The 54630-nt window shown below is 60.2% G+C and carries 58 protein-coding genes, 1 tRNA gene, 3 pseudogenes and 1 riboswitch (2 of these 63 cut by a window edge); of the genes and pseudogenes, 30 read left to right on the top strand and 32 right to left on the bottom strand.

The features are described 5' to 3' along the window. The 7 genes and pseudogenes from P3T16_RS12285 to P3T16_RS12255 form a co-directional block, all read right to left on the bottom strand. On the bottom strand, window positions 1-465 hold the start of the coding sequence (locus P3T16_RS12285) for a hydantoinase/oxoprolinase family protein (protein WP_429342502.1). Its footprint begins 1608 nt before the window's first position; 465 of the gene's 2073 nt are visible here — the first part of the coding sequence; it begins with the start codon at window positions 463-465; its stop codon lies beyond the left edge, outside the window. After that, window positions 462-2318 (bottom strand): hydantoinase B/oxoprolinase family protein, encoded by a 1857-nt coding sequence (locus P3T16_RS12280; RefSeq protein WP_429342501.1) that lies wholly within the window; start codon window positions 2316-2318, stop codon window positions 462-464. The genes P3T16_RS12285 and P3T16_RS12280 overlap by 4 nt, the downstream gene beginning before the upstream one ends. Window positions 2319-2349: 31 nt before the next feature. Further along, window positions 2350-3156 (bottom strand): alpha/beta fold hydrolase, encoded by an 807-nt coding sequence (locus tag P3T16_RS12275; RefSeq protein ID WP_429342500.1) that lies wholly within the window; start codon window positions 3154-3156, stop codon window positions 2350-2352. A 291-nt stretch (window positions 3157-3447) separates the two neighbouring features. Beyond that, window positions 3448-4440 carry an inositol 2-dehydrogenase gene (gene iolG, locus P3T16_RS12270; RefSeq protein ID WP_429342499.1) on the bottom strand — a complete coding sequence of 331 codons (993 nt, stop codon included), beginning with the start codon at window positions 4438-4440 and terminating at the stop codon, window positions 3448-3450. A gap of 265 nt (window positions 4441-4705) precedes the next feature. Continuing rightward, window positions 4706-4859, bottom strand: a pseudogene (locus tag P3T16_RS12265) (IS5/IS1182 family transposase); the annotation flags it as partial. Beyond that, the gene (locus P3T16_RS12260; RefSeq protein WP_429342498.1) at window positions 4859-5518 is read right to left on the bottom strand and encodes a GntR family transcriptional regulator; all 660 of its coding nucleotides are present in this window, start codon (window positions 5516-5518) and stop codon (window positions 4859-4861) included. The gene P3T16_RS12260 and the pseudogene P3T16_RS12265, both read right to left, overlap by 1 nt. A 110-nt stretch (window positions 5519-5628) precedes the next feature. Then, the gene (locus P3T16_RS12255; protein ID WP_429342497.1) at window positions 5629-5808 is read right to left on the bottom strand and encodes a hypothetical protein; all 180 of its coding nucleotides are present in this window, start codon (window positions 5806-5808) and stop codon (window positions 5629-5631) included. Window positions 5809-5944: 136 nt separating this feature from the next. On the opposite strand from P3T16_RS12255, the gene P3T16_RS12250 reads away from it, so the two are divergent. From P3T16_RS12250 to P3T16_RS12240, 3 genes are all read left to right on the top strand, one after another. Then, window positions 5945-6403, top strand: coding sequence for a hypothetical protein (locus tag P3T16_RS12250; RefSeq protein ID WP_429342496.1), 459 nt, complete (start codon window positions 5945-5947; stop codon window positions 6401-6403). 140 nt (window positions 6404-6543) lie between these two features. Continuing rightward, a complete protein-coding gene (locus P3T16_RS12245; protein WP_429342495.1) occupies window positions 6544-7599 on the top strand; it encodes an ABC transporter substrate-binding protein in 1056 nt (351 codons plus the stop codon). A 279-nt stretch (window positions 7600-7878) separates the two neighbouring features. After that, window positions 7879-8865 (top strand): Gfo/Idh/MocA family protein, encoded by a 987-nt coding sequence (locus tag P3T16_RS12240; RefSeq protein WP_429342494.1) that lies wholly within the window; start codon window positions 7879-7881, stop codon window positions 8863-8865. Window positions 8866-8972: 107 nt separating this feature from the next. On the opposite strand, the pseudogene P3T16_RS12235 reads toward P3T16_RS12240, so the two are convergent. Further along, a pseudogene (locus tag P3T16_RS12235) lies at window positions 8973-9170 on the bottom strand (DDE-type integrase/transposase/recombinase); the annotation flags it as partial. Between the two features lie 230 nt (window positions 9171-9400). On the opposite strand from P3T16_RS12235, the gene P3T16_RS12230 reads away from it, so the two are divergent. After that, the gene (locus tag P3T16_RS12230; protein WP_429342493.1) at window positions 9401-10468 is read left to right on the top strand and encodes a porin; all 1068 of its coding nucleotides are present in this window, start codon (window positions 9401-9403) and stop codon (window positions 10466-10468) included. Between the two features lie 279 nt (window positions 10469-10747). Here the strand turns inward: P3T16_RS12230 and P3T16_RS12225 are convergent, their stop codons facing one another. After that, window positions 10748-11428: a GntR family transcriptional regulator gene (locus P3T16_RS12225; RefSeq protein ID WP_429342492.1), complete on the bottom strand. Its 681-nt coding sequence runs from the start codon at window positions 11426-11428 to the stop codon at window positions 10748-10750. 201 nt (window positions 11429-11629) lie between these two features. Here P3T16_RS12225 and P3T16_RS12220 point away from each other — a divergent pair, with 201 nt between their 5' ends. The 9 genes from P3T16_RS12220 (at window position 11630) to P3T16_RS12180 (ending at window position 20657) form a co-directional block, all read left to right on the top strand. Beyond that, complete coding sequence (locus P3T16_RS12220) at window positions 11630-12517, top strand: sugar phosphate isomerase/epimerase family protein (RefSeq protein WP_429342491.1); 888 nt, start codon at window positions 11630-11632, stop codon at window positions 12515-12517. A gap of 132 nt (window positions 12518-12649) precedes the next feature. Further along, window positions 12650-13447 carry an SDR family NAD(P)-dependent oxidoreductase gene (locus P3T16_RS12215; RefSeq protein WP_429342490.1) on the top strand — a complete coding sequence of 266 codons (798 nt, stop codon included), beginning with the start codon at window positions 12650-12652 and terminating at the stop codon, window positions 13445-13447. Window positions 13448-13519: 72 nt separating this feature from the next. Further along, window positions 13520-14575 (top strand): ABC transporter substrate-binding protein, encoded by a 1056-nt coding sequence (locus P3T16_RS12210; RefSeq protein ID WP_429342489.1) that lies wholly within the window; start codon window positions 13520-13522, stop codon window positions 14573-14575. Window positions 14576-14604: 29 nt separating this feature from the next. After that, a complete protein-coding gene (locus P3T16_RS12205) occupies window positions 14605-15441 on the top strand; it encodes an ATP-binding cassette domain-containing protein (protein ID WP_429342488.1) in 837 nt (278 codons plus the stop codon). A gap of 23 nt (window positions 15442-15464) precedes the next feature. Then, window positions 15465-16694, top strand: coding sequence for a sugar ABC transporter permease (locus tag P3T16_RS12200; protein WP_429342487.1), 1230 nt, complete (start codon window positions 15465-15467; stop codon window positions 16692-16694). Window positions 16695-16981: 287 nt separating this feature from the next. Beyond that, complete coding sequence (locus tag P3T16_RS12195) at window positions 16982-17839, top strand: fumarylacetoacetate hydrolase family protein (RefSeq protein ID WP_429342486.1); 858 nt, start codon at window positions 16982-16984, stop codon at window positions 17837-17839. Between the two features lie 71 nt (window positions 17840-17910). Next, complete coding sequence (locus P3T16_RS12190) at window positions 17911-18876, top strand: VOC family protein (protein WP_429342485.1); 966 nt, start codon at window positions 17911-17913, stop codon at window positions 18874-18876. A 181-nt stretch (window positions 18877-19057) separates the two neighbouring features. Further along, a complete protein-coding gene (locus P3T16_RS12185; RefSeq protein WP_429342484.1) occupies window positions 19058-20152 on the top strand; it encodes a Gfo/Idh/MocA family protein in 1095 nt (364 codons plus the stop codon). A 70-nt stretch (window positions 20153-20222) separates the two neighbouring features. Next, window positions 20223-20657: a DMT family transporter gene (locus P3T16_RS12180; protein WP_429342483.1), complete on the top strand. Its 435-nt coding sequence runs from the start codon at window positions 20223-20225 to the stop codon at window positions 20655-20657. A gap of 231 nt (window positions 20658-20888) precedes the next feature. Here P3T16_RS12180 and P3T16_RS12175 read toward each other — a convergent pair whose 3' ends face one another. From P3T16_RS12175 to P3T16_RS12150, 6 genes and pseudogenes are all read right to left on the bottom strand, one after another. Then, window positions 20889-22178, bottom strand: a complete 1290-nt coding sequence (locus P3T16_RS12175) for an Nramp family divalent metal transporter (RefSeq protein ID WP_429342482.1) — start codon at window positions 22176-22178, stop codon at window positions 20889-20891. Window positions 22179-22270: 92 nt separating this feature from the next. Beyond that, on the bottom strand, window positions 22271-23359 hold the full coding sequence (locus P3T16_RS12170; protein ID WP_429342481.1) for a porin: 1089 nt from the start codon (window positions 23357-23359) through the stop codon (window positions 22271-22273). Window positions 23360-23430: 71 nt separating this feature from the next. Then, window positions 23431-24605 (bottom strand): annotated as a pseudogene (locus P3T16_RS12165) (MFS transporter). A 334-nt stretch (window positions 24606-24939) separates the two neighbouring features. Then, window positions 24940-25932 carry an amidohydrolase family protein gene (locus tag P3T16_RS12160; protein ID WP_429342480.1) on the bottom strand — a complete coding sequence of 331 codons (993 nt, stop codon included), beginning with the start codon at window positions 25930-25932 and terminating at the stop codon, window positions 24940-24942. A 33-nt stretch (window positions 25933-25965) separates the two neighbouring features. Next, the gene (locus P3T16_RS12155; RefSeq protein WP_429342479.1) at window positions 25966-26895 is read right to left on the bottom strand and encodes an MBL fold metallo-hydrolase; all 930 of its coding nucleotides are present in this window, start codon (window positions 26893-26895) and stop codon (window positions 25966-25968) included. A gap of 70 nt (window positions 26896-26965) precedes the next feature. After that, window positions 26966-28414 carry an aldehyde dehydrogenase gene (locus tag P3T16_RS12150; protein ID WP_429342529.1) on the bottom strand — a complete coding sequence of 483 codons (1449 nt, stop codon included), beginning with the start codon at window positions 28412-28414 and terminating at the stop codon, window positions 26966-26968. A gap of 204 nt (window positions 28415-28618) precedes the next feature. Here P3T16_RS12150 and P3T16_RS12145 point away from each other — a divergent pair, with 204 nt between their 5' ends. Continuing rightward, complete coding sequence (locus tag P3T16_RS12145; RefSeq protein WP_429342478.1) at window positions 28619-29413, top strand: coniferyl-alcohol dehydrogenase; 795 nt, start codon at window positions 28619-28621, stop codon at window positions 29411-29413. On the opposite strand, the gene P3T16_RS12140 is transcribed toward P3T16_RS12145, so the two are convergent. Beyond that, window positions 29392-30378 carry an AraC family transcriptional regulator gene (locus P3T16_RS12140; RefSeq protein ID WP_154567382.1) on the bottom strand — a complete coding sequence of 329 codons (987 nt, stop codon included), beginning with the start codon at window positions 30376-30378 and terminating at the stop codon, window positions 29392-29394. The two genes, P3T16_RS12145 and P3T16_RS12140, sit on opposite strands and share 22 nt — an antisense overlap. 208 nt (window positions 30379-30586) lie before the next feature. Between P3T16_RS12140 and P3T16_RS12135 the strand changes: the two genes are divergently transcribed. The 3 genes from P3T16_RS12135 (at window position 30587) to P3T16_RS12125 (ending at window position 32891) form a co-directional block, all read left to right on the top strand. Then, complete coding sequence (locus P3T16_RS12135) at window positions 30587-31330, top strand: SDR family oxidoreductase (protein ID WP_154567381.1); 744 nt, start codon at window positions 30587-30589, stop codon at window positions 31328-31330. Window positions 31331-31498: 168 nt separating this feature from the next. Further along, entirely contained in the window at window positions 31499-31975 is a 477-nt protein-coding gene (locus tag P3T16_RS12130) for a hypothetical protein (protein WP_429342477.1), read from the top strand. Between the two features lie 16 nt (window positions 31976-31991). Continuing rightward, window positions 31992-32891 carry an SDR family oxidoreductase gene (locus P3T16_RS12125; protein WP_429342476.1) on the top strand — a complete coding sequence of 300 codons (900 nt, stop codon included), beginning with the start codon at window positions 31992-31994 and terminating at the stop codon, window positions 32889-32891. Between the two features lie 116 nt (window positions 32892-33007). Here P3T16_RS12125 and P3T16_RS12120 read toward each other — a convergent pair whose 3' ends face one another. Further along, window positions 33008-33739 (bottom strand): IS6 family transposase, encoded by a 732-nt coding sequence (locus P3T16_RS12120; RefSeq protein WP_429342475.1) that lies wholly within the window; start codon window positions 33737-33739, stop codon window positions 33008-33010. Window positions 33740-33878: 139 nt separating this feature from the next. Between P3T16_RS12120 and P3T16_RS12115 the strand changes: the two genes are divergently transcribed. From P3T16_RS12115 to P3T16_RS12100, 4 genes are all read left to right on the top strand, one after another. Further along, entirely contained in the window at window positions 33879-34319 is a 441-nt protein-coding gene (locus tag P3T16_RS12115) for a hypothetical protein (RefSeq protein ID WP_429342474.1), read from the top strand. 392 nt (window positions 34320-34711) lie between these two features. Next, window positions 34712-35224 carry a hypothetical protein gene (locus P3T16_RS12110; RefSeq protein WP_429342473.1) on the top strand — a complete coding sequence of 171 codons (513 nt, stop codon included), beginning with the start codon at window positions 34712-34714 and terminating at the stop codon, window positions 35222-35224. Continuing rightward, window positions 35224-35895, top strand: a complete 672-nt coding sequence (locus P3T16_RS12105; RefSeq protein ID WP_429342472.1) for a hypothetical protein — start codon at window positions 35224-35226, stop codon at window positions 35893-35895. The genes P3T16_RS12110 and P3T16_RS12105 overlap by 1 nt, the downstream gene beginning before the upstream one ends. Window positions 35896-36165: 270 nt before the next feature. Continuing rightward, complete coding sequence (locus P3T16_RS12100) at window positions 36166-36408, top strand: helix-turn-helix transcriptional regulator (RefSeq protein WP_429342471.1); 243 nt, start codon at window positions 36166-36168, stop codon at window positions 36406-36408. A 17-nt stretch (window positions 36409-36425) separates the two neighbouring features. Here P3T16_RS12100 and P3T16_RS12095 read toward each other — a convergent pair whose 3' ends face one another. The 11 genes from P3T16_RS12095 to ydfG form a co-directional block, all read right to left on the bottom strand. Then, window positions 36426-36770, bottom strand: coding sequence for a hypothetical protein (locus tag P3T16_RS12095; protein ID WP_429342470.1), 345 nt, complete (start codon window positions 36768-36770; stop codon window positions 36426-36428). 59 nt (window positions 36771-36829) lie between these two features. Continuing rightward, window positions 36830-38206, bottom strand: a complete 1377-nt coding sequence (locus P3T16_RS12090) for a site-specific integrase (protein WP_429342469.1) — start codon at window positions 38204-38206, stop codon at window positions 36830-36832. A 403-nt stretch (window positions 38207-38609) separates the two neighbouring features. Continuing rightward, a tRNA-Lys gene (locus P3T16_RS12085) sits at window positions 38610-38685 on the bottom strand. 163 nt (window positions 38686-38848) lie between these two features. Next, complete coding sequence (gene ybgF, locus P3T16_RS12080) at window positions 38849-39598, bottom strand: tol-pal system protein YbgF (protein WP_429342468.1); 750 nt, start codon at window positions 39596-39598, stop codon at window positions 38849-38851. A gap of 15 nt (window positions 39599-39613) precedes the next feature. Next, a complete protein-coding gene (pal, locus tag P3T16_RS12075) occupies window positions 39614-40123 on the bottom strand; it encodes a peptidoglycan-associated lipoprotein Pal (protein WP_429255301.1) in 510 nt (169 codons plus the stop codon). 19 nt (window positions 40124-40142) lie between these two features. Continuing rightward, on the bottom strand, window positions 40143-41435 hold the full coding sequence (gene tolB / locus P3T16_RS12070; protein ID WP_429342467.1) for a Tol-Pal system beta propeller repeat protein TolB: 1293 nt from the start codon (window positions 41433-41435) through the stop codon (window positions 40143-40145). Window positions 41436-41552: 117 nt separating this feature from the next. After that, window positions 41553-42557 carry a cell envelope integrity protein TolA gene (gene tolA, locus P3T16_RS12065; RefSeq protein WP_429342466.1) on the bottom strand — a complete coding sequence of 335 codons (1005 nt, stop codon included), beginning with the start codon at window positions 42555-42557 and terminating at the stop codon, window positions 41553-41555. Then, complete coding sequence (tolR, locus tag P3T16_RS12060; protein ID WP_429255298.1) at window positions 42554-43003, bottom strand: protein TolR; 450 nt, start codon at window positions 43001-43003, stop codon at window positions 42554-42556. Before tolR ends, tolA begins: the two co-directional genes overlap by 4 nt. Before the next feature lie 10 nt (window positions 43004-43013). Beyond that, window positions 43014-43691, bottom strand: coding sequence for a protein TolQ (tolQ, locus tag P3T16_RS12055; RefSeq protein WP_090532318.1), 678 nt, complete (start codon window positions 43689-43691; stop codon window positions 43014-43016). Between the two features lie 153 nt (window positions 43692-43844). Continuing rightward, window positions 43845-44318, bottom strand: a complete 474-nt coding sequence (gene ybgC / locus P3T16_RS12050) for a tol-pal system-associated acyl-CoA thioesterase (protein WP_429342465.1) — start codon at window positions 44316-44318, stop codon at window positions 43845-43847. A 57-nt stretch (window positions 44319-44375) separates the two neighbouring features. Next, complete coding sequence (gene ydfG / locus P3T16_RS12045) at window positions 44376-45122, bottom strand: bifunctional NADP-dependent 3-hydroxy acid dehydrogenase/3-hydroxypropionate dehydrogenase YdfG (protein WP_429255296.1); 747 nt, start codon at window positions 45120-45122, stop codon at window positions 44376-44378. A 209-nt stretch (window positions 45123-45331) separates the two neighbouring features. Next, a riboswitch (ZMP/ZTP riboswitch) is annotated at window positions 45332-45434 on the top strand. Window positions 45435-45609: 175 nt separating this feature from the next. Here ydfG and glyA point away from each other — a divergent pair. From glyA to P3T16_RS12010, 7 genes are all read left to right on the top strand, one after another. Continuing rightward, window positions 45610-46857, top strand: a complete 1248-nt coding sequence (glyA, locus tag P3T16_RS12040; protein WP_429342464.1) for a serine hydroxymethyltransferase — start codon at window positions 45610-45612, stop codon at window positions 46855-46857. Between the two features lie 6 nt (window positions 46858-46863). Further along, window positions 46864-47358, top strand: coding sequence for a transcriptional regulator NrdR (gene nrdR, locus P3T16_RS12035; protein WP_429255294.1), 495 nt, complete (start codon window positions 46864-46866; stop codon window positions 47356-47358). 151 nt (window positions 47359-47509) lie between these two features. Next, window positions 47510-48076, top strand: a complete 567-nt coding sequence (locus P3T16_RS12030) for a GspH/FimT family pseudopilin (protein ID WP_429342463.1) — start codon at window positions 47510-47512, stop codon at window positions 48074-48076. Next, the gene (locus tag P3T16_RS12025) at window positions 48073-48504 is read left to right on the top strand and encodes a type IV pilus modification PilV family protein (RefSeq protein ID WP_429342462.1); all 432 of its coding nucleotides are present in this window, start codon (window positions 48073-48075) and stop codon (window positions 48502-48504) included. Before P3T16_RS12030 ends, P3T16_RS12025 begins: the two co-directional genes overlap by 4 nt. After that, the gene (locus P3T16_RS12020; protein WP_429342461.1) at window positions 48501-49331 is read left to right on the top strand and encodes a PilW family protein; all 831 of its coding nucleotides are present in this window, start codon (window positions 48501-48503) and stop codon (window positions 49329-49331) included. Before P3T16_RS12025 ends, P3T16_RS12020 begins: the two co-directional genes overlap by 4 nt. Beyond that, window positions 49328-49861: a pilus assembly PilX family protein gene (locus P3T16_RS12015; protein WP_429342460.1), complete on the top strand. Its 534-nt coding sequence runs from the start codon at window positions 49328-49330 to the stop codon at window positions 49859-49861. The genes P3T16_RS12020 and P3T16_RS12015 overlap by 4 nt, the downstream gene beginning before the upstream one ends. Before the next feature lie 18 nt (window positions 49862-49879). Then, window positions 49880-50308 (top strand): type IV pilin protein, encoded by a 429-nt coding sequence (locus P3T16_RS12010; protein ID WP_429342459.1) that lies wholly within the window; start codon window positions 49880-49882, stop codon window positions 50306-50308. A gap of 97 nt (window positions 50309-50405) precedes the next feature. Here P3T16_RS12010 and P3T16_RS12005 read toward each other — a convergent pair whose 3' ends face one another. The 3 genes from P3T16_RS12005 to P3T16_RS11995 all read right to left on the bottom strand — a co-directional run bounded on the left by P3T16_RS12005 (window position 50406) and on the right by P3T16_RS11995 (window position 51765). Then, window positions 50406-50891, bottom strand: a complete 486-nt coding sequence (locus tag P3T16_RS12005) for a DUF3318 domain-containing protein (RefSeq protein WP_429342458.1) — start codon at window positions 50889-50891, stop codon at window positions 50406-50408. Window positions 50892-50949: 58 nt separating this feature from the next. Next, entirely contained in the window at window positions 50950-51336 is a 387-nt protein-coding gene (locus P3T16_RS12000) for a phage holin family protein (RefSeq protein WP_429255288.1), read from the bottom strand. Window positions 51337-51462: 126 nt separating this feature from the next. Then, the gene (locus tag P3T16_RS11995) at window positions 51463-51765 is read right to left on the bottom strand and encodes a DUF883 family protein (RefSeq protein WP_429342457.1); all 303 of its coding nucleotides are present in this window, start codon (window positions 51763-51765) and stop codon (window positions 51463-51465) included. Between the two features lie 355 nt (window positions 51766-52120). On the opposite strand from P3T16_RS11995, the gene P3T16_RS11990 reads away from it, so the two are divergent. Continuing rightward, window positions 52121-52759 carry a peroxiredoxin gene (locus tag P3T16_RS11990; RefSeq protein ID WP_429342456.1) on the top strand — a complete coding sequence of 213 codons (639 nt, stop codon included), beginning with the start codon at window positions 52121-52123 and terminating at the stop codon, window positions 52757-52759. Window positions 52760-52885: 126 nt separating this feature from the next. On the opposite strand, the gene P3T16_RS11985 is transcribed toward P3T16_RS11990, so the two are convergent. Next, window positions 52886-54076, bottom strand: a complete 1191-nt coding sequence (locus P3T16_RS11985) for an acyl-CoA dehydrogenase (RefSeq protein WP_429255286.1) — start codon at window positions 54074-54076, stop codon at window positions 52886-52888. A 101-nt stretch (window positions 54077-54177) separates the two neighbouring features. On the opposite strand from P3T16_RS11985, the gene P3T16_RS11980 reads away from it, so the two are divergent. After that, window positions 54178-54630: the 5' portion of an IclR family transcriptional regulator gene (locus P3T16_RS11980; protein ID WP_429255285.1), read on the top strand. The gene runs 333 nt beyond the window's last position; only the first 453 of its 786 coding nucleotides appear in the window; its start codon is at window positions 54178-54180; its stop codon lies beyond the right edge, outside the window.

Raw genomic sequence — 54630 nt, 5'->3', positions numbered from 1 at the left:
CGCGACGATGTCCGCGTCGAACAGCGGTTCAACCTCGACGCCTTTCTCGTCGAGCCGGCCGCCGATCTCCAGCACACAACTCGCGGGGACCGGCAAGGGCGGTTTGACGTACGCATAAAGATTTTCGCTGCGCGGAATATCGTGGCGGCCGATCGACGTCACGTGACGAAAACCTCGCGTCGTGACCAGCACGGTAGCGGCGCCCTTGCTTTCGAGGATTCCGTTGGTCGCCACTGTCGTGCCGTGGAAAACGTGACTGACGGAGCGCGCCGCGATGGCCGAGCGCTCCAGCACCTGATCGATGCCGTCGATAAAACCAATCGACGGGTCGGTCGGCGTCGACGACGTTTTGGCGCTCCACAATATGCCGGTGGAGCGATCGAGCAGGACGATGTCAGAAAATGTACCGCCGGTGTCGACACCGATCGAGCAGGCGTCGGCGTCGTTGAGTTGAGCTTGGTTCATGCGCTGATCTCTTTTTTGTCGAATGCCGCGTACCACTCGCCGGCGTCGTAATAGCGATGACGATGAAATAGTTTCGTCGGCCATCGGTGGGCGTCGCGATAGATCCGTGTGGCGTTTGCATCGACGCGCGTATGCGCGGCGTCGAGCACGACGCCATAGTCGTCGCGAGCTGCTCGCACGCTCACAAAGCCGTTGGCGACGTCGGCCAGCACACGCTGCGGCTCCCTGTCGAACGGATGCCCCCAACCGCCGCCGCCCACCGTTTCGATGCGCACGATATCGCCGCGCTTGAGCGCAATGCCGTCGACGAGTCCGGCGAACGCCTGCTGATCCGGCTTGCCTGGATTGATGGTGACGCGGCCCGAGCGTCCGCACATGCCGCCGTTGACGCCCCACGGGGGATTCTTCACGTTGTCCATGCGCACGCCGAACTGGCAGTCATCGGCCAGAATCTCGACTTCGCGGATGATCCCGCAGCCGCCGCGCCACCGGCCGGGGCCGCCGGAGTCGCGGTTAATCTGGTAGGCGCGCACGCGGATCGGGTACGAATGCTCGACGTATTCCACCGGATAGTTTTTGACCGAATGGAAATACACGGCGTCGTGACCGTCGCCGTAATAGCGCGCGCCGTGGCCTACGCCGAGGCCGGATGCCTTGTTGAAGATCGCGCGCGTAGCGGGATGGCGGCCGCGCACGTTGTAGATGACATAGCTTGAACTCGATGCAAGGCTGCGTTCCGGATTCGCCTGCGCGAACAGGCCGGCGCAGGCGCTCAGGGTGCGAATGACCGTCAACATGCGCTGGCCTAGGGGCGCCGGCCACTCCGGCTGAATGATGCTGCCGGGTCGGGTGAGCACTTCCTGAACCGCGTTGATCGCGCCATGATTGAGCAGCAGCGACGGTTCGTCGGCGATCGCGTAGACCCCGAACATGAGCTTCAACACCGTATCGCGCATCAGAAAGTTAACGGGGCCGCGCGCCTGGTCATCGCTGTCGCGTGTGTCGATGCTCAGGCCGCGCTCGTTCGCGGTCATCGTCAGACGGATCGAAAACGGACCGAGCCCGTAGCCGTCGTCGTCGATCGTATCGACAAAACGGTAGGTTCCATGGGGAAACGTCTGGGCGAGGCGGTCGCGAACCGCGTTACCGGTCTGATCGATCAATAACGCGAACGCATCGTTCAGCGTCTCTGCGCTGAAGCGGCCGGCGATTTCAATCAGGCGCCGCTCGGCGAGCTTGACCGCCGCCACCAACGCGCGGATATCCCCTCGCACCATGTTCGGAAAACGGGTGTTCTTGAGCAGGATGCGCAGCAGTTCGTCGTTGAACTGCGCGTCGCGCACCAGTCGCACCGGCGGGATAACGACGCCTTCGGCGAGGATGTCACGCGCTTTGGGTGTCGTGGAACCGATTTCCGCGCCGCCGATATCGACGAAGTGCGCCCATGAGAATGCGAACGCCATGATCCGTGAACCGGCAAATACGGGGCTCACAAATACGATATCCGGCGAATGGCTCACACTGCCGTGGCTGCCATAGCAATCGTTGTAAATGAACAGGTCGCCGGGGTTCATGTCGGCAAGGCTGTAGTGATCCAGGACGGGGTCGAGAATGGCGCCGAACATGGGCTGCTTGGTTCCGACGACGAGCCGGCCCGTTGCGTCCAGCAAGCCCACAAAATAGTCGTTCTTTACCCGGATGACGGGTGACATCGCGGTGCGCTCAAGCAGAGCTTCGCATTCCTCCTGAGCCGCGGTCAGTGCACCCTTGATGATTTCCAGAGAGACCGCATTGAGCACGGACGGTGGCGTTGCTACGACAGTTCCGGGCACTGAGGTGACGTGACAGGTCATTCAAAAACTCCTTTGCGCGCTGCGTTGGGGCTCAAGTCCGCTCGAACCACGCGTTGACGACTTTGGCGAACTCTTCCGTTCGCTCCCCCTGATAGGCGTGCGCGGCGTTCTGAATGATGTGCAGCTTCGCGCCGGGAATCCGCGCATAGACCTCGCGTGCATACTCGGGTCCGGTTGGACGGTCTTCGAAGCCGCCGCAGACAACAAGGGTAGGGCAGGCGATACGGGGCAGGTAGTCGGTCGCATCGAAACTCGTGTAGGCGTCCAGCAGCCAGCCGTAGATTTCGGGGCGCGAGAACGGGTCGTCGTTGATGCGGCCAGCCAGGGCTTTCTCGATGATCTCCGGCCTTTCGTTCCAGGTTTCACGCGTATAGTCGGAGAGCGTGATGTCGCGCGCCCATAGCTCGGGACTCACCTTGTAGAGATCGCGCCAGTAGTAATAGAGGCTGCGCATGAAATTGTCGGCCTTGACACTGGGTGCACCCAACACTAGCGAGCGCACCCTTTCCGGGTAGGTGGCCGCGAGCGCAATGCCGACCAGTGAGCCCATGCCGCCACCGGCAAGCACCCGCAGATTGCGCAGGTCGAGATGCTCGAGCAGGCCGTTGAGATCGTCGGCCAGTTGCGTGATCGAGTAGGGGCCGTCGGGTGCATCGGTGCTGCCCATGCCGCGATGCTCATTGCGAATCAGACGGTACTGGTTGCCAAAGATCTTGCGGTAACGCTCTGTGGCGGTCGCGATCTTCGACCAGCCCGAGGTTACGAGTAGAGGTTCCCCATCCGGATCCCCCATTTCTTCGTAGTACATCTGGATATCAGAGACTTTTACTTTCGGCATCGCATGGCTCCTTTGGGTGACTGAGCTTCATTCTTTCCAGACGAAACTCGCCGCGCAATTGAATTCGAGTGCGATGCACATTAACCAAATGGTTATAAGTGGAGTGTCTCGCTCCATAGGAGGTGCGGGTTTCTGCGAGCGGCAAGGGGATGCATCCGGATGCTGCCGATGGGCACGCACGCCGGACGGTTCGCGGCAGTTTCGCCAGGCGCGAGGCTGAAGCGCAGGCTGCGATGGCCCTGCGCTTACGCGGGGGGAGGGCGGATTCAGTCGCGCGCTGTCAGTACTGCCTTACACCCTGACTGATTTGCGCTCTTGTACAGATTCGAGCGCGCATTCAGCCAGATGTAGTGCCTTCAGCCCGTCCTTCACCGACGTAGGCAAGGGCAAATGCATCCGCAACGCGTCGACGAACGCTGCAAGTTCCGCCTTGTAGGCCTCTTCGTATCGTTCCAGGAAGAAGTTCAGCAAAGGTTCGCGCGCGTCGGTGGCGCTCTGGGTCCAACGACGAATCGTCGAGGGCCGGAGGTTTTCCTGTAGCAGCATGCCCTTCGAGCCAAAGACCTCCAAACGCTGGTCGTAACCGTAAACTGCTTCACGGCAGCAATTGATGTGGCATTGCCTGCCTGTCGCCGTGCGCAACTGCACCATGACCGTGTCGTAGTCCTGCACATCGGAAAGGGTCGGGTCGACGAGTCGGCTTGCCATTGCCATCACTTCCACGGGCTCCTCGCCGAGAAGCCATCGAGCCATGTCAAGGTCGTGGATCACCATGTCACGAAAAATGCCGCCCGAATGCGATACGTATTCGCGTGGGGGCATGCCTGGGTCGCGACTCGAAATGATCACTTGGCGGACGTCTCCAACTTCGCCTGCGTCAATTGCCTTGCGGAAGGCCTGGGAGGTCGGGTCGAAGCGGCGATTGAACGCAAGCATTACCCGCCCTCCGAGTCGCTCGAGTTCGTTCGCTGCCGCCAACGACTTTTCCATATCCAGGTCGATTGGTTTCTCGCACAACACAGCTTTGCCTCGCTCCACCGCCTGCAGCATGAACTGGATATGCGTATCGGTCGGTGTTCCGATGACAACTGCATCGATATCGTCGCGGTCGATGGTAGCGACGCAGTCTGTCGACGCTTCGCAGCCCAGACGCTCAGCGAGCGAACTCGCCGCGCTCTCGATGGGGTCAGCGACTACCACGAGCCTGGCATTCAGATTCGCCACGATGTTGGCGGCGTGAATCCGCCCAATACGTCCGGCGCCTAGTACTGCGAATCGAATCATAGTCGTCTCCTGAAGAAATTTTCGTGGCCGGACTACGGTTTGCGTAGCGGTCTGACACAGATTGAGCCGTTGTCGCGCTGAGGCGCGCGATTCCGCGCGATGATTCCGGCAGATGACAGCAATTCAATCGCCGCTCCGCGGCCAGATAAGCGCTTAGCCGGCTGTTGAAAAGCGCACGTCATGACGACCGGGAGCTGCTCGGGAGATTTTCGAATGCAATGTTTTACTGAATTCCGTATCCGCCAGGCGGCGCGCCGACACGGCTCGTGTTCCTGGATGCGCTTGCGAATGATCTGGCTTACCCGATAGCCCGCGTGCCGCGAAGTGCGGCCATCAATCGCGCTACCGCCGCGGCGATCATGATTACGGGCGACCTGAGGCGTGACGTTGCGCACGCGGCAGCCGTCGGCGAAGTCATTCAGATGCTTTTGGCCTTCGTCAGCGTTAGATTCAGTGCTGCTGCCACAAGCTTCATGGTCTGTCCAAAATGCTCGGCGAGCAGCAACGAAGCAAGCTCCACGTCATGGGATAGAACGGCCTGCACGATCGCGTCGTGCTCTTTCGCCAGGTTACGGTCGTGGGCGTGGGGTGCAGTGGCAGAGAGATGCCGATAGCGCGCTGTCTGGTCACGCAGCATGGATGCGAAATGCGTAAGCCATTCCGAGTGACAACCGGCTGTCAGTACTTCGTGGAATCGATTGTGTGCCCGTTCCCACTCCGGGTTAAGGCGGTCGCTGTCTTGCGACTCATAAACTGAGAGACGTTGTAGCTGATGATGCGCGGATAGGAGTTCACCTTCCCACGTCGGGTCACGACGTCGCATCGCCCGCACGATCGCAAGGCGTTCGATCTCCTGCCTGGTTTCAGTTATATCTGCCAGTTCTTCAAGGGAGATATCGGCCACACGGAAGCCTTTTTGGTCGACCGCAAGCACGAAGCCGGTGGCGCACAGGCGAGAGAGTGCCTCTCTCAGCGGAATGGCTCCAGCTTCGTATCGCTCACCCAGTTCCTTGACGCGAAGCCGGCTGCCCGGTACCAAGGCGCCCGTGATGATGTCCTGGCGGAGCATATCTTCCAACGTGGACGCCATCGTACGGGGTGATATGAGGCCGTTGGGAGTGATCGGTGTAAGCATCTTTTTTTAATCGCCGAATAATACGTAACGCAAGTTTATATATATTTTTGCGATTAAGCTAGCCCGTGAGGGAGACTCGCTGGACGGAGCGCCCCTGGATTGACCTGATGCTCCTCGGCGACGACGGCAATGTTGACCTTCGTGCCCGGTGCCGCCACGCCTTCGATGACATTGCGCCGAAGCCTCTCGAACACGAACCGCGTCTGTTCGAAAGCTTTTTGACCATCTGCCATCGCAAGTTTTTCCTGATGACGAGCTACCGCAGGCAGGTAAACCCTAGTAGACATCCTGCAATCCAGAAACATATAGTTCTAAGCATAATATATTTAATGTAAATTTATCGACAAAAACAATGCCAGACGAGGGAGCGTGGAATCCCTTGCCGGAGACGACGTGACGGAAGCAAAGATCGAACTGATTGCCTCTTACTGGACCCTTGCCGGCAACGTATGGCCGGGAGGACCCACAGAGGTAAGCCCTCATCCGCTCAAAGATCGCGCCGAGGCCGCTGCGAAGGAGGGATGGAAGGGACTCGGTATCGTTCATGCCGACATGTGCGATCGCGCCGCGCCGTATGGAATCAATGTTGTCGTAGAGTTCATTCCTTTTTCAAGCTTCAACACCATCGATCTCGCAGTCGAGCTGGTAAAAGATAGTAGACCTAATGGTGGCGTGATAGTCGATATCTGGCATGTAGACCGAGCCAGGCGGTACCGCCAGATGAAAACCATCCCTCCGGCGTTGCTTAAGGCCGTTGAGCTCAATGGCGCAGCCACGTCGGTCATCGGCACGTTGCCACAGGATTCACCGTTACGAACCTGCCGGTAGATGGCGGACTTACTGCTGGTTTTGAGTTTCGCAATCTGAATATGCCTGGTGCCGACACGCACCATGGTGGCAAGGGTTAGTTGCGCGCTGAATTGAGTCACCCGGAAGTAGATATCAAAACCAAAATTGGAGACACTGCAATGTTCAATCGACGCCTATGTATGTTTATCACCGCCGGCACCCTCGTAAGCTCCCACGCAATGGCTGAAGACGCCAAGACGATCGCGCTTCTTCTACCCAATACGGCCGCCGTCCGCTTCGACAAGATTGACGGACCGCAATTCGAAAAAGAAGTGAAGTCTCTTTGTCCGACCTGCAAGGTCATTATTTCGAACGCGCAAGGAGATGCAAGCCGCCAGCAATCTCAAGCGGAAGCTGCTCTGGCGCAGGGGGCTACCGTACTTGTCATCGATCCTTTCGACGGCGGGGCGATGCGCAATATCGTTGTGACGGCCAAGTCGAAAAATATCCCGGTCATTAACTACGACTCGCTAATTAGTGACGCCCCAATTTCCTACTTTGTCTCGTTTGACTCACACCAGGTGGGCGAACAGATCGCCCAGAGCCTGGTCGATCGGATGAAGCAGCTCGGTACCTCGGACAAATGCGTGGTGGCGATTCGCGGCGATGCGTCTGACAAGAACGAGGGGGCGTTCTGGGGGGGATCGCTTCCCGTGTTCCAAAAGGCGGGGATCAAACTTTGTTACGACGTTTCGACTCCTGGCTGGTCTTCGTCAAAGGCCCAGACGTCGATGGACCAGGCCATAACCAAGATTGGCGTGGTAAACATCGGTGGTGTCTATGCCATGGCAGATGAACTGTCTGCAGGAGTTGTTGCATCGTTTGTCAATGCGGGCGCGAAGAGTTTCCCGCCGATTACCGGGCAGAATGGGGATCTGGCTGCTCTGCAGCAAATTCTTGCAGGGCGGATGTATATGACCGTCTGGAAGAACAGTATTACGTTGGCTCAACTCGCGGGTCAGATGGCAGTCTCGATTGCACAAGGCAAGACCCCGGCCACCACGACTACGATCGGCAGTGGTGGGGAACGAATTCCGACCAACCTGGTGAAGACCGTCGTGATTACACGGGACAACATCAAAGATACCGTGGTCAAGGCCAAATATGTTGATGTTGCCGCACTGTGCAAGGGCGACTACGCCAACGACTGCAAGTCTATCGGAATCACTCCGTAGCGTCAGAAGGTGCATAACTGAGGTAACGCGATGAATGTCCATACAGCGGGTAGATATCCAATGGCATGGATCTTCTCAACCTTCCCGCGGGACCTACGCGATTTCCAGATTTTGGAGCACGTTGTTTATGCGTGGGTCCCTCTTACATGATTTATGCCTTGGCCCGTGCGTCCGAGGTCGTGCGTTCTTCATAGCCCATGCGCTACCACGTTTTCGCGCAGGCAGGGCGCGCCGACTTCCATTGAGTGACTCACCTTTGATACTACACGGAGAAATGTTATGAAAGCCCTGATTGTTGGCAGCGGCGAGATGGCCGTCATAAGACTTAAAGGTCTGCGCGAAGCAGGCATAGAGACGACCGTGGTTAGTCGTTCGCCCGACTTTGCGAAGCGACTTGAATTGCCTGACTTGGTCAAGGTGCGGCCGATTCAGGAAATCGACAACGTCGATGCAAACCTTGTCTTTGTTTGTAGTGCAACCGCTGATCACGAACGAGATCTTGATGCCGTAGTCGACCGCGGTGTGCCACTCCTCTGTGAGAAGCCGATTGCAGCAAGCGTCATGGAGGCATCAGCGCTGGCGAGACGGGCAAAAGCCGCAGGCACCCCGTTTTATGTCGCCTTCATGAGACGCTTCGATGCGGGTTTTCGGCAGTTGCATCAGTATGTCGCTGACGGGAAGGCGGGTACGCTCTACCATTTGCGCGGTGCACACTATGACCGTCATGCGAAAGGTCGAGACTTCATCGCGAGCAGCGGGGGACACTTCCGGGACCTGCTGGTACATGATATCGACATCGCGTTGTGGTTGACCCGACAGCGAGTGAAGGAATGTTACGGTTGGGGTTCTGTTCGGATTAGCAAGGACTACGCTGACTTCGAGGATTGCGATGTAGCGTCGATTATGCTCACTTTCGAAGACGGACTAACGGCATCGATTCAATCCACTCGGGCTCAACCCTTGGGACACGATGTCAGGTTCGAGGTAGTTGGAAGTGAAGGCGCGTTTTGTACGGGCATCGATGATCGAACGCCGCTTCTGGATTGCGAGCCCCGCGACCCAGGCCTCAATGTGAATCCCCCCCCACACTTCAGCGTGCGGTTCGCCGACGCCTTCACTACCGAAACACGAGAGTTCATCGATTTTGCCACTGGCAAACGTGTGTCGTTTGGTGGGTGTACAGCAGACGAAGCCATTTCGGCACTTGAAGTGGCCGAGGCCTGCGATCGTTCATGGCGGACGAAACGCCCCGTCGTGCTTTTCTAGCCTGCGTGCCGATTTTGCTTCGATGTAACGTCTTATCTCTATGTTCGAACGGGTGCGCGTCAGCGACCGGTCTCCACATCGAAGCCTTTTTAAACCGAGTAGTCCAATACCGGGTTCGAGCGCAGCACACGCTGGAAGAAACGTTTGGCCGCAGCTTTGTCGCGCCGCTTTTGTAGCAGGATGTCGAGTTCGACGCCATGCTCGTCGACCGCACGCCACTGCAGGAACGGTTCGTCAAGCAGTGTGACGAACATCTCGTCCAGGTGCCATGTGCTACCCGGTTTTTCGCTCGCAGCACTCCCACGCAGTTTGCTTCTGCGAGCAGCGTCTTACCCAATGCAGGTTTTCACCAGCCAACGCATTTGTAGATCGTTGGCGCGAGCGATGAATTTGTCGTGCCTGCCGTTGATGCGGCGGTGCTGACGAATAACGCCTTCAGGCGCGGTCCGGATGGAAGAGCCGGCAAGTCGATTGCACCAGTCCCGTAGAAGGCTGGTTTTTGAGGTTTGGAGACTTTTAAGTTTAGGAGAGCGAAATGAATAATAGCATCCTGTGTGCAACACTCTTGGCGGTGGGGGTATGTAATGCGAACGCTCAGAGCAGTGTCACTCTGTATGGGCGCATAGCTTCGGGGTTTGATGTCGTTACGAATGTAGCGACGTCGAACGGACAGTCGGCGACTAACTATCGCTTCGGCAGCAACCAGTACGGCATCAGTTGGTGGGGCCTGACTGGCAAGGAAGACCTGGGGGGAGGGCTGCAGGCGGAATTCAAACTCGAAAGCATGTTCACCGCTGGAACGGGTCAGTTGCCGGGACAAAGCTTGTTCAATCGATACGCGTACGTCGGGCTAGATAAGGACGGTTGGGGCGGTTTGTGGGCGGGTCAGGTAATGAGTCTGACTGACGAGATTGGATTTTACCTTGACCCATTTGGAGAGCAGGCGACGGGTATCGCCAACTTTGCCAAGGGTCGAGCATGGGGTTCGCGTTCCAATACCTTGACCTATAACTCACCAAAATGGGCTGGCTTCTCTTTCCGCTTACAGAATGGCTTCGGGAACCAGGCCGGCGATTTCCGCGCAAATCGTCAGGCTAGCGCGAGTGCTACTTACTCTATTGCTGGCTTCAACGCGTTCGGCGTCTATGAAGAAATTCGCGATGCCAACGGTAAGTTCTCAAGTCTCTATAGCGCGTCGCGCGAATACATGATTGGTGGCACGTACCAATTCAGCGCGCTCAAGTTCTACACGGGCTATCAGCTTCTGGTCTCATCCGGAACGGATACAGTCGCTGACGCGACCAACCCGACTGGCGCGACGCGGAACCAGCAGGAATGGTTGGGGGCAACATATCAGGTCAACCCTGCTCTTGCTTTCCAGGTTGCGTGGTACCACGGCAACGTCAATCACGGTGGCGGCAGCGGCAATCTGGGTGTCATCGGCACGACGTACAACCTGTCCAAGCGCACGTTCCTGTACGCGACGTTCGGCGCGATGTTCAACGGCGGTAACGCTTCGTTTCCTGTTGAAACAGCCGATTCGTTGCCGTTGCCGGGGCACAATCAGCAAGGTGCCTACTTCGGCATGATGCACTATTTCTGAGTCCCGGCATTTCTTGGCTCCGACCCGCGAGCCCATAACGGCTGGGTTTCGCGGGCGGTTGCTGTATGGGTCGGGGTCAGCATTTCCCGGATAAGAATATATTAATATATGTTTGATATATTTATTTGGAATATTACTGGCGACGCCTGCTTGTATGAGGCGACAAGCTGGCCGCCACCCCAACACTCCGGACTTTCGCCGATGAACGGACGTCATTTTCAATCCTTGCGGCCACGGAAGCGCATCCTGCGCGGCAGTCGGCGGGCGGTTATCGCGGAGTTAACTCGCAGGCGCTTCCGACGCACGGACCAGACGATTTGCTGTTTCCTGCAGATGGCGACTTATCCTGTCAGTGGCCGCTTGAATGTCCCGATCGAGAACGGCGTCGACCAATCCTTTGTGTTCAGCTAACACGTCGCGGGCAGCGCCGGGCACACGCACGGAAAGGTACCGGTAGCGCTCGCTCTGTTGATACAGCATCCGATGTAACCGTAGCAACCACTGGTTGGGACAAGCTGCCACGAGCGCATGGTGGAACTGGGAGTGACTGAGGACCCATTGGGCATTCAAGTGCTCTGGGGCATCGCGGTCGCGCTCGGGTATGCGGGAGAGGTGATGGAATGCCGAAACGATGCCGCCTTCCCAGGCCAGGTCCCCATGACGGATAGCCTCAGCTATGCATAGTTTCTCCACCTCAATGCGCGCCTGAACAAGATCGCGAAGATCGTTCTGGGAAACCGGACTCACGCGGTAGCCGCGCGCCGGCTCCGACACAACCCACGACTCCGCCTCCAGCATCGCCAAGGCTTCCCGAACCGCGCCAGGGCTAACCTTCTGTTCCTCTGCCACCGAAGCGATGTTTATCTTGGCGCCTGGCTCGCAACTGCCCTCGATGATCGCGCTGCGCAATTGCTCGAACACAAGTCGCGTCTGTCCGGACGTCTTTGGGCTATCAGCCATACCGCTCCTCTCCTTTGAAAGACTTCGGGCTCGTAAACCCTAGTGGACACTCACTAACGCAAAACATATAGTAGCAAGCATAATATATTTTTGGCAGATTTGAAGATGAATTGAAAAAATAGCACATTTTTTCAGATTCTGCGAATCGTCGACATCGACAAGTCAACAGCGTGCGGGTTGCGCCTCGCTTACGGAGACAACGTGAAAACACCGAGTATCGAGCTGATCGCCTCTTACTGGACGCTCGCGGGCAATGTACAACCCGGCGGCGTAACGGAAGTCAGTCCCCACAGCCTGAAGGACCGCGCCGAAGCAGCGGCAAGGGCAGGTTGGAAGGGATTGGGGATTGTGCATGCCGATGTTTTGGCATCTATCGAGCGCTATGGTGTTCCTGCGATTCGCAGCATCCTGAAAGACAACGGATTGATACACAACGAAGTAGAGGTTCTGACGAAGTGGCATCGCGATGGCGAAAAGCTAATCGATTCGAACCGCATGCGCGATGAGTTGCTCGAGTTCGGTGGGGAGATCGGTGCGCGCAACCTCAAGGTCACCGCTGGATTGTTCGAGGAAGGACCGCCGGACATGGCACTGTTTCGCGACCGGTTCGCCGACATGTGTGCACGGGCTGCACCCTACGGCATTAACGTTGTGGTCGAGTTCCTACCATTCTCGAGTTTCAACACGATCGATCTAGCCATCGAGCTGGTGAGCGGCAGCGGATCGAATGGCGGTATTTGTATGGATATATGGCATGTGGCGCGAGGCGATCAACATGGCCATGTCAAATCGATTCCTTTCGAGCTGCTCAAAGCGGTAGAGCTCAATGACGCGGATGCAGTGGTCGTCGGCACCATGCTAAACGATTCCACCAACCACCGCAGGCTGTGCGGGGAAGGCGACATTGACGTGCGGGGCTTCGTCCGCGAAGTGATCGAACTTGGATACGAAGGGCCATGGGGCGTCGAAATAATCTCTGAGGAACTGCGCAACATGCCGTTACAGCAAGCGGCTGAGCGAGTTTTCAAAACGACAATGGCGCAGTTTCAAGGCGTACCGGTTTCCGACCAACCCGACTCGATCGACTAGGGTAACCCCATTCCGTTTCATGCTGGAAAATTACTCGCACGCCGATAACAAAGATAAAACGATCAGTAATACATGGCATTTCCATTGTAAGAATAATTGTTTGCCGACTTTACTCATCCCGGAGACATAGAAATGAACTTCACCCTGCCGGATTTAGTGGTAGTGACCGGAACTGCAAACGGGCTTGGTAGGGCATTGGCCGCAAAGCTTGTCAAATCGTCTGTTTCAGTGATCGGTGTCGACCTGGCGGACGCGGCAACGGACATGAGCGACTTGTCTGGCTATACGCACGTGAGCGGTGGTGTCGATGCAACGCAGACTTGGGACGCAGTTTCGAAAATAATTGCCTCGAAAAAACCCAAGCTGATTGGTCTTGCCCACTGTGCAGCGATGCTCGTGCAGGGGACCGTGGAGGAAGTGTCCTCAGAATCATGGCGCCGCATCCTGGACGTGAACGTAGTGGGTGCCGCGAAAGCCATGTCCGCGCTTGCGCCGCTTATGACCGAGTGCGGCAAGGGCTCAATAGTCCTGGTAGGAAGCGTCACCGGTTTCCTGGGCGAGGAAGCGATGTTTGCCTACGGCGCTACGAAAGGGGCGGTGCTTCAAATGGTTCGGGGGGGCGCCCTTGACTTCGGTCGCAGGCAAATTCGAGTCAACGCGGTATCGCCGGGCCCGATGGCGACAGAAATGTTCTATGCGCACATGAAGGCGGCTCCTGATCCCGCCGCCTGGTTGAAGCGACGGGAAGACCGTCAGCCGTCGGGGTCTGTTCTCGAGCCGGAGCAGGTCGCGAACGCGATTATCTATTTCTTATCTGCGGAAAGTGAAGGTATTACCGGTGTGAATCTTCCGGTTGATGGGGGGCTCACTGCCGGGTTCGAGTTCCGCAACATCAACATGCGAGGCGCCAACAAGCATCACGGAGGTTGACGCGAACTAGTCGGCGTATCCGCAGAAGCTTCTTTTAAATATTTTTAAGAAAACAGACTTGGAGACAGTCAAATGTTCACCAAATGCATAGAGATGCTGCTGGTCGCGACTATTTTACCCAGTTCTAACGTGATGGCGGCCGACGCAAAGACTATCGCCATGCTCTTGCCTAACACTGCGGACGTACGGTTCGATCAAATCGATGGTCCGCAGTTTAAAAGGGAAGTGAAAAGGCTTTGTCCAAGTTGCAATGTCATCGTTAGCAACGCTCAGGGCGATGCTAGCCGTCAGCAGTCTCAAGCTGAAGCAGCAATGACGCAGGGAGCTGATGTTTTGGTGATTGACCCGTTTGACGGCGGTGCGATGCGTAATGTCGTGGTCACCGCCAAACAGAAAAACATCCCTGTGATTTCGTATGACTCACTGATCGGCGACGCTCCAATTTCTTATTACGTCTCGTTCGACGCGAAGCAAGTCGGCGAGCAACTGGCGCAGAGTCTCGTGGATCGGATGAAACAGATTGGCGCGTCCTCCAAGTGCGTCGTGTCGATCCGCGGCGACGTGTCTGACCACAACGAAGAGGCCTTCTGGGCAGGATCGCTCCCTGTCTTCAAAAAGGCTGGATCCAAACTTTGCTTCGATTCGACAACGCCAGGTTGGTCCTCGTCAAAAGCCCAGGCGGCTATGGATCAAGCCATTACCAAGATCGGCGTCAAGGAGATTGGTGGGGTCTATAGCATGGCTGACGGACTCTCCGCTGGCATAGTCGCCTCGTTGGTCAACGCCGGGGTGAAAGACTTCCCGCCGATAACTGGCCAGAACGGTGACGTCGCGGCGCTTCAGCAAATCCTCGCTGGACGAATGTATATGACGGTTTGGAAAAACAGCATCACCTTGGCCCAGACCGCAGCCAAAATGGCCGTAGCGGTAGTTAAAGGAAAGACACCCGAGACGACATCCTCGATCGAAAACGGTGGAGATAAAGTTCCTGCAACTCTCGTCAAGACAGTTGTGGTCACTAAGGAAAACCTCAAAGATACGATCGTTAAGGCCAGGTACGTCGATATCGCGACGTTATGCAAAGGCGACTATGTCAAAGACTGCCAGGCTGCTGGGATATCTCAGTAACACCTTCGATATACATGTGAGGTAACGCTATGAATGTCCAGACGCCGAGCACAACCAATGGCACTGCAGCCGTCCCCAATGCACCTCGCAAGGTCGAGGCTTTGCGAACGAGTCCGTTGCTCGAATTGCGATCGGTCAGCAAAAGCTTTGGGGCCGTGAATGCATTGCGCAATGTGTCTCTCTCGCTTTACGCCGGCCGCGTGACCGCACTTGTGGGTGACAACGGGGCAGGCAAGTCGACGCTTGTGAAGACCTTGACGGGCGTTCATTCGCCAGACTCGGGGGAAATTCTCTTCGACGGCAAAGCAGTTCGCTTTTCTTCCCCGAGGGAGGCCGCAGAAGCGGGAATTGCGACGGTGTTCCAAGACCTTGCGGTTTGCGGCAACTTGTCTGTCGCAGAAAACCTGTTTCTCGGGCGCGAGCTAACCGCGGACAGCTGGAACCCCTTGCGCGCGCTGCGCCGGACTCGAGTAGCCGAAATGGAGCGAAAGTCCCGTGAACTGCTTGCGTCATTGAATGCGAAGGTTCCGTCTCTTCGAAATGCGGTCGAAACGCTCTCAGGCGGGCAACGACAAAGCGTTGCAATTGCGCGAGCGTTGCTAGGCGAACCTCGCATCGTCATTCTGGATGAGCCCACCGCGGCTCTTTCGGTGGGACAAACCGCCGAGGTACTTGCGATGATCGAACGGCTTCGCGATGCGGGAATGGCGGTCCTTGTCATCAGTCACAACCTGGCTGACGTGTTTCGGGTAGCGGATGACATTGCGGTTCTGAGACTTGGAGCGAATTCAAAACTGTTTGAAGCCGAGACTTGCTCTCAAGAACAGGTTATTGCCGCCATCACTGGTGCGCAGTGGGCAAACTGATCACGCTGCAAACGGAGAAGTTTATGAAAACTAGCGTAAATCACCAGGACGGAGCGTCTGCGCTCAACGATGCGAAAGCCAACATGTCGATCGCTCAGCTTCGTACGAAGCTCGAGGCCTTGGGTTCCAGTTCGGCGCTCGGCGGAATGCTTCCGGTACTGATTAGTATCGTCGTATTAAGCATCGTTTTTCAATCGCTGAACGGCAAGTTCTTAACAGCGACCAACCTTACGAATTTGATGTTGCAAGTGTCGGGTACCGGCACCATTGCAATCGGTGTGGTGCTGGTGCTGTTGCTAGGCGAGATCGATCTTTCTGTCGGCGCGTTGAGCGGGACGGCTGGCGCTCTGCTTGGCGTCCTGTACGTAAACAACGAATTGAACGCAGTGCTCGCAATTGTTCTCGTTATCGTGGCGGCGCTGGCGTGGGGCGCAGCTCAAGGGCTGATCGTGACGTTCTTCAGGCTCCCGGCCTTTGTCGTCACTTTGGCTGCGCTCCTTGCGCTACAGGGCGTTCAAAACCTGTTGTTAGGCCCGACGATTACCATCAACTTTCCCTATTCCGGCGGCGTTGCAAAGCTGACGTCGACCTTCCTCTCACCTCTGCAAAGTTGGGTGGTTGCTGGCGTAATCGTGGCGTGCATTGTTGTTACGCAATTATTGCGGGCACGCGAGCATGCCGAAGCGGGAACCGCCGATTTCCGACGAGCAATCCTGAGGATCGTGATCACCAGCGCGGCGACGATTGCTGCAGTAGCCGTTTTGAATAGTGATCGCGGAGTCCCTCTCGTGATGCTTCTGTTCATCGGTATCGTCGTATCGACTGACTGGGTTATCCGTCGGACAGTCTATGGCCGGCACGTGATGGCCGTGGGCGGCGATATCGAGGCTGCACGCCGGTCTGGTGTGGCGGTCCAGCGTATTCGGATCAGCGTATTCGCCTTGGGTGCGGGATTGGCGGCTTTCGGCGGGATCCTTTCGGCGTCCAGGCTGATAGCGGCCACCGGATCCGCCGGCGGAGGGGACATCCTGATCAATGCGATCGCTGCTGCCGTAATTGGCGGTACCAGCCTTTTCGGGGGCCGCGGCACGGTCTACTCGGCTTTGCTTGGGATTCTGGTTATTGGCGGGATCTCGAACGGCATGGACCTGCTTAATCTTTCGCCGGGCGTCAAATTTGTGGTCACAGGTGCCGTACTGATGCTGGCAGTCATCACTGACGCGTTGGCTAAGCGTGGTCGCTCGACTCGATAACAACGAAGACAGGCTCGAGAAAACGCATCGCGGACAGGATTTTGTCCATGCGACTAAAGCACCGCTGTTTAAGCGTTGACCGGGTCGGATTGGCGTGTGAAGAGCAAAGCGGATCGCGCGTGTTCAGTTGTCAGGAAGCCCGCGAGCGGACGTGTATGCACCTGACAGAAGCCGCACTGATGTTGAGATGGTGGAGGGCGAGAAACCGGTAGCTGCTGTGTGGTGGCCGAAGTTAAATGACTATGTTCCACGTTGCAGTAGTGGGGCGAACAAAAGGAGAGGTAAGAATGCGATTTGTACAATTCAAAAAAGGGGGGGCTCAATGGCTCGGTCTCCGCGTCGATGACGACCGCGTTCGTGTGTTGGGCAAACACTCACTTGATGAGCTGATCGCGACGGGAAAAAATCTATCTGAATTTGTCGCGAGTTTGCCTCTGGAAGAGTATGTGTCCCTTTCTGAACTGCAGTTTCTGCCGCCGCTGACCCGACCTGGCAAGATCATTTGCGTAGGACTGAACTATACCGACCACACTCGCGAGAGTAACTACGAGCAACCTGCGTATCCGACGTTGTTCCTTCGGGTGACGACAAGCCTGGTCGCTCACAATGAGCCAATCGTTCGCCCTAAGGTTTCCGACTGTCTTGACTACGAAGGGGAGTTGGCTGTTGTATTAAGCGGCGGGGGCCGCCATATCGCAAAGGCAAATGCACTGAGCTTCGTCGCCGGTTATGCACTTTTCAACGATGGCTCCGTTCGCGACTATCAATTCAAGTCTCCGCAATGGACAGTTGGGAAAAACTTTGACGGCACCGGTGCGTTTGGCCCCGAATTCGTGACGCCAGACGAAGTTCCGGCGGGAGCGAAGGGGCTTCGTCTTGAAACGCGTCTGAATGGGGAAGTCGTGCAGTCAGCTTCTGTCAGCGATATGGTGTTCGATATCGAGACGCTTATCTCCACCATTAGCCAGGCGATGACACTTGAAGCTGGCGACGTAATCGTAACCGGTACCCCTTCCGGAATTGGTTGGGCTCGTGAACCGAAACTTCTTATGAAGCCGGGTGACGTCTGTGAGGTGAGCGTTGAACGATTCATGACACTACGCAATCCAATCGCCCAGGAGTCTTCGAATCCGTCGGTCCAATGAATTGAAGCACCAGTTTGGCGGCACAGGGAGCGCGACAAGAAGGACCGTCTGCCGCTTTACAGGAGAGAAAAATGCGAGAGCAACTTGGGGAGTCGACGCCTGTCAGCTCGGTCCACTCGATCGATCATTTTGCACTTAATGTGCCCTCAATCGAAGCCGCGCGACATTTTTTCACGGCGTTTGGCCTTGATGTTCAAGTGGTCGAGCGAGCCGGGGGATCTGAGCTGGAACTGCGTGCACTCGACGGCCATCGCTGGGCGCGAATCCTGCCGTCGAGTGAAAAGTCGTTGGCATACCTCAGCTTCAGTTGCTACGAAGGCGATCTCGAAGCAATCGAGGATCAAATTCGTAGTGCGGGGGGGCGGCTCATGGTGGATGTTCCTGCCGCGATAGGGGCTGAATACTGCAGTCCGAGTGGACTATGGTTCGCGGATCTTGACGGGAACATCATTCACGTGGGCGTAGGTCCGAAGACAACACCATCTGCGAAAGAGGCGAACGTTAGCCCAGCCATACCAGCCGACGTTCGTGGAGCTTACCCGCGGTCGGCGGCAAAACTTGTTCGCCCGCGCCGAATGAGCCATGTGCTGTTATTCACTCCTGACGTACCTCGTGCGGTCGACTTCTATCAGCAGGCGCTTGGTCTACGTCTGAGCGACAAGTCAATCGACATCATCGCTTTCATGCACGCCGTTCACGGCTGTGATCATCACTTGCTGGCATTTGCTAAAAGTACCGCGAAGGGTTGGCATCATGTTGCATGGGACGTGAAAGATATCAACGACATTGGTGTCGGCGCCACTCAAATGGCTGTAGCTGGCTACGGCCAAGGTTGGGGTACCGGACGGCACGTTCTCGGTTCCAACTATTTCCATTACGTCATGGATCCGTGGGGATCGTTCTCCGAGTATTCCGCAGACATTGATTTTGTTTCCGAAGGAAAGCCATGGCCAACAGGAGATTTTCTTCCGGAGGACTCGCTCTACCTATGGGGGCCGGAAGTGCCTCCCTTCTTTATACATAACACTGAGGCGTGACGCGGCTTACAAAGCCAACGCGCCGGACAGGGAACGAGATTAGCGTATCCGAAAGAGGCGGGCCGGATAAGTTCGAGATGGTTAAGCAGGTGTTCTAGTGGACTGCCATGAGCGCTCAAGCACCTTTTATTGCGTTAGGTGTTAGGGCACTGCGAGTCAAACGAAATGTGGAGACAGAATCATGAGCAAAACGGGCACAGGGGAACAAGACATTGTTGGTTTCGGTTGCTTGGGAATAACCCATCCTCACACATCAGGGCGGGTGAAGGCTTTGCAGCGGAGGACCGACGTGAAAATCTTCGGGGCAGCGGATGATAGCGCTCTACTTAGTCCCTTCGCTGCAGAGTTTGGCCTCGAACGGCGAACCAGGGAAGCTATCCTTTCCGACGACCGCATTCATGCCGTTCTTGTTCACTCCAAGAGTGAAAAGATGGCGGATCTCACCATTGAGGCGTTAGAGGCGGGAAAAGCTGTGCTCGTCGAAAAGCCGGCCGGGCGTAGCGCCGCAGACGCGCGGAGAATAGTCGACGCCGTACAACGAACGAAGGGATTGGTGCAGGTTGGATATTGTTGGCACTTTTCTCCGTCTGTCGATGCGATGCAATCCGCCATCGAGAACGGCAGATTAGGAAAGATCCTTCAGGTACGCGCCCATGCCGGTTGCTCTCATAACGAAGCAGCTACTAGTCACTTGAATGATCCTGAGGACATAGGCGGCGCCGTTTTCGTCATTGGCTGTCACATGATCGAACGTATCCTGAATCACTTCGGATTACCTAAATCGGTAAATGCCCGAATCACCAAGTTTCCCGGATTTCGCGGAACTGAATCTCGTGAAGATGCGGCCGGTGCTATCCTGAACTACGACGACAAGGTCATTAGCATCGACTTCATGTCGTGGGACGTATTGCCATGGGCGGAAAGCTGGGATCTGACAGCATATGGCACGGAAGGGATCATGAGCTCGCGCGTGCTGCCGACCTCTTACAAGGTGTTCGACAGCGGCCGGGGCGAGCTGCCAGAGGGTTGGACAGAATGGCGGGAGACAAGCTTTCCAGAAGTATGGGCCGCAAAAAAGACAGAGTACTCACCCGAACTCGCCGAGATTGACAACACTGTGTATTTCGATCGCGAAGCGGCTTCGTTCTTGAATTCCTTCCGCAACGGCACGCCGTCCGCCATTCCGGCAACGCAGGCATTGAACATCAACCTGGTTATTGAGGCCTTGTACGCTTCATCGGAATTAGCGGGTGCAGAAGTCCCCTTGAAGGTTTGAGGGCTTCTGACGGCGACCTGAGAGACTGCCAGGTTGGGCGGGGTGCCTTACCGCAAACAGCGGAGGATGGATGGTTCTTTTTCTGAGCTTGCTTGGGATTTTCGCCGGGGCGATGCTCCCTTTGCAGGCAGCGATCAACGCTCGGTTGGCTACCGCAGCCGGATCGCCAATTTGGGCGGCTGCAATCTCTGGGGCCGTGCTTACACTAGTCTTAATTGCAGCGGCACTCACCGGGTTGCGCACTGGGCCGCGTCTAGCAGGCAACGAACTACCTTGGTGGGCATGGACAGGTGGGTTTTGCGGTGCGGTCGTGCTGTCTGCCACTACTGCCATCGTTCCGCGTCTAGGTGCCAGCACAATGATCGCGCTCGTAATGGCAGGCCAAATCCTCTCGTCGATTTTGCTCGATCAGTTCGGTTTGCTTGGCTTGTCCGTACACGAAACAAGCACCAAAAGGATGGCCGCTTCGATATTACTGATGGCCGGTGCCGCGTTGATGCGTTAGCGACCAACTCCGCTAACCGCGATCCAATCAGAACCGTAGACATCGGAAACGCAGAGGTTCAACAATCACTTGGAAGCTATTGCGAGCTCTTGCCGCTGCGTTATCTGCCGCGATCCGGATAAAGTCCTTGCAACACTTCTTCTCTCGATCGCTTTGCCAGGAATAGAAAATCCCGATGTGGGTGCCGTGCCGCGGGTCCTTTGGCGCTCGATTCGACATGGTGCTGACCGCTCAGGCGTGGCTCAGTTGCCACAGCAGGAGGATGTTGAGGGCGAGCACCAGTCCGGTTGCGATGATGGCCGCTACGGTCGTCGACCGGCGGTTACGGTAGTCGCCCATCAGCCCGCGATGGGAGGTGGACCAGACGAGCGCGATCATCGGGACGGGCAGCACGATGCTCAGGACGACCTGACTGGCGACGAGCGTTGAGGTGACATCGCATCCCGATGCGATGACGATAACGGCAGGCACGGTAGTCACGATCCTGCGTAGCCACCATGGAATCCGGAAGCCCACGAATCCCTGGACGATCACTTGCCCCGCCATTGTCCCCACCACGGAACTCGATATGCCGGACGCGACAAGCGCGACCAGGAACAGGGTTCCGACCCATACGCCGGACAGCGGTGTCAGGAGCCGGGTTGCTGACGCAATGTCGGCTGTATCCGGATGCCCGTGGTGAAACGCGACCGACGCGACGACGACCATGGCCACGTTGATCAGGGCCGCCGCGCCTAGCGCAAAGGCTACTTCGATGTTCGACAGACGTATCAACGCGCGGCGTTCGTGGTCAGTGCCGGTTGGCATGCGGTTCTGCGTCAGCCCTGAATGGAGAAACAGCGTGTGCGGCATGATGGTGGCCCCAACGATGCCGACCGCAAGGTTGAGCGCGCCGTGATCGGCGAAGCGCGAAGGCAAGGTGTGCCGCCAGACGGACGACCAGTTCACCGGCATGATCGACAGTTCGGCCAGGTATGCCATCCCTATGACGCCGACGAAACCGGCGATCACGAGCTCTAGCGGGCGGAATCCCCGCTTTTCGAGTTGCAGGAGGGCATAGGTCGCGATGATCGTGATCACCATCCCGTCGAACAGCGTTATGTGCAAAAGCAGGGATATGCCGATGGCGCTACCAAGTACCTCGGCGAGATCCGTGGCCATGGCGGCCGCTTCGCAGAACAACCACAGGGCAATAGCGTAGCGGCGCGGCAGCGCATCGCGACAGATCTCGGCAAGATTGCGTCCTGTGGCGATTCCGAGCCTGGCTGACATGGACTGGAACAGCATTGCAACGATACTGGCAAGGAGGACGACCCACAGGAGGGTGTCGCCGTATCGTGCGCCTGCCTGCAGGTTGGTGATGATGTTGCCTGGGTCCAGGTAGGCCACGGAGGCGATGACGGCAGGCCCCGAGGCGGCGAGGAGGGTGCGCAGACCTCGCACCCAGCTGACCGTGAGGGTGTGCTGCCCGTTCAGGCACGCCTGGGTAAGGTCTGGATCGGCGACGGTCGTTCTGTTCATGGGGGACGCGTGATGGTCGTGTGTCGGTGCGCAGCGGCCCGCGGACTGCGGGCTTGGCGCTAGCGCCTGGCGGGGCGCATGGCCCCGGGTGGCTAGAAAGTGGTCGCCATTCCGATTCGCGCCAGGATCTGTGAACCGGTGCTGGAGGGTGCGAGCAATCCGTTGATCCACGCTGTTGCCGGACCGTTGCCGCCGATCGCGCGCTGGTAGATGCCCTCCGCGTACAGGGTTGTCCGCTTCGACAGCCAGTACATCACCGATGCTGTGACTTCATGGGCCTTGTTGCTGGAGAGTTCGGCGTTTCCCTTCATGTATTGGTAATCCCCACCGAGTGACCATTCCGGGGTGATACGCCAGTTTGCGCCGAGCTGTATCGCATTGATCTCCGCACCCGTGAGGGTGTTTCGGGTATTGGTGTAGAGGACATTGGCGAGGACTTTGCCGGTGTCGTACTTGGTGCCGACTCCCCAGTTGCGAATCCCCTCATGGCCGTTATCCATTTGCGGGTATTTGACGTCGGTGTAGGCCGCGGCGATGCCGAACCCGCCACGCTTATACTCCAGCGCCGCACTGACCGTGTTATCGGTCGATACGGCGCCGGCTACGTTGCCGAAGCCGTACATCAGGCCAAATGAAAATCCGCCATAGTCGATAGACCGGTACCTGACGGAGTTGGACACGCGCGACGATCCGCCGACGCGATCGAAATCCCATGATCCGGTCGCGTTGCTGGGGATCTTCAGCGCCTGAAACGGGCCGTCGCGAAAATTGTAGAAACCGCCTGTATAGAGCGACGCGTCGTACTCGAGCAATTGGTCCTTCATGAAGTCATACTGGGTACCGAACGTCAATCGTCCGAGCGTGCCGCTGTCGAGGCCAACGTAGGCTGTCCGGTTGAAGAGCCCGTCTGCGTCAGGAATGGTCGAGCCGTTGGCGAGTGAAAACTGGTTCACGAGTTCGAACACGGCTTTGGTTACACCACCAAGATCTTCCTGCCCGAGGAAGCCCAGCATGTTGGGATAATAGTTGCCGTCGTCGAAGAAGAACTTGTTCTTTCCGCCTGAATTGTTCACGTATGTGATGCCGGCATCCATCATGCCGAAGATGGTCATGCTGCCCTGTGCCGATGCCTGGTCGCATGCGAGCAGCGCGGTGCAGATGAGTAGCGTTCGCTTGAACATGTTTGTCTCCTGGATATCGCTTGTTTTTGTTTGATCGGTGCTGGCCAGGGGCTTCGTCCCCTGGCCTTGATTCAATGCGCGGCGAATTCGGCGCGATCCGTTGCATGCACGGTGTTGAGGCGTCCCATCATCAGCATCACCAGTGCTGCGCCGAGCACAGGAGCCGCGATCACGATGAAGGTCTGGGCGACCGGGAACCCGGCGGCGACGAGAGCTCCGACCACGACCGGACCGGATGCGCCACCGAAACGTCCGGCCGCGAGTCCCCAGCCCACACCGGTCGAGCGGATCGCGGTCGGATAGGCGATCGTCGCGATCGCGATCAGACCCGAGGTGGCGCCGCCCACGAACAGGCCGGTCAGACCCGAGCACAGCGCGACCGAAGCAGTGTGCGGCGCGCAGATGCCGGTCAAGGCCAGCGCGATCGCGCCGACGGTGTAGATCAGTGCAAGGAAGCGATAGGTGCCGAGCCGTTCCATCACAGCGCCGGCTATCGCAACGCCTATGGTTCCGCCCACGTTGTTCCAGCCAATCACCGTCGCTGCGTCTGCCACCGGCATGGCAGCGCTGCGCAGCAGCGTGCTGGTCCAGGCCAGGGTCGCGATCAAGGCGAGGAAGTTGAGGAAGAAGGCGAGCCAGAGCAATGCGGTGAACGGCGCGCGGCCGTCCATGAAGAGATGTTTGACCGGCAGCCCCTTTTCCTGATGCTCGTGCGTGGCGTAACGCACCGTGTCTCCGAACGAACGCGACGGAGCGAGCCACCTGATGATGCGCTCGATGCGCTGCTGCGGCGCGTTGGACAGGATCAGCAGCCGCACCGATTCGGGAACGAAGAGCAGCACCAGGATCGCGGCGACGATGGGCACGATGCCGCTCAGGTAGAACATCGACTTCCAGCCGTACTGAGGAATCACGACGCTTGCCGCGAAGCCGGCAATGACGCCGCCGGCCGGCCGCGGTAGCGCTGCGACACGTATTCGGTTGCGAGGCTCACGAGGCATGGCGCCGCGCCACCGAGTCCGATGCCGGTCACGACGCGCAGCGTGAGCAGCGCCGCGAAGCCGGGTGCGGCAACGGTGCCGAGCGAGGCCAACCCGAACAGCCAGGCACACGCAACCAGTACGGTCTTGCGGCCGATCCGATCTGCGAGCGGACCGAGCAGCAGCGCGCCCATCATGAAGCCGAATTCGGAGCCGGCGAAGAGCGGGCCGAGCTGGGCCGGCGTGAGTTTCAGATCGACGGCCATGAGGGGCGCGCTCAGACCCATGACCTGGACGTTGGCGCCGTCCATCAGGGCGATCAGGAAGCAGATGGCGAAGATGCCAGCCTGGAACAGGCCGAAGGGCCGCTCGTCAATGAGATCGTCTACCAGTACGGTATTCATTTTTGTCTCCTATGTGTCTGGGTCGGCTATCGGTGCCGCTTTTTTCTGTTGTGTGAATGGCGCGCCGAGGGACGTCATTCGTACGGTGTCGGGCTGCCGCAGGCGCGACAAACCCACCGCTACGCCAGGAGCGATCCAGGCGCCGCGGATACGTCAACTTCAAGGAACGACGGATATGGCTTAAGAACGCAACGCGTCAGCTCGCCGGGCGCGCGGCGAAATGCGGAAACAGGCGCAGTGCGTTATTGCGCGCGATCGCCTCGTGCTCGTCTGCATCGATGCCTTCGAGGCAGCGGAAGTTGTCAATATTCCGTGCCACGTTGGCGGCCGGCTGGAACGGGAAATCCGTGCCGACGAGGATCTGCGAGATCGGCGCGAGCGTGCGCAGCACGTCGAAACCCGGCTGATTCGCGGACATCGCGAGGTCGTAATACAGGCCCTTGAATTCGGCAATCACTTCTTCCGATGCCTTGGGCTGCGGTTTCATCACTGGCATGGGTGACAGCAGTGCGATCCGGTGTGCGATCGCAGGCAGGACGCCGCCCGCGTGCGGCAGGATCAGCTTGATGTCGGGGCAGCGCTTGAAGGTGTTCGAGAACACCAGGTCGATCACCGTACGTGCCGTGTCGCACGGGAATTCGAAGAGCGGCGCAGGTCGTCCGAGGCCGACCGCCGAGAAGCAGGCCGGCGCGGTCGGATGCAGGAAGATGGTGGCCTGCCGTTCGTTGAGCCGGTCGAAGATCGGCGCGAGCGACGGGTCGCCGAGATATTTGCCGTCGCTATTGGTTTCGATGACGATGCCGTCGAGATCGAGCTCGTCGAAGGCGTAGTCGATCTCGGCCAGCGATTCGGCGACGTACGGCAGCGGCAAGGTCATGAAGCCGCCAAAGCTGCCGGGATGATCGCGCCGCAACTGCGCGATATCTTCGTTGATGGTGCGCGCGAGACGCACGCGCGCTTCCCGCGTGGGCAGGAAACTGACGCTCGGCGAGGACACCGACAGCATCATGGTATCGATGCCGTTTTCCGCCATCACTGCGGTGGCCTTTTCAGGCGTCCATTCGGGAACCGGATAACCGCCGTCGAGCGTGGCGAGGCCGGCTGCGTCGAGCGCCTTGCGGTAGGCGGGCGGCAGGCAGTGGGCGTGTACGTCGATCAGGCCGCAGGTGCAACGGTAGGGTGTGTTCATGATGCGATGACCGTAATGTGGATGAGGGTGCGCTCAGGCGCGTTCGAGCTGGATTGGCGAGGGCAACCAGTCGTAGCCACCGCCGTTGCGCCGCAGATGGCCGCGTCCCGGGAAAGGAAAGTGATACGACAGCACCTGGTATTCACTCTTCTCGATCCAGTCGAGGACCTTCACGCGGGTCGCCGCGGCGGCTGAACTGTCGTAGTCGAACAGGAATGCCCAGTCGGGGCGTTGCAGCAGCAGCACCTGGTGATGGCACAGATCGCCCCAGCAAACGAGCGTCTGGCCTTCGCTGGAAATTTCATAGATCGTATGGCCGGGGCTGTGGCCCGGCGTGGCATGCGCCCGGATGCCCGGCACGATTTCCTGGCCATCCTCAATGAAGCTGATTACATCGCGGTAGGGCGCGAGGTTCTTGTGCGCGCCGTAGAAGTGATCCTTCATGTGGTCGGACATCGACGGTCGGATATTGTCGAGATTGGTCCAGTAGTCGACGTCGGCACGGCTCACCACGATGCGCGCGTTCGGAAACAGCTTGCGGTCGTCGTCATCGACGAGTCCCCAGCAGTGGTCCGGGTGCGTATGGGTGAGCGCCACTATGTCGATTGCCTCGGGTTCGATTCCGGCGGCGCGCATGTTGGCGATCGCCTGGCCGGTCAGCGGCCCGAAGGTCTTGACGCCGAGATCGGCATTGATGCCGACGCCGGTGTCGAACAGGATCAGTTGTTTGCCGGTGTTGACGAGCAGCACGTTCTGATCGAGCGCAATCGATTCGGTGGGCAGGAAGGCGCGAATCAGCAGATCGTCGAGCTCCTCGACGTCTGCCTCCGGAAACGTGGTGCGTGGCGGCCCGAGATGCAGGAGACCATCGGTGACGACCGTGCATTCGAAGGCGCCGTGATCGAAGCGGGTCCATCCCGCCTGCAGCGCGTGCGCCCGTGCGTCGGTTGCGTGAATACTCATGTTTATCTCCTTGCTTGATTTTTGTATCGGGCGAACGCTTGATGGCGCTCGCCCGGTGGCGATTCGCTGTTCAGATCGGGAAGTGCGGTGCATCTGATGCCACCGTGATCCAGCGCAGCTCCGTGAACTCCGCGATCCCGGCTTTGCCGCCAAAGCGGCCATAACCACTGCGGCCGGTGCCGCCAAACGGCATCTGCGGTTCGTCGCTGACGGTCGCGCCGTTGATGTGACAGATACCCGAGCGGATGCGCTTCGTGACTGAGAACGCTCGCTCGATGTTCTGGCTGAAGACGGCGGCGGACAGGCCGAATTCCGTGTCGTTGGCTAGCGTCACCGCATGGTCGTCGTGGTCGGCGTGCAGCACGCAGACGATCGGGCCGAAGGTCTCTTCACGGTAGATATGCATGTCCGCGGTGACGCCGTCGAGCACCGTTGCCGGCATAAACACGCCTTCGGCCTTGCCGCCGGCCACCAGGGCGGCGCCCTTGCTCAGCGCATCGTCGATCAGTGCGTTGATGCGCGCGCCGGCCGCGGCGCTGGCCAGTGCGCCGAGCGGCGCGTCGCTCACGCGCGGATCACCGACGGCGATGCTATTGGCCTTGTCGCCAAGGCGCCGCACGAACGCGGCGGCGATACCGGGCGTAACGACAATTCGCTCGGTCGACATGCAGATCTGCCCTTGATTGAAGAACGCACCGAATGCCGCGGCTTGAACGGCGCGTTCCAGGTCGGCATCGTCGAGCACGATCAGCGGGGACTTCCCGCCCAGTTCGAGCAGGACCGGCTTGAGTACGCGCGCGGCCTGCTCGGCGATCAACTGGCCGACGCGGGTGGAACCCGTGAAGTTGATGCGCCGCACGGCCGGATGCTCGATCAGCGCGCCGACCACTTCACCTGCTGCGGCGGGCGCATGAGTGATCAGGTTGACCACGCCATTGCCGAGGCCGGCCTCGACCAGCACCTCGGCGATTTTCGCGTGGGTTGCCGGGCACAGTTCTGAGCCCTTCAGTACCACCGTGTTGCCGCAGGCAAGCGGCATCGCGATGGCTCGCGTGCCGAGCACGATCGGTGCGTTCCACGGCGCGATGCCGAGCACCACGCCGGCGGGCTGGCGCATCGCGAACGACAGGCGGCCTTCATCGGAGGGAATGACTTCGCCGCTGATCTGGGTAGTCATGCTCGCGGCTTCACGCAGGATCGCGGCCGCGGCGAACACGTTGTGCTCGGCCCAGACGCGCGTCGCACCGGTTTCCGCCTGCATGATCTCGACGAATTGGCCTTTCTGCTGTTCCATCAGGTCCGCGGCACGCAAGAGCTTGGCGCGACGCTCGGACGGGCCGGTCTGGGACCATTGGGCAAAGGCGGCTTCTGCCGCATCCGCGGCAAGCCGGGCATCTTCTATGCTGGCCGCGGATGCTTCCGTGACGGCCTGATTCGATTGCGGGTTGATGCGCGCGAATGTGGCGCCGGACGCGGCCGGCTGCGCACGTCCCCCAATGAGCAACTGGACAGATCTCAAGTTAAATGTCTCCATTGGAAATACACTGTGGCGCCGAATGTACGGGAACGGCAGAGAGATCTCTTGCCTGACAGTGCAATTTCGCGAGGGAGATTTGCTGCCGGGCCAACACTGCACTTTCAGGCAAGACGTAAGCGTCGTTCTGCGAATAGAGTTGGGCCATCCGGTGCCGCAGAGTCGGTGCCAGGGAGACAACTCAAGGAGATGACGAGCATGTCGTTGCAAGGTAAAACCATAGTGATAACTGGGGCAGCTTCGGGAATTGGCGCAGCGTGCGCCGCAGAAGCGAAGTCGTTGGGTGCGAAAGTGATCGCGGTCGATCGCAACGAACCGACGGCAGGTTTGTGTGATCAGTTCATCCGCGCCGATCTCTCGCGCGCGGATTCGATCGATGCGGTCGCGGGAGAAATTCAGGGCGGCGTGGACGCACTGTGCAATATCGCGGGTCTGCCGCCGACCAGGGGCGGCGCGCTGGTGTTGCAGGTGAATTTCGTCGGCCTGCGTCGTTTGACGCTGTCGCTGCTGCCGAAGCTCAACGACGGCGCGTCGATCGTCAATCTGGGCTCACTGGCCGGTTTCGGCTGGGCCGAGCAGGTCGACCAGGTGCGCGCCTTGCTCGACGTCGACAGCCTCGACGATGTCGCGACGTTCTGCACGCAGCACGGGGTCGACGATGCGCGCGCATATTTCCTGTCGAAGGAAGCCTTGATCACGTGGACGCTGCAGAGGCGCTGGCAGTGGCGCGCGCGTGGGATCCGCATGAATGCCGTCAGCCCCGGGCCGGTGGAAACGCCGATTCACCAGGATTTCCTGCAGACACTCGGCGAGCGTGCCGAGGAGGATATGCGGCTCCTGGAGCGCGCGGGACAAGCGGAGGATATTGCTCCTCTCGTGGCGTTTCTTTGCGGCGAGGGGAGTCGCTGGATACGCGGGGTGAACATCCCGTGCGACGGCGGGATGGCGGCACATATCCTGTGTCAGCAGGCGGGTATCGACTGAGCCACGCTCGCCCTGTAGTCGCGGGGCGTGATGCCGAACGTTTCCTTGAAGGTTCGGCTGAAATGGCCGGGGCTGACGAAGCCCCACTTCATCGCAAGCTCGGTGATCGAGCACTGTTGCAGCGATGGATTGCTGAAGGCACGACAGACGTTCGTGAGTCGCAGTTGCAGAATGTAGCGCCCGAGCGTGTTGTCCGCGGTATCGAATACCGTGTGCAGATAACGTTTCGAACAGTGCAGGTCGTGTGCGATCCGGTCAACGGTGAGTTCCGGATCGGACAGGTTCTGTTCGATGTATTCCACGATGCGAGCCCGTAGCATCCTCGGGTGCAGGTTCCTTCTCGTTTCGGCAATCTGGTCCTGCAAGGCAACCTTGATCTGGCTTGCCAGTTCCCATTCAATTGACGGGGCGGTTTCGACCGCGTCACATCCCGCCGAGATTTCGAGTTCGTCCAGGCGATCAACGATGTACTGTCGAAGTTGACGGCCTGCGCCGCTAAGGGAAGTCAGGGGCTGCACGAGCGCACAACGCTCGGCGAGCGTGAGGCGAACGAGTTCCTTCGGAATGGTTGCGATGGCCACGTGAATGGAATGTGGCGCGCTCATCAGATACGGTCTCGCCGTATCGTAGATGGCCCACTGGCCGGGGGACAGTCTCGCCCTCAACCCATCCTGCTCAAAGTCAGAGTGACCCTCAAGCTGGAGGGTGATCTTGTAGTGGCTGGCGTGAATACTGCTGCTTCGCGGCGCGTTTTCTACCTGATGTCCTTGCGCGGCAAGTCGGCATAACTGGATCTGTCCAATGCGGGCGTAACCGATCCTGCCGGTAAAGGGTTCGCCGCTGGCGGTACGGCGACGCTGTTTATCGAAGCATTCGCTGAAGCGCTCACTAATTGTGCGAGCCCATTCGGCTGCCTGCCCTTCGGGTGGGATCGTCGCCGTGGAGACGGTAACGAAGTGCGTCATTCTATATTTCTCGAATTGTGCTAATCGGACAATCACATACTGTCAATTATTATCAAAATACGGGTTTTTTGTATAGGTGTTTACCGGTACGATTCCTTGGTCAATAGTTAAAGCAAATGAAACAGTGATGGCAAAACATTGCTAATTATCTTTGTCGCGATGTCGGTCAATATCCTGCTCAGGTTTCAACCTGAATAGGAGATTTTCGATGAGTGCAGCAAATCAATCCGGCGTCGCGATCGTGACCGGCGCTTCCCGTGGCATCGGCGCAACCATCGCGCGTCGTCTCGTCCGTGACGGTTTCGCGGTCGCGGTCAACTATGCGTCGAGCTCCGCCGAGGCGGACAAGCTCGTCGCCGAGCTGGCACAGGCCGGTGGCAAGGCGGTGGCGGTTCAGGGCGACGTCTCGAAGGTCGAAGACGTGCGCCGTCTGTTCGAAACGGTCGAGCAGCAACTCGGCAAGATCGACGTGGTGGTGAACAACGCCGGCATCCTGAAGACGGTGCCGCTCGCGCAGACCACCGACGAGGTGTTCGCGCAGACGTTTGCGATCAACGTTGGCGGCGTGTTCAACATGCTGCGCGAGGCAGCGACGCGCCTGAACGATGGTGGTCGGATCATCAATCTGTCGAGCACGACGCTCGCGCTGAACCTGCCGGGCTACTCGATTTACAACGGCACGAAGGCGGCGGTGGAAGCGTTCTCGCGCGTGTTCGCGAAGGAACTGCGCGGCCGTCGCATTACGGTGAACTGCGTGGCGCCGGGTCCGGTGGCAACGGACCTGTTCCTGAACGGCAAGACCGACGAGCAGATCGCACAGTTCTCGAAGATGCCGCCGCTCGAACGTCTGGGCCAACCGGAAGACATCGCGAACGCGGTGGCGTTCCTTGCCGGCCCGGATGGTGCATGGGTGAACGGCCAGGTGCTGCGTGCCAACGGCGGCATTGCCTGACGTACCGGCGAGCCGATAGTGGAACCTGACATGGTGACCTTTCAGGCTCCGGGAGGCGCGGCGCGTTGGCGCCTGCGTCTCTCGACCTCCATCCTGACGCTGATCGCAGTATTGGGATTGGCATCATGCGGCGGAAAGCGGGAGCCGGACGCTGCACAGAAGATGACGATGAGACCCTCTGTTACGTATTTGCACCTTCTGCGGCATACGCCGTTTTTCACTGCACTGTCCACGGCGCAGCTCCGCTGGGTGATCGACCACTCGCGCGAGTGGGAAGCGGATGCCGGTGCCGTGATCGCAACGTGCGATCACGGTGTCGAGCCGGATGCGCCGTACTGGATCCTGCTCGACGGTGGTTGGCAGGTCGAGCATGCCGGACGCACCGTAAGAAGTGGCCATGCGGACCCGGGCAAGTGGTTCAGTGCTGCTGAGGCGCACGGCGAATCGTGTGTGCTTGTGACGAACGAGCACAGCTATGTGATGCGCATTGAGCGTGCCGACATGTTGGCAATGCTGGATCAGCAGTTCGGATTCCGCACACATCTGGATAGCGGGATTGACCTCTACCGGTCGATTTTCGGCGATCGCACCGGAACAGGCCGGGTCCGGGTGGTCCAGCCTTCGCAACCCGTAGTCGGACATTGAATCCAGGAGATAACTCATGACGTACACCATTCTCGTGACTGGCGCATCATCCGGTTTCGGTTTAATGACGGCCCGCGCGCTGGCCGAAGCGGGCCATACCGTCTACGCGTCGATGCGCGAAACGCAGGGCCGCAACGCGCCTCGCGTCGCGGAAATCGCACAGTGGTCGAAGGAAAAATCGCTCGATCTGCGCACGGCCGAACTGGACGTGCAGTCCGAGGCGTCGGTTGCCGACGCCATTGCGCACATTCTGAAGGACTCCGGCCGTCTCGATGTGATCGTGCACAACGCCGGTCACATGGTGTTCGGCCCGGCCGAGGCGTTTACGCCCGAGCAAATGATCCAGCAGTACGACGTCAACGTGCTCGGCGCGCAGCGGGTGAACCGTGCGGCGCTGCCGCATCTGCGCAAGCAGGGCAAGGGGCTGCTGGTGTGGGTCGGCTCGTCGTCCACGCGCGGCGGCACGCCGCCGTTCCTCGCACCGTATTTCGCGGCGAAGGCGGCGATGGATGCGCTCGCGGTGTCGTACTCGACGGAGCTGGCGCGCTGGGGCATCGAGACGACGATCATGGTGCCGGGCGCGTTCACCAAGGGCACGAACCACTTCGCGCACTCGGGCAAGCCGGCCGATGCGCATATTGCGGCCGAATACGAAAACGGCCCGTATGCGGGCGTGACGGATCAGGCGCTGAAGGGGCTGGCAAGCCTGGAGCCGGCGGATGCGGATCCGGCGGAGGTCGCCGCGGAGATCGTTCGCGTAGTGGGTTTGCCGTTCGGCAAGCGGCCATTCCGCGTGCACGTGGATCCGTCGCAGGACGGCGCGGAGATCGTCAATGGCGTAGCGGACCGGATGCGCCGCGAGATGTACTACGCGATCGGTCTGCAGGACCTGCTTTCGCCGAAGCTCAACGGCTGATCGTTTGAGGATGGCCCGTCGGGAGAACCGGCGGGTCGTCTGGATAAGGACTGCGAATGGCTTTGTCAGGTCGGCGACGGTATAGTACCTGTCTGGCTAGAGCGTAGTTATCCTTATTAGATAGTTTCCTGAGACGCGGCAGTGACAGTCCAACCATGCCATGTGACGAGGCGTTCCTGGAGTACGGCACGATGACATGCCGCATTCATCCGATGTCTGGGCAGCGCGAAGTGCTGCCGGATCGGGCCAAAGCATGAGAGAAACGCTTGCGTGCGACGCGCATCGCGAAAGCCGCACATCTGGCGTTCGCGCCTGCGGGTCGGCTGGTGGCTGTTCTCGGCACGGTTGTTCACACGTGCAGCCGCCTTGACGAAAACGTGCTTCACATGAGCGAGCTCAGGAATGTCAGCCTTCGCCGCCGGATAGCTGCGTAACTGGTCGGTCACGATCTTGCGCGGCACCGGGTTTGAACGCAGCACCCGCCGGAAGAAGCGCTTTGCCGCGGCCTTATCGCGCCGCTTTTGCACCAGCACATCGAGCTCAGCACCGTGCTCGTCGACCGCTCGCCACAACAGATACGGCTCGCCGCGCAGCGTCACGAACATCTCGTCCAGATGCCATATGCTGCCCGGTCCGGGCCGCGCCGCTTTGGCGCACCGGGCGAATCCAGCGCCGAATTTGTCGCACCAGCAACGGATCGTTTCGTACGTGACCACGATACCACGCTCGAGCAACAACTCCTCGACGTCGCGCAGGCTCAGGCTAAACCGGAAATACCACCGAACTGCGCAACTGATGACGACAGCAGGGAAGCGGTGACCGTGATAAAGCGATTTCGTTTTCTTCATCACTTCATTCTACTGCCGCATCCCCATCAACCTGACAGTGCCTCTGGCAGCACATTCCAATCTGACGCGGGTTGGGGCGCTGGCGGATGGAAGCGGGAGCGTGGGTTTCGGGCACATAGCGGGACCGGGTCTTTCAGTCGTGACTATCCGCGTCCAAATGGGGGCGGCCCAGATTTACTATCTGGCCGACGCGAGCTGCAGGCAGCTATGGACGGTCATCGATACGTGGCGCGGGAACCGGCAGGCGCCTGTCGCGTTGATTGAGGATGGCCAGGTACTGTATTCGGTTCCTGAAATTGACTGGACGCCCGGAAAAAGTACGAGTGGCATTGATTACCTGCGGCGGGAGTGTGAAAGAGACATGTCGGTGCCCTTTATGGAGTTCTGTTCGAGCCTGGCTGCAAGCGGGATTATCGAGCGCCAGGCCACCAGTGACCTGGAAGGTATCAAACTTTCCCACGTTGAGGTCAACATCCTCATGCCGGAGCGGTTGACCCAGTACTTCGGGGCGCCTTTGTCGGCGGGTGGTCCTCCCGTCATTGTGCTGCCTGACTCACCTGTCGGCGGCGAGCTTCATTGATGGCGTGAGAGAGCCGGTCATGCTGTCGGGCTCCAAATGGGGTCTCTGCGTGGCGAACTGATTATCAGCAGTGGTTCGGAGGCGTTCAGATTGCCTGACCATGACCGGCACATTATTAGTAATCCTATATGAATATGGTGACGTAGACGTTATCGATTCGTGGAAATCCCACGGCGTTGAAGCGCCGGCGCGCACCAATTTTGCTCGCGCTGGTCCACAACGCTTCCCGTTACCCCAAACCTGATGAAGACCGGAACATGAACCTGAAGAGAAAATTTCCCCCCAAAGACCACGCGCAAGCGTGTCCTGGCCGGAGCACCAGCTCTCTGGGTAGTACCACGGGGCCGCTATTTGACCTGCCGCCTGTCCAGGGCTCCCAGCAGGCCATATGCATGCGGCTGACAACCGGCTTCAGTACACGCGCCGAGCATCCGGATGAGCTGGACCTGCAAACAGTGTTTGAAGTGCTTGAGTCGGTCTACGAGCCACGGCGACGATTCTGGCGTGAGCTCGAATCGAACACCGTGCTGGAGGCCATCTACTGCTACGCGCCCAACTTGCGGATTGCGCAGGAGCGGACTGAGTGTGGCAGTCACACGGAGTTTGTCTGGCGCATCGAGGAGGGCATGTTCATGCTGCAGTCTCTCGAACGTTGCGCCGAGCTGCTGCTTGACGCTTCCAGTGATTCACGGCCGGACGGTGTGGCCGGTACCTATCAATGGCTGCATGCCGAACTTTTGCGACGGGGAGAGTTTTTTCCGTTGAGTAGCGTGGAATCCGGCGGCAAAAGCGCAATCGCCCACATCCATCGGATGGTTGCGGCCCTTGGTTCCAGTCCTTCCATGCCGCCTGAGTGCGTGCCCGAGCGTGCCCGCCGTGGCCAGCGTCGTCAACGTATTTCCTGATGGAAATGCATCCTCTTTTACTCTCCTTCAACCCCATTGCCTCGAGGTTAATCGCCATGCAGATATCAAATCCGTTTTCGCTGGAGCCTTCCCAGCTTGCCCAACTGCTCAACCCGTTCGAAGACGGTCTTCTGGCCGATTTCACGTCGGGGCCGGCGCTCAGCGCGTGTTTGCCGGCGCATATGCCGTTGCCGCCGGATGCGACTGATGACCTGCACCTCTGCCTGACATCAACGGGCGAACAGAAAACCTCTGTCATTGTTGTGACGGTTATCATCGGAAAGGCGTTTGCCCTTCACTGGTTTCTGGACGCGAGCGACGTGGTGACCTGGAACGTGCTTGACGCCTGGGACGAACAGGGCGGATTCCAGGTTCTGGTTCACCACGAAGGCGAAGACGCAACCGTGCCATTGGTCCAGCGCCTGCCTGAAGGAGTCAACCTGGGCTCCATGTTCGCCGATATGCGCCGCACCGGTGGACAGGACAGGACGATTAAGTTCCTGGCGCTCGCTTCCCTCGCATGCGGTAACCGGGAAATGGAAAAATCGGTTCGGGCTTATTTTCCATATGTGGTTCATCAGGGCTCTTTCATTGTTGCGACGCCGAAAGTGGCCCTGTGCGCGGAGGCGTTCGCGATGACGCACGACGTCTCGTCAGAGGTGTTGCACTAGCGCCTGCATCGCCTCGCTGCTGTCTACGACGGGGCGTATCAGGTCTGCGTCTGTGGTAGTTCCGGTTACCGGGCCGCCAGCTTCTGGCTGGCGGCCAGCGTGCGGGCGTCTGCTACGGTCTCCCATCAGTACAGGAAGTTGCCTCAACGGCCACGTGACCGCGATCGGCGAAGCGCGCGAACCCTGTGTGGGCCGTTGCTGCCTTTGCAGCGGCCCGCATGGATAAAACCGGTCGCTCTACTTCCCATCACATCAGCAATGGAAAGCATCATGCAAACACTGGATAAACCGGCGGTCTGCGAGCAGCTCGCCATCTCCGAGCGGACCCTGGACGGATGGGTTCGTGAGGGGCGGTTTCCACCGCCGGTACGGTTGGGCAAGCGTTGTTACTGGGCAGCCGAGGCGGTTCAGACCTGGTACGCAGCGCAGTTTGCAACACAGCTCGCCTTTAACCCTTCCCTCGGCCGCCGGCCGACCGGCGTTCCTGCGAGTACAAAGCGGAAGACGCGGTGAGTTGCGTGGGCCCGGCGTCAGACTGCACGCCGGATTTCGCCAGACTCCAGAAAAGTTTCAGCGCTGAAACTGACAATCAGTGAGACGTCGGCGCTATCGCTATCCAGTTCTTCCAGAAATTCGTCAAGGTCACGAAAGTCGCCGGCGCGGAAGTCTTTTTGTCCCAACTCCAGAATCTGCAATAAGGCCTCGCGCTGCTCCACCAGCGCGCGCCGCTCGTCGTCCTGCGCCGAAATCCCGGGTGGCTCGGCGTGAGATGGTTTCACTTCGACTCCGCATATGCAGGTTGTTGACGTGACAATAGCGCCCTGGTCAGGTCTGGTCCAGACGCGCGGCGGACACGCCGGAATCAGGCGAGCCATCCGACACGCCTGGACGCACGGCCCCGATTTTCCGAGGCCGTGCAGAGAAGTGACGCGCGTCAGGCTGCGCGCCGGCGGTTGCGGAAATCGACCGCCACGATACTTCCGTTTGTCTCCGGCAGATTCCCGATGGGCGGGGTGGGTGATGCGTCCGGTATGGGGGCGGCTTTACCGGGCACGGAAGCGTCCTCTTCCGCAGGAAGACGCGCATTAAGCCGTCGCGCCTGGGTCGCTGCGCGCGCTTTTCCCGCTGACTGCCCGCGCAGGTCGGGCGGCAGGGGCGGGGTCAACAACGGCTCGGTGGCATCGAGTGCATCAAGGACGTCGTCCACGAAGAGGTGCGTGTAGCGGGCGAGCATCGCGTCCGTCTTGTGACCGGTGATGCGTTTGAGCATCTGCGGATTGCGCAGCCGCCGCGCATGACGCGTGGTGCCAACATGTCGCAGGTCGTGAAAGCGCAGGTCCGGCAGTCCCGCCTCGGTGGTTGCGCGATCCCAGGCGGAGTCGAGCGCGTCGGCGGTCATCGGGAAGACGCGTCCGTCGTTTTCTTCGCGCGGCAGGCGGGACAGGATTTCGACTGCGCGCTGTGTGAGCGGGACAATCTGGTTTTCGCCGGCCTTCGTGAGCCGCAGTGTCGCGGTGCGCCCAGGGAGGTCGACATCGCGCCAGCGCAGTTTCAGCAGGCTGCCTCGCCGGCTGGTGGTTTCAATCGCGAACTGGACGATGGGGAGGATAAACGGGTTGTCGCACCGACCCAGCGCGTCGAACAGCGCCTGCTCGGCGTCTTCGTCGAGGACCGCAGAACGGCCCGGGCCGCCCTTTGGAACCGCGACGCTTGACATCGGGTTTTCGAATCCCGCCCAGTTCCAGTGTTTCTGCGCGCAGTTGAAACAATGCTTGAGCAGCGCCAGTTCCTTCTGGCTGGTGCTGTCAGTGAGCCCATCCTTGCGCATCGCGGACATGAATCTGAGCATCGTCTGTGCGCTCACCTGCGCGACTGGCAGAAGGGCGAGCCCGGCACGAAAGGCGTTGGTGCTTTCACGCGAGGCGGCGCGCTTTGCCCGAAGGCCGGCGAAACTGAAAGGCAGTTCCGTCGCAGGCGGCGCATCGGTCAGGTCGACACCGCCCTGTTCGGTGGCCTGCAACTGCAGGGTCGGCAGGCTGGCTGCCGAGAGGTAGCGGTTGATGAGGTTGATTTCCTGTTTCGCGCCGCGTTTGTGGATGGTGTAGAGGTGCGCGTATTCATAGAGCGTGCGGCCCACGGTTGCCTTCGCGGGACCGCCGGGCAGTGGTGCGTGAGCGTTCTGGAGTTCGCCGTGCAGTTGCGCGGCCCAGGTCTCGGCCTCCTTGCGGGTGCGGAAATTTTTCTTGTGGTTGGCGCCAGCGACGGTGACGCTGGCCTGCCAGGCGTTGCGGTGACGATAGATGCTGGCCATGTCACGCCTCCTTGTGGGGAACGGTGACGACGGCAGGACGACGGACGGGATACGGGTGGTAACGGCTCATGGGCTGCTCCGGTAGTGAGTGGAGCAACGTGTAGCCCTGGGTTTTATTCGCGGCTTCGCGACCGGCCACCACACGGAACGGCACGTACCTCGTGACGTCGTGGCGGCAATTGGCCCGGTGTCGGTTGGCCGGATACCCAACGGACCGGAAAGCGGATCACCAAAAAAAGTGTCCGCATCCGGCAGCAGGGGGGCGCAGTCAACGGTAGCGTGATGCGGTCGACCGAAATGGACCGCAGTCATTGCTGCCTCCCAATCTGCCTCCCTCGCGCACCTGAAGCGCAAAAACAAAGGGCCTGCTTGCGCAGGCCCTTTGATTTACTACAGGAATCTTTGGTAGGCCGTACGGGATTCGAACCTGTGACCAACGGATTAAAAGTCCGCTGCTCTACCAGCTGAGCTAACGACCCAAAGAGAGCGAAATTATAGCGACGCAGCGGCGGTCATGTCAACCCACGGCGCCATCGGCATTGTAAAGAGAAAAGCCCGGAGCAGTCGATGCTCCGGGCTTTTCAGCGAGAGGCGCGCGTGGCGTACGACAGGTGCTACGCACTGTACTGCAAGCAGCTGCGTCTACTTGATCTGCGACAGCTTGCTTTGAGCCGATTGCGCTGCGTCCGAGCCGCCGTACTGCGCGACGATCTGCTCCAGGGTCTTGCGGGCGGCTGCCTTCTGCCCCTGTTCGAGCTGATTGTTCGCAATCGCGAGCAACGCTTCCGGCGCACGCGGATGCTGCGGATAATTCTTCACGACGCCCTGCCACGTCGCCGTCGAGCCCTTGTAGTCGCGCAATGCGTAAAGCGCGTTGCCGAGCCAGTACTGCGCGGTCGGCTGATAAGGGCTCTGCGGATACTTCGTGATGAACGCACGGAACGACGCGGCCGCGTTCTTGAAATCGCCGCTGCGGAACTGCTGCGAAGCGGCGTTGAACGCGTCCGTTTCACCCGGTTGTACTGCGCCCTGCACGCCATCGACGGTCTGCTGCTGCGGCTCGAACTTCTTCAACCGGCCGTCGAGGTCGGTGTAGTAGTCCTTCTGCTGCTTCTGCACCGTAGCGAGCTGGTTGGCCATGTCCTCGTTCTGCCCACGCAGCGTCGCGACCTGCTGGTTTAGCTGGTCGAGACGGTTGGACTGATCGAGGATCGTGCGCTGTGCAGCGGATAGCTGACTCGACAGGCTGTCGGTCTTGGTGCGCAGATCGAGGATCGCCTGACGGGCCTGGTCGTCGTCAAACATACCTGCGTGCGCCGGGCCGGCCATCAGGGCCGTACCGGTGACGCAGGCCGCTGCGGCAACCCGCAGCCAGGAGAAACGATGCGTCATTCGGCTCATCATCCGTTACTGTTGGTACACGAGGTCTGCGCGGCGGTTTTGCGCCCACGACGACTCGTCATGACCCGTTGCCTGCGGTTTTTCCTTGCCGAGGCTCACGGCTTCCATCTGCGAATCCGACACGCCCAGCAGCGACAGCGAACGACGCACAGCTTCAGCACGCTTCTGGCCGAGTGCCAGGTTGTACTCGCTCGTGCCACGTTCGTCGGTGTTGCCCTGGATCAGCACGTGACGATCCGGATGGCTCTTCAGGTATTGCCCGTGCTGGCTCAGCAGCGATTGATAGTCGTCCTTGACCGAGTAGCTGTCAAAGTCGAAGTAAATGCTGCGCTTGGCGAGCGGGCTGTTCGGATCGTTCAGCGGATCGACGTTCACCTGGGCAACCGCGTTCGGGTTCGGTTGCGTGCTGACTGCGCCGCCCTTGTTGGCGTTTTCGTCGAGCTTGACACCCGAATGACATGCGGCAAGCGCGCCGAGCATCAATACGGCAAATGCGATACGAAGTTTGGACATCATTTGTTACTCTCCTTGTGTGTTATTGCATAAACGGGCCCCAGGACGGCTCGCGAACATTGCCGCCCTGAACGGACAGGACCTGCCGGGTACGACCATCGGTCGACACCGCGGCCAAGACGCCACGGCCGTTCACCTCTGTGGCGTAAAGAATGTACTGACCGTTCGCCGCGAAGCTGGGCGATTCGTCATGTGTTGTGTCGGTGAGACCTGTTGCCGAGCCGGTCTGCAAATCCAGCAGATACAGCTTGAAGCCACCACCCGTGCGCGAAATGTACGCGAGTTCCTTGCCATCCGGGCTCACGCGCGGGCTCGTGTTGTAGCTGCCCGAGAACGTCACGCGCTGCGCGCCGCCACTGCTTTCACCCTGAACGGACATCTTGTAGATCTGCGGTGCGCCGCCGCGGTCGCTCGTGAAATAGATCGACTGGCCGTCAGGCGAGAAGGCCGGTTCGGTATCGATCGAGCTGCCTTGCGTCAGACGACGCAGACCGCTGCCATCTGCATTGACCGCGAAGATCTGCGTGTTGCCGGTGCGCGAGAGCGCAACCGCGAGCGTGCGACCATCCGGCGACCAGGCGGGCGCACTGTTGTTGCCCTTCTGATCCGATACGACGACGCGACGACCCGTGGGCAGGTCATGGATATAGACGATCGGCTTTTTCTTCTCGAACGACACGTAGGCCACCTTCGTGCCATCCGGTGACCATGCCGGCGAGATGATCGGTTCCGGGCTCGAGAGCGCGATGTGCGCGTCCTGGCCGTCCGAATCGGAGACCTGCAACTGGTAACGGCCGCCCGTCTTGATGACGTACGACAGGCGCGTGGCGAACACGCCGCGCGAACCCATCAGCTTTGCGTAGATGTAGTCCGCGATCTTGTGCGCGCTCATGCGCAGACCGCTTTCCGGGCTCACGAGTACGAGACCGCCGAGGCTCTGCTGCTTGACCGTATCGTAGAGCTTGAAGCGCACTTCGTACTGGCCATTGGCGAGGTGGTTCACGCTACCCGAGACGAATGCGTCGGCACCCTTGGCCTTCCAGCTGCCGAGGTCGACGGAATCCGTTTCAGCGACAGGCGTGGCGCCCGCATCGATGTTGGTGAATTTGCCGCTACGCTGCAGATCCTGGCGCACGATCGTGCTGACCTGCTGGGGGGAATTCGCTTCGCCAGCGAAATTTGCCGTAGCGATCGGAAACTGGGTGGACCCCACGCCCGTAACGAGGACGTTGAGTTGCGCGTGTGCGCTGCTGCCCGCCGCGATCAGGCACGACGCCAGGAGCACCCTCAGGCCTGACTTGATCATCAAACTCATGCTGTATGGATTCTCCAAAATCGGGTTTTCTACCACATTACGACAGCAGACAGACCCGGAATCGCTCAATTCGTTCCCGGGCGGACTCCTTGTAGCACAAGGGCGTCGCGTCTGCCATCAACCTGCCGGCCGCAGCGTAATCGTAAAGCTGGCCGGCGTTTTGCCATTGGTGTCGAGCGGCATCGGATCGGAGCGCTGGACGGCCCGAAGTGCTGCATCGTCCCACTGGGCGTTGCTGCTCGCGCGCGTGATCGTTGCGCTCAGAAGCGTGCCCGTCGGCGAACAGCGAACGGCGACGACCGTTTCCAGACCTTGCGTATCACCCGCCCAGACGATGTTCGGACGCACGCGCCGCTGCACTTTCTCGGCATAACCCGCCGATGCCGCGTTGCCGCCCGCACCGCTGCCGGTGCCGCTCTTCGCGAGACCTTCGCCGGTCGAACCTTCGCCGCCGGCCATGCCCTGCATCTGCGCAAGACGTGTGCGACGCTCGGCATCGAGCTTCTTCGCCTGCGCATCGGCCTGCGCCTGAGCCGCCTTCGCCTTTGCGGCCTTCTCGGCATCCGCTTTCTTCTGCGCGTCGGCCTGGGCCTGCTGCTCTTCCTTCTGCTGCTTCAACTGATCCTGTTTCTGCTGGTCGGCGAGTTGCTGCTGCCTGAGCTTGTCGGCCTGCTGCTGTTGCTGCTTCTGTTTGAGCGCTGCGGCCTTTTGCGCGGCGAGATCCGCGGCCTGCTGTTGCGCCAGTTGCTGCTGACGTTTCGCTTCCGCTTCCTGCTGCGCCTGCAGCTTCTGACGCTGCTGCTCGGCGAGTTGCGCCTGACGCGCGGCTTCCTGCTGCTGGCGTTTCTTTTCCTGCAGCGCAATGTCGGCCTGCTCGTCCTGGACGGGTGGGGCAGGGGCAACCGGCACGGGCGGCGGCGGAGCCGGACGCGGCACCGGCGTATCCGGCACGGCGGTCCACAGTTCGGCTTCAGCGCCAGCGGGCGTGCTGTTCTGCCAGTGAATGCCGTGGTACAGGAAGAACCCGAGCAGCACGTGCATGACCAGCGCGAGCACGAAGGCGCGCCACGTGCCACGTTCACGCGGTGGTCGGACTGGAGCGGCAGAGGTCTTCCGGATCATTGCGATTTAACGAGCAATCCAACGCGTTTGACGCCGCGAGCTTTCAGGTCGGACATCACGTTCATCACGACTTCATATTTGACGGTCTTGTCGGCGGCGATCACGACCGGCTGATCGGGATGCGTCTGCGCGCGGTCGGTGACGAAGCCGTTCAGGTCGGCCCTCGTCATGTCTTCCTGCTGCTGCGTGCCGGCGTCGTCCTTGTATTTGACGCTCATGTTGCCGTCGGCACGGATGTTGACGATGACGGGCGGCGTCTGCTGCTGCGGTGCTGCGCCGCCGACGGTCGGCAGATTGACGATCGATGGCGCGACGAGCGGCGCGGTCACCATGAAAATCACGAGCAACACAAGCATCACGTCGATGTACGGCACGACGTTGATGTCCGCCATCGCGCGGCGTGAACGGCTGCCGCGCATGCTGCTGGAACGGGAGGAACCGGCCATCGTGGACTCCTTAGTGCGCCTGGCGCTGCAGGATGTTCGAGAACTCTTCGATGAAGGTTTCGAAGCGGATCGCGAGGCGGTCGATGTCGTGCGCGTAGCGGTTGTAGGCAACCACTGCCGGAATCGCGGCGAACAGACCGATGGCGGTTGCCGTCAGCGCTTCGGCAATACCGGGCGCAACGTTGGCGAGCGTGGCCTGCTGCACGTTCGCGAGACCGCGGAACGCGTTCATGATCCCCCATACCGTACCGAACAGACCGATATACGGGCTGACCGAGCCGACCGACGCGAGGAACGCGAGATTCGCTTCGAGCACGTCCATTTCACGCTGGAATGCAGCGCGCATGGCACGGCGTGCGCCGTCGAGGATCGCGCCCGAATCGTTGAGGCGCTTTTCCTTGCCCTTCAGAAACTCACGCATGCCGGACTCGAAGATCCGCTCGAGCGCCCCAATCGTGTGACGGTTGTTGGCGGCGCTCTGATAGAGCGCCTGCAGGTCGCCGCCCGACCAGAAATCGCGTTCGAAACGTTCAGTCTGCGCGCGGGCGCGGCGGATCGCAAACCACTTGCGGAAGATGAAAGTCCACGACATCAGCGACAGCAGCAGCAACAGCGCCATCACTGCCTGCGCCAGCAGGCTCGCATTAAGAACGAGGGAAATGATCGACAGATCTTGTGTAGTGTTCATATAGGTTCGCTGTAACGTCCCGGGAGGGGCGTCCGGCTGAAGGGCTTATCGAAGCTTTTCGTCGGAAAACGGAAAGCGACAGCTAAGCGCTGGCCGAACCATGCTTTGTGTTGCCTGATCAATACGAGTTCACTGGCCCCGTAACAACGGTACTCAGATAGCCGCCGTTGACACACCGGCTCCGGCTGGACCACGCCGCAATGCAGCAAGCACAGATGGAGGAATGGCGGTGGGCCTGAGCGCCGTACGCTCGACGCAACCGACCCGGATGCTTCCCGTAGCAAGCAGCGTCCCTTCGCGCCATGCTTCCTGCGCGAAGTCGACCGACGCGCGGCCAAGCCGCTCGATCCGGCTGACGACGGTGATCAGATCGTCGAGGCGGGCCGGCGCGCGATAGTCGAGCGCGGTGCTACGAACGATGAAGATCGCGCCGGCTTCATCCGCTAGCCGGGTCTGGTCCACGCCGCACGCGCGCAGCCATTCGGTACGCGCCCGCTCGAAAAACTTCAGGTAGTTTGCGTAAAAAACGATGCCACCGGCGTCGGTATCTTCGTAGTACACGCGGATTGGCCACATGAAGCCGATTTCCGTGCCGGGCTGGCTGATAGACATATCCATGGCGCGCATTTTACCGGAACGCGCGCCGGTATCCCGATTTTGGGTGCACGTTCCACCTGGTACCGCTCAGCCCCGATGGATGCTAAGGCCCGCAAACGACTGCGCGACGGGCATCAGTTCGATCGTGTTGATGTTGACGTGAGCGGGCCGCGTCGCGATCCAGTAGATCGAATCGGCGATGTCTTCGGCGGTCAGCGGCTGCACGTTCTGATAGACGTTGGCCGCCTTTTCGTCGTTGCCGCGAAAGCGCACGTTCGAGAATTCGGTGCCGCCGCACAGGCCCGGTTCGATGTCCGTCACGCGGATGGCCGTGCCGGCGAGGTCGGCGCGCAGGTTCAGACTGAACTGGCGTACGAAGGCCTTGGTTGCGCCATACACGTTGCCGCCCGGATACGGCCAGCTGCCGGCCACCGACCCGAGGTTGAACACGTGACCGCGATTGCGCTCGACCATGCCCGGCAGCAACGCGCGCGTAACCTGTACGAGGCCCGTGCAGTTGGTGTCGATCATCGTCGTCCAGTCGTCGAGTTCCGCGCGCTGCGCCGGCTCGAGACCGAGCGCGAGCCCGGCGTTGTTGACAAGTACGTCGATGGCGGCGAATTCCGCCGGCAGCGACGCGGGCGCGGCTTCGACGGCTGCGCGATCGCGCACGTCGAGTTCGAGCGGAAGAAGCGCGTCGCCGAGTTCGCTGGCGAGCGCGTCGAGGCGATCCTTGCGGCGGGCCGTAGCGACGACCTTGTGGCCGCCCTTGACGAAAGCCCGGGCGATGGCGGCGCCAAACCCTGCGGAAGCCCCTGTAACAAAGACGATCATTGCTGCTCCCTGGTCGGTGGAGAAAAACGGAAGGTGCCAAGCCTACTTCCAATGCGGCGCGGCGGCAAGGGAAGACCCTGGGCCAACAGCTGCCGGGGTGCGCGGCGGTCAGGGGCGGCCAGCGCCGGCAACAGCACCCCGTGGGGCCTGTCCCGACGGGGCTTCTCGGGCGGTTGCCTATTCGATGCGCTTCAAATAAACTAACGCGCTCACCCCTGCGTGACTGGCGATAGAACCCTTTTGGGGTTCAAGGTGGAACAACCCACCGTGAAGCGCAGGGTGCCGTTTTTGCCGTTCGCCTGGGCAGCCGTGATCCGCGCGCCATGTTTTGCGCTGCCGGTGGCTGTCCTGCCTCGCGTGTACGGTACTTCTTCATCCGCCACGTCATGGCTGGCCCAGTCGCCAGCAGCGCCGCGTACCCGCTACGCTTTCCGCACACAATTCGGCGCACGATCCGGTCAACCTGAACACATTTAACGGAAACCGTATGTTTGACAGAGCCAAAAGCACCATCGCCAACGTCGATCCCGAACTCTGGAACGTGATCGAGCAGGAAAACCGCCGTCAGGAAGACCACATCGAACTGATCGCGTCGGAAAACTACACGAGCCCGGCTGTCATGGCTGCGCAAGGCTCGCAACTCACGAACAAATACGCGGAAGGTTATCCAGGCAAGCGCTACTACGGCGGCTGCGAGTTCGTCGATATCGCCGAGCAACTGGCGATCGATCGCGTCAAGCAACTGTTCGGCGCCGAAGCCGCGAATGTGCAGCCGAATTCGGGTTCGCAGGCGAACCAGGGCGTGTTCTTCGCGATGTTGAAGCCGGGCGACACGATCATGGGCATGAGCCTCGCGCACGGCGGCCACCTCACGCACGGCTCGCCCGTCAACATGTCGGGCAAGTGGTTCAACGTCGTGAGCTACGGCCTGAACGAAGCCGAAGACATCGATTACGACGCAGCTGAAAAGCTCGCCCAGGAACACAAGCCGAAGCTGATTATCGCGGGCGCCTCGGCATTCGCGCTGCGCATCGACTTCGAACGTCTGTCGAAGATCGCGAAATCGGTTGGCGCGTATTTCATGGTCGACATGGCGCACTACGCTGGCCTCATCGCCGCGGGCGTGTATCCGAACCCGGTGCCGCACGCCGATTTCGTCACGACGACCACGCACAAGAGCCTGCGCGGCCCGCGCGGCGGCGTGATCCTGATGAAGGCCGAGTTTGAAAAGCAGATCAACTCGGCAATCTTCCCGGGCATTCAGGGCGGCCCGCTGATGCACGTGATCGCCGCCAAGGCTGTCGCGTTCAAGGAAGCGCTGTCGCCGGAATTCAAGGAATACCAGCAGAAGGTGGCCGACAACGCGCGCGTGCTGGCTGAGACGCTCGTGAAGCGTGGCCTGCGCATCGTGTCGGGTCGCACCGAAAGCCACGTGATGCTGGTCGACCTGCGCGCGAAGAACATCACGGGCAAGGCTGCGGAAGCGGCGCTCGGCGCAGCGCATATCACGGTCAACAAGAACGCGATTCCGAACGATCCGGAAAAGCCGTTCGTCACGAGCGGCGTGCGTCTCGGCTCGCCGGCCATGACGACCCGCGGCTTCGGTGGGAAGGAAGCGGAACTGGTTGGCAATCTGATCGCCGACGTGCTCGACAACCCGGAAGATGCGGCCACGATCGAACGCGTGCGCGCGCAGGTCGCCGGGTTGACGAAGCGCTTCCCGGTGTACGGCTAACCAGCCATGCGCTGCCCCTTCTGCCGGCACGACGACACGCAGGTAGTGGATTCGCGCGTGTCCGAAGACGGCGCCGCGATTCGTCGGCGCCGTCGCTGCCCGGCCTGCGACAAACGTTTCACGACGTATGAGCGGGTCGAACTGGCGTTGCCGTCGGTCGTCAAGAAGGATGGCAGCCGCACCGAATTCGATCGCCGCAAGATTATCGCGAGCATGCAACTGGCGCTGCGCAAGCGCCCGGTTGCTGCCGACGCAGTCGACGCGGCGGCTTCGCGCATTGAATACCAGCTGCTCGGCAGCGGCGAACGGGAAGTGCGCAGCGAGCGCCTTGGCGAACTCGTGATGAACGAGTTGCGCGAACTCGATACGATCGCCTATGTCCGTTTCGCTTCGGTCTACCGGCGCTTCGAGGACGTCTCCGAATTCGAAGACGTGATCGAAGAGTTCCGGCGAATGGCCGCCCCTCCCGCCGCCCCAGGCAAACCCACCCGCAAGCGCTAGTTTTTCGCGCGTCCGCATTTCTCTCCCCTTGAATTTCTGTCACGCCTGAATTCTGGCGTGATGTCGTGCGCTTCCGCTAGCTGGCCGTTTGGCAGATTGCTGGCGCGCGGAGCGCCCGGTAGATTGTCTGCATTCTTCGAATCAATCAGGGATGCAGATGAAAACGGATGTCCTCCCAGCTCCACGCAGTGGTGGCTTTACGCTTGTTGAAACCCTCATCGTCATCGCGATGCTTGCGGTGATTGCCGTGCTGGCCACGCCGTCGTTCTTTGCGTGGCATGTGCGAGATCAGGTCGATGCGCGGGCGAGGGCGCTCGTTTCGACGCTGGCTTTCGCGCGTGGTGAGGCGCTTAGACGGAGCGCGCGTGTCACGGTATGTCGTGTCGACGCTGCGCGCCACTGTCTTGCGGCCGGCAAGCCGTGCCCTGCGGGCACAGCGGACTGGTCATGCGGATGGGCGGTGATGTCAGAGCGGGCGGGTGCGCAGTCACTTCTGCGTGTACAACCGGATCTGGCGGCTGTCAGCGTAACGGGAACGTTGACCGACGTTGCCTTCACGCCGCCGGCCGGTCAGGTGATCGGCAGCTTTCGCAGCTTCGAGCTTGCGCCGCGTTCTCCGTCGGCGGCGACACGAGGCGACCGGTGGCGACGTTGCGTGCGAATTGCGGCGGGCGGTCGCGCGCGTATGGTCGAAGGCGCTTGCGGAGCGTCGTCATGAATTCACATCGCTATGGAAATCCTCCGGGTAGCACGTTGCTTGAAGTGATGATCGCCGTTGCCCTGGTCGCGGTGACGGCGCTCGGCCTGGTCGCCACGCAGCTATGGATGACACGTCATGCCAACGCGACAGCGGCGCGCGAACGCGCGGCTTTCGTGGCCGATTCGCTTGTGGAAGCTGTGCGAGGATCCTCGGCGACGGGGACGGATTCGGCGCAGTGGAAGTCGCGCGTGGCGAGCATGGTGCCGAACGGCGAAACATCGATTGCCGCGCAGGCCGCCGGCATGGCGACAGCGCGTGTGACGTGGGCAGCGCTGCCTGAAACGCACGGCGTCGTGCCGGCCAATGTGATCGATATGCCCGAGTTTTGCGGTGACGTCGCAGTCCCGAAGGGCACCGCCTGCATTGCGATCGCGTTTGCGAAATGACACACCGCCGACGCTTTCTGCATGGTCACACCCTGCTCGAATTGATGATCGCGACGGGGCTCGGGCTCGTGGTAACGGTTGGCGCAGTGTCGCTCTACCGGTCGCAGCGGGCGGCTTTTGTGAGCGCGAGCGACGCTGCCCATATCGAAGAAACGGGCGTTGGTGCATTGACGCTGCTTGGTCAGCAGATCCAGATGGCCGGATTCACGGCCGCCGATGCCGTATCTGCTACGGCTACGGCTACGGCTACGAACGCGAATGCAGCGCTCTTCGGCTGTTCAGGTGCGCGTCCCGTCGGTGCTAACGAGGCTCCGGGCTGTGAGGCACTTGCGAGTCATTCGGACGGTATCGTCGTCCGTTATATGGGCGACAACGTGTCGACATGGCCGTCGGCGACCGGCCAACCCACGGATTGTCTCGGCCAGGCCGTCAGCGGCGTCGCGGGGCAGGGCGCGGCGGCGGGCGTGCCGGTTACGAACCGCTTTTATGCGAAGCCGAGCGGGTCGAGCGGGGAGCCGGAACTGTACTGTGAAGGCAACGGCAAGACGGGATATGGACAACCGCTGGTCGAAGGGGTCGAGCGCCTGCGCATCCAGTACTGGCCGGGGGGCGCGTCGCAACCGCTCGATGCGTCCGCGCTGACGCTGGACCAGTGGGCTCGCGTGGTGGCGGTCGACCTGTGCGTCCTTGTGCGCGGCGCGCCGCTCGGACGGCGCATGCGCTATGTCGATTGCGACGGTGTCGTGAGCATGGGTGGCGATACCCGCGCGAGACAGGCGTTCTGGAGAAGAGTGGCACTGCGCAACACCGCGGGAGCATCACCATGACGCGGGTCTTCCACCGACGATCAGCATCGCGATCCACCGGCCTCGTTGCGAGCATGCGCGGCGCAGCGTTGCCTCTGGTGTTGCTGATCTCGTCGATGATGCTGGCGACGTCGGCAGCCTGGTTCGAGACATCGTTCACGGCTGCGCGCAATACGACGAACATGCGCGACTACCTTCAGGCTTTTCATGCCGCGGACTCCGCGTTGACGCTATGCGCGACCAGGGTGCTCACAGGCGCCGCTGTGTCGACACCGCCTGTCACAGGCGAGCCGACAGGATGGAAGCGCGAAGCGACCTTCGCAGCCGGCGCATTTCCGGCTGTCGCTCAATGGCCGGGATCAGGGCGGTCGCCGGAGTGTCTCGCCGAGGGATGGCGATTGACGAATCGTCCTGAGGCGCAGGCGTTCCTGCTGACCGCGAGAGGCTTTGGCGCGACGTCCGACACACAGGTATGGCTGCAAATGGAAATTGTCATCGACGGCGGGAAGACGGAGCGTCACTGGCGCCGCGTCGCCGCTCGACCATTCTGAACAGAGGCGACACACAACATGAACTCAGGCGCGACCGCATTCACGCTGCTCGAACTCGTCATCGCTATCGCTATTGCCGCGACGCTGGCGGTATTCGCCGTCCCGTCGTGGCATGCGCAGGTTGCGCGCAGTCATCGGGTCGACGCCGCTTCCTCGTTGTATCGTGCGGCGCAGTTCCTGGAGACCGCTACCGGCAAGGATGCCGGCACGTTGCCGGCCGGTCTCGATCAGGCGCCGCCCTTCGGCTCGCCCGTTTATCGTCTGCGCGTCCTGGGCGGCGACGATACGAACGGCGGATATTCAGTGGAAGCGCGGCCGGTCGAAAGCGGGCCGATGCGTGACGATGCGTGCGGAACGTTCGTCATCGAAGCGACGGGTTTGCGGAGAAATCAGAATGCTGGCGACACCGCAGTGGCGAACACGAATGAATGCTGGAACACCCGATGAACGCGCGTCCAACGATGAAATCGCCATCGCGGCCGCTGGCACCATCACCAGCACAGCAGGCCGCAACCCGCGCGCAGCCACGAGCACTGCCCGAAATTCAGGCGCTCTTACGTGACCCACGTCCAGCCGCGCTGGTGTCAGAACCCGCGCCGGCTTTTGAACCACCCTCGCTGTCTTTAACCTGCCGCCAGATCCGATACGCTTCCCATGCCGCGAACGCGAGACTGCCCCACTTGATCGCGGGCTTTGCGCCAGCGGCGACCGTCGCGCGAAGCGGCCTGGCCAGCAGCAGCGACGCGAGTGAACTGAGCAGCGGGTATTGCTTGAGCAGTCCGGCGATGCCGGCCGCGCTGCCCTTCGGCGCGCCCCAGCGCATACCGCCGAAGCCCGGCACGAAGAACTTCAGCCAGCTGAAATGCGTCACGGCCCGCCGCAGGTCGACCGTCGCCTGCACGAGTTCCATGCGCTCGACCTCCGCTCGCACGAGCAGCAGTTCCTTGCGTAGCGCGCGCAGATGCGGCGCGCTCAGTTCCTTCGAAGGGCGCTTGCTGCGAAACGCGTGACCTGAATGCACCTGGCTCATGAGATATCGGCTTCTAAAAGTCGGAAACGAGGTGCGCAGCAATGAAGCCGCGCTCGCCTCAGTGTTTGCGGAACATCTCGCGGTCTTTCTCGAACTCGTTCAGCGTGGCTTCGAAAATGATCGGTGCATTGTGCAAACCATGGCGCGCCTTCAACGCACAGAAGAGCGCGGCCAGCGCATACACTGCCGTTATGGCGGCCAGCGACTGCCAGCGATACGTATCCCAGAACGTGATGGCAATAAGTGCCGTCAGTGCGATGAGCGCCATCGTTGCAAGCATCATCGCCGCGAGTCCGAGGAACAGCACAGCCAGCAAGCGATCCTTTTCCTCGGCCAGTTCAATGCCGATCAGTTCGAGCCGCGTCTGCAGAATCGCAAACACGGAGCCGATGATGCGGCGTACGGGACCGTGATCAGCGCGCTGCGATTGGTTGTCGATCGTCATAACTTTCGCGCGATGCGCATGGGGAGGCTGGAGATGCGCCAGAAGAGGCGGACCCGCCAGACGTGCGCCGGTCCGCCCTGTCGGAAGGCCGCCGGACATGAGCCCGGCGACGACTGCCGTGACTGCTTACTTGCGGTTGATCAACAGGCCGACCACCACACCCACGCCCGCGGCGATACCGATCGACGCCCACGGATGCTCGTGCACGTAGTCGTCCGTTGCGCGCGCAGCCTTTTTGCCCTTTTCGACGACGACGACCTGAACATCGGCCGCCTTCTCCTTTGCCTGCTTCAGGCGCGTGAGCGCTGTTTCACGGAGCTCTGACGCGCGTTCGCCCGTTGCGCTCGCGGCCTGCTTGAGCAGGTCCTCTGCGTCCGCGAGGACGGTTTTGATATCCGACATCAATCTCTCCTTGTTGGCTTCCGACATTGACAACTCCGTTCGTGGCACGCTACGCGTGAATCGTAACGAAAGAATCGACGGCTGGCGAGCGCAGCGCGTTGCATACCTCAGCAGGTTGCAGGAACCGTTCCTGACACGCGAGCCGCCACAAGATAAAAATCAAAATAACGTCAGACGCCTTTCCACCTGAACGCCACCTGGCTATCCGATGGAGTTGATCTGGCCCGCCAAGTTTCGTCCAATTCGGAGAAAATTACAAAAACTCATAAAGTAGTGACGCAATGTTCGTACAGTGGGCATGGCGGGTGCCGTATGCTCCCGTGTTGCGGAGCCCCGCAGGTAGCACCGTGAGCAGAACATTCGAACTCAACAAGGAGGGATTATGAGTCTACGTCTAGGCGACGTCGCACCGGATTTCGAGCAGGATTCGAGCATCGGCCGCATCAGGTTTCACGAGTGGCTCGGCAATAGCTGGGGCGTGCTGTTCTCGCACCCGGCGGACTTCACGCCGGTCTGCACAACCGAACTCGGCCTCACTGCGAAGCTCGCCAGCGAGTTCGAAAAGCGCAATGTGAAGACGATTGCCCTGTCGGTCGACAGCACCGAGTCGCACAAGGAATGGATCAAGGACATCAACGAGACGCAGGCCGCGAGCGTTGGCTTCCCGATTCTGGCTGACGGCGACCGCAAGGTGTCCGAGCTTTACGACATGATTCACCCCAACGCGAGTGAGACGTTCACCGTCCGCTCACTCTTCGTGATCGATCCGAACAAGAAAGTGCGTCTCACGATCACCTATCCAGCGAGCACCGGTCGCAATTTCGACGAAGTGCTGCGCGTGATCGACTCGCTCCAGCTCACCGACAGCCATTCCGTCGCGACACCGGGCAACTGGAAGCAGGGGGACGATGTGGTGATCGTGCCGTCGTTGAAGGACGAAGAGGTCATCAAGCAGAAGTTTCCGAAGGGCTATAAGGCGCTGCGTCCGTATCTGCGTATGACGCCGCAGCCGAACAAGTAAGGCGAAGGGCGCCGATAGTCCTTAAGCCGCACGCGTGCGCAGACGGAAAAAACCCCGCATCCGGAGACGGATTGCGGGGTTTGTTCTTAAGGCAGCCAGCGAAACCGGGACAGCAGCAGAGCAGAATCAGAAGAACGCCTGAATCCCTGTCTGCGCGCGGCCGAGAATCAGCGCGTGAATGTCATGCGTGCCCTCATATGTGTTGACCACTTCGAGGTTCACGAGATGCCGCGCGATGCCGAATTCGTCCGAGATGCCGTTGCCGCCGAGCATGTCGCGGGCGAGCCGCGCGATGTCGAGCGCCTTGCCGCATGAGTTGCGCTTCATGATCGATGTGATTTCGACGGCAGCCGTGCCTTCGTCTTTCATGCGTCCGAGGCGCAGCACGCCTTGCAGGCCGAGCGTGATCTCCGTTTGCATGTCGGCGAGCTTTTTCTGGATCAGCTGGTTCGCGGCGAGCGGCCGGCCGAACTGCTTGCGGTCGAGCACGTACTGGCGGGCCGTGTACCAGCACGATTCCGCGGCGCCGAGCGCGCCCCACGCGATGCCATAACGCGCCGAGTTCAGGCAGGTGAACGGGCCGCGCAGGCCTTTCACGTCCGGCATGATGTTTTCTTCGGGCACGAACACTTCGTCGAGCACGATTTCGCCCGTGATCGACGCGCGCAGGCCGACCTTGCTGTGGATCGTCGGCGCGGTCAAACCCTTCCAGCCCTTCTCGAGGATGAAGCCACGGATCTCGTCCCTGCCGTCTTCCTGGAGCTTCGCCCATACGACGAACACGTCGGCGATCGGCGAATTCGTGATCCACATCTTCGAGCCGGACAGCGAATAACCGCCGTCCACTTTCTTCGCCCGCGTGACCATGCTGCCCGGATCGGAGCCGTGATTCGGTTCGGTCAGGCCGAAGCAGCCGATCCATTCGCCGGTGGCGAGCTTCGGCAGGTACTTCGACTTCTGTGCATCGGAGCCAAATTCGAAGATCGGCACCATCACGAGCGACGACTGCACTGACATCATCGACCGGTAGCCGGAATCCACGCGCTCCACCTCGCGCGCGATCAGCCCATAGCTGACGTAGTTCAGGCCAGGGCCGCCGTATTCCTCGGGAATCGTCGGGCCAAGCAGGCCGAGTTCACCCATCTCGCGGAAGATTTCGATGTCGGTCTTTTCATGGCGGAAGGCTTCGAGCACGCGCGGCGCGAGCCTGTCCTGCGAGTATGCGGCGGCGGCGTCGCGCACCATGCGCTCGTCTTCGGTGAGCTGCTGATCGAGGAGCAGCGGGTCTTCCCAGTGAAAATGCGCGGCGTCGGCCATGGTGTGTCTCTCCTGATTGCTGATTTCGCTTGATCTGTACTTGACTTAAGTTCCGCTATGCGAAACAATGTTTTGCAAATGAGACCTGAGTGTATCACTCGATGACACCTGCATCTACCCCCTCTGACCCGCTCGACGAACGCAAATTTGTCGTTGCGCTCGCGCGCGGTCTCGATCTGCTGCGCGCGTTCCGTCCAGGCGAATCGATGCTGGGAAACCGCGATTTCGTCGAGCGCACGGGGCTGCCGAAGGCGACGGTCAACCGTCTCGCCTACACGCTGACGGTGCTCGGCTATCTGCGGCTCGACGAAGCGCACGGCAAGTACGCGCTCGATGCGGGCGTGCTGTCGCTGGGGTTTGCCTTGCTGTCGGGCACGGACACGCTTGAACTCGCGCGGCCGCACATGCGCACGTTCGCGCGTGAAGTGGGCGCGGCCGTGTCGCTCGGCTGCCGTGACGGGCTCGACATGATCTATCTGGACACGATCCGCAGTGAGACCGCGCTGACGCTCGGGCTCGCATCCGGTTCACGCCTGTCGATGCTGACGAGTTCG

Origin of the sequence: Paraburkholderia sp. GAS42, from assembly GCF_050436565.1 — a bacterium.
Taxonomy (GTDB): Bacteria; Pseudomonadota; Gammaproteobacteria; order Burkholderiales; family Burkholderiaceae; genus Paraburkholderia.
Note: the sequence above shows the minus strand (reverse complement) of the source record. Positions and strands in the feature narration are given on the sequence as shown.

What these genes read in the sequence shown, in the direction of transcription:
- P3T16_RS12280 (WP_429342501.1), bottom strand. Translation starts at nt 2,318, where the DNA reads ATGACCTGTCACGTCACCTCAGTGCCCGGAACTGTCGTAGCAACGCCA.
- P3T16_RS12275 (WP_429342500.1), bottom strand. Translation starts at nt 3,156, where the DNA reads ATGCCGAAAGTAAAAGTCTCTGATATCCAGATGTACTACGAAGAAATG.
- iolG (WP_429342499.1), bottom strand. Translation starts at nt 4,440, where the DNA reads ATGATTCGATTCGCAGTACTAGGCGCCGGACGTATTGGGCGGATTCAC.
- P3T16_RS12255 (WP_429342497.1), bottom strand. Translation starts at nt 5,808, where the DNA reads ATGGCAGATGGTCAAAAAGCTTTCGAACAGACGCGGTTCGTGTTCGAG.
- P3T16_RS12245 (WP_429342495.1), top strand. Translation starts at nt 6,544, where the DNA reads ATGTTCAATCGACGCCTATGTATGTTTATCACCGCCGGCACCCTCGTA.
- P3T16_RS12240 (WP_429342494.1), top strand. Translation starts at nt 7,879, where the DNA reads ATGAAAGCCCTGATTGTTGGCAGCGGCGAGATGGCCGTCATAAGACTT.
- P3T16_RS12230 (WP_429342493.1), top strand. Translation starts at nt 9,401, where the DNA reads ATGAATAATAGCATCCTGTGTGCAACACTCTTGGCGGTGGGGGTATGT.
- P3T16_RS12225 (WP_429342492.1), bottom strand. Translation starts at nt 11,428, where the DNA reads ATGGCTGATAGCCCAAAGACGTCCGGACAGACGCGACTTGTGTTCGAG.
- P3T16_RS12215 (WP_429342490.1), top strand. Translation starts at nt 12,650, where the DNA reads ATGAACTTCACCCTGCCGGATTTAGTGGTAGTGACCGGAACTGCAAAC.
- P3T16_RS12210 (WP_429342489.1), top strand. Translation starts at nt 13,520, where the DNA reads ATGTTCACCAAATGCATAGAGATGCTGCTGGTCGCGACTATTTTACCC.
- P3T16_RS12205 (WP_429342488.1), top strand. Translation starts at nt 14,605, where the DNA reads ATGAATGTCCAGACGCCGAGCACAACCAATGGCACTGCAGCCGTCCCC.
- P3T16_RS12200 (WP_429342487.1), top strand. Translation starts at nt 15,465, where the DNA reads ATGAAAACTAGCGTAAATCACCAGGACGGAGCGTCTGCGCTCAACGAT.
- P3T16_RS12195 (WP_429342486.1), top strand. Translation starts at nt 16,982, where the DNA reads ATGCGATTTGTACAATTCAAAAAAGGGGGGGCTCAATGGCTCGGTCTC.
- P3T16_RS12190 (WP_429342485.1), top strand. Translation starts at nt 17,911, where the DNA reads ATGCGAGAGCAACTTGGGGAGTCGACGCCTGTCAGCTCGGTCCACTCG.
- P3T16_RS12185 (WP_429342484.1), top strand. Translation starts at nt 19,058, where the DNA reads ATGAGCAAAACGGGCACAGGGGAACAAGACATTGTTGGTTTCGGTTGC.
- P3T16_RS12180 (WP_429342483.1), top strand. Translation starts at nt 20,223, where the DNA reads ATGGTTCTTTTTCTGAGCTTGCTTGGGATTTTCGCCGGGGCGATGCTC.
- P3T16_RS12175 (WP_429342482.1), bottom strand. Translation starts at nt 22,178, where the DNA reads ATGAACAGAACGACCGTCGCCGATCCAGACCTTACCCAGGCGTGCCTG.
- P3T16_RS12170 (WP_429342481.1), bottom strand. Translation starts at nt 23,359, where the DNA reads ATGTTCAAGCGAACGCTACTCATCTGCACCGCGCTGCTCGCATGCGAC.
- P3T16_RS12160 (WP_429342480.1), bottom strand. Translation starts at nt 25,932, where the DNA reads ATGAACACACCCTACCGTTGCACCTGCGGCCTGATCGACGTACACGCC.
- P3T16_RS12155 (WP_429342479.1), bottom strand. Translation starts at nt 26,895, where the DNA reads ATGAGTATTCACGCAACCGACGCACGGGCGCACGCGCTGCAGGCGGGA.
- P3T16_RS12145 (WP_429342478.1), top strand. Translation starts at nt 28,619, where the DNA reads ATGACGAGCATGTCGTTGCAAGGTAAAACCATAGTGATAACTGGGGCA.
- P3T16_RS12140 (WP_154567382.1), bottom strand. Translation starts at nt 30,378, where the DNA reads ATGACGCACTTCGTTACCGTCTCCACGGCGACGATCCCACCCGAAGGG.
- P3T16_RS12135 (WP_154567381.1), top strand. Translation starts at nt 30,587, where the DNA reads ATGAGTGCAGCAAATCAATCCGGCGTCGCGATCGTGACCGGCGCTTCC.
- P3T16_RS12130 (WP_429342477.1), top strand. Translation starts at nt 31,499, where the DNA reads ATGAGACCCTCTGTTACGTATTTGCACCTTCTGCGGCATACGCCGTTT.
- P3T16_RS12125 (WP_429342476.1), top strand. Translation starts at nt 31,992, where the DNA reads ATGACGTACACCATTCTCGTGACTGGCGCATCATCCGGTTTCGGTTTA.
- P3T16_RS12120 (WP_429342475.1), bottom strand. Translation starts at nt 33,739, where the DNA reads ATGAAGAAAACGAAATCGCTTTATCACGGTCACCGCTTCCCTGCTGTC.
- P3T16_RS12110 (WP_429342473.1), top strand. Translation starts at nt 34,712, where the DNA reads ATGCGGCTGACAACCGGCTTCAGTACACGCGCCGAGCATCCGGATGAG.
- P3T16_RS12105 (WP_429342472.1), top strand. Translation starts at nt 35,224, where the DNA reads ATGGAAATGCATCCTCTTTTACTCTCCTTCAACCCCATTGCCTCGAGG.
- P3T16_RS12100 (WP_429342471.1), top strand. Translation starts at nt 36,166, where the DNA reads ATGCAAACACTGGATAAACCGGCGGTCTGCGAGCAGCTCGCCATCTCC.
- P3T16_RS12095 (WP_429342470.1), bottom strand. Translation starts at nt 36,770, where the DNA reads ATGGCTCGCCTGATTCCGGCGTGTCCGCCGCGCGTCTGGACCAGACCT.
- P3T16_RS12090 (WP_429342469.1), bottom strand. Translation starts at nt 38,206, where the DNA reads ATGGCCAGCATCTATCGTCACCGCAACGCCTGGCAGGCCAGCGTCACC.
- ybgF (WP_429342468.1), bottom strand. Translation starts at nt 39,598, where the DNA reads ATGACGCATCGTTTCTCCTGGCTGCGGGTTGCCGCAGCGGCCTGCGTC.
- pal (WP_429255301.1), bottom strand. Translation starts at nt 40,123, where the DNA reads ATGATGTCCAAACTTCGTATCGCATTTGCCGTATTGATGCTCGGCGCG.
- tolB (WP_429342467.1), bottom strand. Translation starts at nt 41,435, where the DNA reads ATGAGTTTGATGATCAAGTCAGGCCTGAGGGTGCTCCTGGCGTCGTGC.
- tolA (WP_429342466.1), bottom strand. Translation starts at nt 42,557, where the DNA reads ATGATCCGGAAGACCTCTGCCGCTCCAGTCCGACCACCGCGTGAACGT.
- tolR (WP_429255298.1), bottom strand. Translation starts at nt 43,003, where the DNA reads ATGGCCGGTTCCTCCCGTTCCAGCAGCATGCGCGGCAGCCGTTCACGC.
- tolQ (WP_090532318.1), bottom strand. Translation starts at nt 43,691, where the DNA reads ATGAACACTACACAAGATCTGTCGATCATTTCCCTCGTTCTTAATGCG.
- ybgC (WP_429342465.1), bottom strand. Translation starts at nt 44,318, where the DNA reads ATGCGCGCCATGGATATGTCTATCAGCCAGCCCGGCACGGAAATCGGC.
- ydfG (WP_429255296.1), bottom strand. Translation starts at nt 45,122, where the DNA reads ATGATCGTCTTTGTTACAGGGGCTTCCGCAGGGTTTGGCGCCGCCATC.
- glyA (WP_429342464.1), top strand. Translation starts at nt 45,610, where the DNA reads ATGTTTGACAGAGCCAAAAGCACCATCGCCAACGTCGATCCCGAACTC.
- nrdR (WP_429255294.1), top strand. Translation starts at nt 46,864, where the DNA reads ATGCGCTGCCCCTTCTGCCGGCACGACGACACGCAGGTAGTGGATTCG.
- P3T16_RS12030 (WP_429342463.1), top strand. Translation starts at nt 47,510, where the DNA reads ATGCAGATGAAAACGGATGTCCTCCCAGCTCCACGCAGTGGTGGCTTT.
- P3T16_RS12025 (WP_429342462.1), top strand. Translation starts at nt 48,073, where the DNA reads ATGAATTCACATCGCTATGGAAATCCTCCGGGTAGCACGTTGCTTGAA.
- P3T16_RS12020 (WP_429342461.1), top strand. Translation starts at nt 48,501, where the DNA reads ATGACACACCGCCGACGCTTTCTGCATGGTCACACCCTGCTCGAATTG.
- P3T16_RS12015 (WP_429342460.1), top strand. Translation starts at nt 49,328, where the DNA reads ATGACGCGGGTCTTCCACCGACGATCAGCATCGCGATCCACCGGCCTC.
- P3T16_RS12010 (WP_429342459.1), top strand. Translation starts at nt 49,880, where the DNA reads ATGAACTCAGGCGCGACCGCATTCACGCTGCTCGAACTCGTCATCGCT.
- P3T16_RS12005 (WP_429342458.1), bottom strand. Translation starts at nt 50,891, where the DNA reads ATGAGCCAGGTGCATTCAGGTCACGCGTTTCGCAGCAAGCGCCCTTCG.
- P3T16_RS12000 (WP_429255288.1), bottom strand. Translation starts at nt 51,336, where the DNA reads ATGACGATCGACAACCAATCGCAGCGCGCTGATCACGGTCCCGTACGC.
- P3T16_RS11995 (WP_429342457.1), bottom strand. Translation starts at nt 51,765, where the DNA reads ATGTCGGAAGCCAACAAGGAGAGATTGATGTCGGATATCAAAACCGTC.
- P3T16_RS11990 (WP_429342456.1), top strand. Translation starts at nt 52,121, where the DNA reads ATGAGTCTACGTCTAGGCGACGTCGCACCGGATTTCGAGCAGGATTCG.
- P3T16_RS11985 (WP_429255286.1), bottom strand. Translation starts at nt 54,076, where the DNA reads ATGGCCGACGCCGCGCATTTTCACTGGGAAGACCCGCTGCTCCTCGAT.